At 35.6% G+C, this 57,671-nt stretch carries 59 protein-coding genes (2 of these 59 running past the window's edge); 20 read left to right on the forward strand and 39 right to left on the reverse strand.

Going from position 1 to position 57,671, the window contains the following annotated elements; all coding sequences use genetic code 11:
- From ACFS6I_RS05150 to ACFS6I_RS05200, 11 genes are all read right to left on the reverse strand, one after another.
- Window positions 1-799: the start of a TonB-dependent receptor domain-containing protein gene (locus ACFS6I_RS05150; protein ID WP_380918616.1), read on the reverse strand. 2,135 nt of this gene lie to the left of the window's left edge; the window shows 799 of its 2,934 coding nt (coding positions 1-799); it begins with the start codon at window positions 797-799; its stop codon lies beyond the left edge, outside the window.
- A 96-nt stretch (window positions 800-895) separates the two neighbouring features.
- Entirely contained in the window at window positions 896-1,339 is a 444-nt protein-coding gene (locus ACFS6I_RS05155) for a hypothetical protein (protein ID WP_380918617.1), read from the reverse strand.
- A 125-nt stretch (window positions 1,340-1,464) separates the two neighbouring features.
- The gene (trpA, locus tag ACFS6I_RS05160) at window positions 1,465-2,226 is read right to left on the reverse strand and encodes a tryptophan synthase subunit alpha (RefSeq protein ID WP_380918619.1); all 762 of its coding nucleotides are present in this window, start codon (window positions 2,224-2,226) and stop codon (window positions 1,465-1,467) included.
- 3 nt (window positions 2,227-2,229) lie between these two features.
- Window positions 2,230-3,414: a tryptophan synthase subunit beta gene (gene trpB / locus ACFS6I_RS05165; protein ID WP_021188818.1), complete on the reverse strand. Its 1,185-nt coding sequence runs from the start codon at window positions 3,412-3,414 to the stop codon at window positions 2,230-2,232.
- Entirely contained in the window at window positions 3,395-4,033 is a 639-nt protein-coding gene (locus ACFS6I_RS05170) for a phosphoribosylanthranilate isomerase (protein WP_132843743.1), read from the reverse strand. The genes trpB and ACFS6I_RS05170 overlap by 20 nt, the downstream gene beginning before the upstream one ends.
- A 1-nt stretch (window position 4,034) precedes the next feature.
- A complete protein-coding gene (gene trpD / locus ACFS6I_RS05175; RefSeq protein ID WP_168128234.1) occupies window positions 4,035-5,024 on the reverse strand; it encodes an anthranilate phosphoribosyltransferase in 990 nt (329 codons plus the stop codon).
- A gap of 208 nt (window positions 5,025-5,232) precedes the next feature.
- Window positions 5,233-5,697, reverse strand: a complete 465-nt coding sequence (locus ACFS6I_RS05180; protein WP_380918622.1) for a hypothetical protein — start codon at window positions 5,695-5,697, stop codon at window positions 5,233-5,235.
- An 80-nt stretch (window positions 5,698-5,777) separates the two neighbouring features.
- Complete coding sequence (locus ACFS6I_RS05185) at window positions 5,778-5,999, reverse strand: DUF2795 domain-containing protein (RefSeq protein ID WP_021188822.1); 222 nt, start codon at window positions 5,997-5,999, stop codon at window positions 5,778-5,780.
- Between the two features lie 144 nt (window positions 6,000-6,143).
- Window positions 6,144-6,902: an ABC transporter ATP-binding protein gene (locus ACFS6I_RS05190; RefSeq protein WP_021188823.1), complete on the reverse strand. Its 759-nt coding sequence runs from the start codon at window positions 6,900-6,902 to the stop codon at window positions 6,144-6,146.
- Between the two features lie 29 nt (window positions 6,903-6,931).
- Entirely contained in the window at window positions 6,932-7,675 is a 744-nt protein-coding gene (locus tag ACFS6I_RS05195) for a lysophospholipid acyltransferase family protein (protein ID WP_380918625.1), read from the reverse strand.
- 100 nt (window positions 7,676-7,775) lie between these two features.
- Window positions 7,776-9,146, reverse strand: a complete 1,371-nt coding sequence (locus ACFS6I_RS05200) for a dipeptidase (RefSeq protein ID WP_021188825.1) — start codon at window positions 9,144-9,146, stop codon at window positions 7,776-7,778.
- A gap of 200 nt (window positions 9,147-9,346) precedes the next feature.
- Here ACFS6I_RS05200 and ACFS6I_RS05205 point away from each other — a divergent pair, with 200 nt between their 5' ends.
- Window positions 9,347-12,073: an outer membrane beta-barrel protein gene (locus ACFS6I_RS05205; RefSeq protein ID WP_380918627.1), complete on the forward strand. Its 2,727-nt coding sequence runs from the start codon at window positions 9,347-9,349 to the stop codon at window positions 12,071-12,073.
- A gap of 10 nt (window positions 12,074-12,083) precedes the next feature.
- Complete coding sequence (locus ACFS6I_RS05210) at window positions 12,084-12,878, forward strand: GLPGLI family protein (RefSeq protein WP_132773400.1); 795 nt, start codon at window positions 12,084-12,086, stop codon at window positions 12,876-12,878.
- Window positions 12,879-13,011: 133 nt separating this feature from the next.
- Here the strand turns inward: ACFS6I_RS05210 and ACFS6I_RS05215 are convergent, their stop codons facing one another.
- Complete coding sequence (locus tag ACFS6I_RS05215; RefSeq protein WP_021188827.1) at window positions 13,012-13,191, reverse strand: hypothetical protein; 180 nt, start codon at window positions 13,189-13,191, stop codon at window positions 13,012-13,014.
- 127 nt (window positions 13,192-13,318) lie between these two features.
- Window positions 13,319-15,457 (reverse strand): S46 family peptidase, encoded by a 2,139-nt coding sequence (locus ACFS6I_RS05220; RefSeq protein ID WP_380918629.1) that lies wholly within the window; start codon window positions 15,455-15,457, stop codon window positions 13,319-13,321.
- 186 nt (window positions 15,458-15,643) lie between these two features.
- On the opposite strand from ACFS6I_RS05220, the gene ACFS6I_RS05225 reads away from it, so the two are divergent.
- The 4 genes from ACFS6I_RS05225 to ACFS6I_RS05240 all read left to right on the forward strand — a co-directional run bounded on the left by ACFS6I_RS05225 (window position 15,644) and on the right by ACFS6I_RS05240 (window position 18,158).
- Window positions 15,644-16,993, forward strand: coding sequence for a DEAD/DEAH box helicase (locus ACFS6I_RS05225; RefSeq protein ID WP_132773404.1), 1,350 nt, complete (start codon window positions 15,644-15,646; stop codon window positions 16,991-16,993).
- Window positions 16,993-17,232 carry a hypothetical protein gene (locus ACFS6I_RS05230; protein ID WP_380918632.1) on the forward strand — a complete coding sequence of 80 codons (240 nt, stop codon included), beginning with the start codon at window positions 16,993-16,995 and terminating at the stop codon, window positions 17,230-17,232. Before ACFS6I_RS05225 ends, ACFS6I_RS05230 begins: the two co-directional genes overlap by 1 nt.
- A 157-nt stretch (window positions 17,233-17,389) precedes the next feature.
- Window positions 17,390-17,740 carry a gliding motility protein GldC gene (gene gldC / locus ACFS6I_RS05235; protein WP_021188829.1) on the forward strand — a complete coding sequence of 117 codons (351 nt, stop codon included), beginning with the start codon at window positions 17,390-17,392 and terminating at the stop codon, window positions 17,738-17,740.
- Window positions 17,741-17,750: 10 nt separating this feature from the next.
- Entirely contained in the window at window positions 17,751-18,158 is a 408-nt protein-coding gene (locus ACFS6I_RS05240) for an EVE domain-containing protein (RefSeq protein WP_021188830.1), read from the forward strand.
- A 60-nt stretch (window positions 18,159-18,218) separates the two neighbouring features.
- Here ACFS6I_RS05240 and ACFS6I_RS05245 read toward each other — a convergent pair whose 3' ends face one another.
- The 7 genes from ACFS6I_RS05245 to ACFS6I_RS05275 all read right to left on the reverse strand — a co-directional run bounded on the left by ACFS6I_RS05245 (window position 18,219) and on the right by ACFS6I_RS05275 (window position 25,788).
- Window positions 18,219-18,746 (reverse strand): acyl-CoA thioesterase, encoded by a 528-nt coding sequence (locus ACFS6I_RS05245; protein ID WP_021188831.1) that lies wholly within the window; start codon window positions 18,744-18,746, stop codon window positions 18,219-18,221.
- A 14-nt stretch (window positions 18,747-18,760) separates the two neighbouring features.
- Window positions 18,761-19,678 carry an SDR family oxidoreductase gene (locus ACFS6I_RS05250; protein WP_380918635.1) on the reverse strand — a complete coding sequence of 306 codons (918 nt, stop codon included), beginning with the start codon at window positions 19,676-19,678 and terminating at the stop codon, window positions 18,761-18,763.
- Window positions 19,678-20,628 (reverse strand): M20/M25/M40 family metallo-hydrolase, encoded by a 951-nt coding sequence (locus ACFS6I_RS05255; protein ID WP_132843734.1) that lies wholly within the window; start codon window positions 20,626-20,628, stop codon window positions 19,678-19,680. The genes ACFS6I_RS05250 and ACFS6I_RS05255 overlap by 1 nt, the downstream gene beginning before the upstream one ends.
- A 55-nt stretch (window positions 20,629-20,683) precedes the next feature.
- Window positions 20,684-21,334 (reverse strand): lipoprotein signal peptidase, encoded by a 651-nt coding sequence (locus ACFS6I_RS05260; RefSeq protein ID WP_021188832.1) that lies wholly within the window; start codon window positions 21,332-21,334, stop codon window positions 20,684-20,686.
- A 60-nt stretch (window positions 21,335-21,394) separates the two neighbouring features.
- A complete protein-coding gene (locus ACFS6I_RS05265; RefSeq protein WP_021188833.1) occupies window positions 21,395-21,781 on the reverse strand; it encodes a TraR/DksA family transcriptional regulator in 387 nt (128 codons plus the stop codon).
- 3 nt (window positions 21,782-21,784) lie between these two features.
- Window positions 21,785-25,198: an isoleucine--tRNA ligase gene (gene ileS / locus ACFS6I_RS05270; RefSeq protein ID WP_380918637.1), complete on the reverse strand. Its 3,414-nt coding sequence runs from the start codon at window positions 25,196-25,198 to the stop codon at window positions 21,785-21,787.
- Window positions 25,199-25,434: 236 nt separating this feature from the next.
- Window positions 25,435-25,788, reverse strand: a complete 354-nt coding sequence (locus tag ACFS6I_RS05275; protein ID WP_021188834.1) for a HesB/IscA family protein — start codon at window positions 25,786-25,788, stop codon at window positions 25,435-25,437.
- Between the two features lie 409 nt (window positions 25,789-26,197).
- Here ACFS6I_RS05275 and glyA point away from each other — a divergent pair, with 409 nt between their 5' ends.
- The 8 genes from glyA to purE all read left to right on the forward strand — a co-directional run bounded on the left by glyA (window position 26,198) and on the right by purE (window position 33,734).
- Window positions 26,198-27,469 (forward strand): serine hydroxymethyltransferase, encoded by a 1,272-nt coding sequence (glyA, locus tag ACFS6I_RS05280; protein ID WP_132773414.1) that lies wholly within the window; start codon window positions 26,198-26,200, stop codon window positions 27,467-27,469.
- Between the two features lie 242 nt (window positions 27,470-27,711).
- On the forward strand, window positions 27,712-28,302 hold the full coding sequence (locus tag ACFS6I_RS05285) for an RNA polymerase sigma factor (RefSeq protein WP_132773416.1): 591 nt from the start codon (window positions 27,712-27,714) through the stop codon (window positions 28,300-28,302).
- A 214-nt stretch (window positions 28,303-28,516) separates the two neighbouring features.
- A complete protein-coding gene (locus tag ACFS6I_RS05290; RefSeq protein WP_132773418.1) occupies window positions 28,517-29,200 on the forward strand; it encodes a zinc metallopeptidase in 684 nt (227 codons plus the stop codon).
- Between the two features lie 155 nt (window positions 29,201-29,355).
- Window positions 29,356-30,693, forward strand: a complete 1,338-nt coding sequence (ffh, locus tag ACFS6I_RS05295; RefSeq protein ID WP_380918640.1) for a signal recognition particle protein — start codon at window positions 29,356-29,358, stop codon at window positions 30,691-30,693.
- A gap of 258 nt (window positions 30,694-30,951) precedes the next feature.
- Window positions 30,952-31,551, forward strand: a complete 600-nt coding sequence (locus tag ACFS6I_RS05300) for an NADH-quinone oxidoreductase subunit A (RefSeq protein ID WP_380918642.1) — start codon at window positions 30,952-30,954, stop codon at window positions 31,549-31,551.
- Window positions 31,548-32,051, forward strand: a complete 504-nt coding sequence (locus ACFS6I_RS05305; protein WP_021188837.1) for an NADH-quinone oxidoreductase subunit B — start codon at window positions 31,548-31,550, stop codon at window positions 32,049-32,051. The genes ACFS6I_RS05300 and ACFS6I_RS05305 overlap by 4 nt, the downstream gene beginning before the upstream one ends.
- 24 nt (window positions 32,052-32,075) lie before the next feature.
- Window positions 32,076-33,218: a 5-(carboxyamino)imidazole ribonucleotide synthase gene (locus tag ACFS6I_RS05310; RefSeq protein WP_132843726.1), complete on the forward strand. Its 1,143-nt coding sequence runs from the start codon at window positions 32,076-32,078 to the stop codon at window positions 33,216-33,218.
- 6 nt (window positions 33,219-33,224) lie between these two features.
- The gene (gene purE / locus ACFS6I_RS05315) at window positions 33,225-33,734 is read left to right on the forward strand and encodes a 5-(carboxyamino)imidazole ribonucleotide mutase (RefSeq protein ID WP_021188838.1); all 510 of its coding nucleotides are present in this window, start codon (window positions 33,225-33,227) and stop codon (window positions 33,732-33,734) included.
- Window positions 33,735-33,790: 56 nt separating this feature from the next.
- On the opposite strand, the gene ACFS6I_RS05320 is transcribed toward purE, so the two are convergent.
- The 4 genes from ACFS6I_RS05320 to bshA form a co-directional block, all read right to left on the reverse strand.
- Window positions 33,791-34,771 (reverse strand): sugar phosphate isomerase/epimerase family protein, encoded by a 981-nt coding sequence (locus ACFS6I_RS05320; RefSeq protein WP_380918645.1) that lies wholly within the window; start codon window positions 34,769-34,771, stop codon window positions 33,791-33,793.
- Between the two features lie 130 nt (window positions 34,772-34,901).
- Window positions 34,902-35,465, reverse strand: coding sequence for a ribosome recycling factor (gene frr / locus ACFS6I_RS05325; RefSeq protein ID WP_031287877.1), 564 nt, complete (start codon window positions 35,463-35,465; stop codon window positions 34,902-34,904).
- 30 nt (window positions 35,466-35,495) lie between these two features.
- On the reverse strand, window positions 35,496-36,200 hold the full coding sequence (gene pyrH, locus ACFS6I_RS05330) for a UMP kinase (RefSeq protein ID WP_021189335.1): 705 nt from the start codon (window positions 36,198-36,200) through the stop codon (window positions 35,496-35,498).
- Between the two features lie 77 nt (window positions 36,201-36,277).
- Window positions 36,278-37,414, reverse strand: a complete 1,137-nt coding sequence (bshA, locus tag ACFS6I_RS05335) for an N-acetyl-alpha-D-glucosaminyl L-malate synthase BshA (RefSeq protein ID WP_380918648.1) — start codon at window positions 37,412-37,414, stop codon at window positions 36,278-36,280.
- A 159-nt stretch (window positions 37,415-37,573) separates the two neighbouring features.
- Between bshA and ACFS6I_RS05340 the strand changes: the two genes are divergently transcribed.
- The 5 genes from ACFS6I_RS05340 to ACFS6I_RS05360 all read left to right on the forward strand — a co-directional run bounded on the left by ACFS6I_RS05340 (window position 37,574) and on the right by ACFS6I_RS05360 (window position 42,157).
- The gene (locus ACFS6I_RS05340) at window positions 37,574-38,290 is read left to right on the forward strand and encodes a DUF1003 domain-containing protein (RefSeq protein WP_031287875.1); all 717 of its coding nucleotides are present in this window, start codon (window positions 37,574-37,576) and stop codon (window positions 38,288-38,290) included.
- Window positions 38,280-38,684, forward strand: a complete 405-nt coding sequence (gene arfB, locus ACFS6I_RS05345) for an alternative ribosome rescue aminoacyl-tRNA hydrolase ArfB (RefSeq protein WP_380918650.1) — start codon at window positions 38,280-38,282, stop codon at window positions 38,682-38,684. Before ACFS6I_RS05340 ends, arfB begins: the two co-directional genes overlap by 11 nt.
- Before the next feature lie 324 nt (window positions 38,685-39,008).
- On the forward strand, window positions 39,009-39,383 hold the full coding sequence (locus ACFS6I_RS05350) for a BlaI/MecI/CopY family transcriptional regulator (protein WP_021189331.1): 375 nt from the start codon (window positions 39,009-39,011) through the stop codon (window positions 39,381-39,383).
- Window positions 39,384-39,476: 93 nt separating this feature from the next.
- Window positions 39,477-41,231, forward strand: coding sequence for an energy transducer TonB (locus tag ACFS6I_RS05355; RefSeq protein ID WP_380918652.1), 1,755 nt, complete (start codon window positions 39,477-39,479; stop codon window positions 41,229-41,231).
- Between the two features lie 44 nt (window positions 41,232-41,275).
- Window positions 41,276-42,157, forward strand: a complete 882-nt coding sequence (locus ACFS6I_RS05360) for a hypothetical protein (RefSeq protein WP_380918654.1) — start codon at window positions 41,276-41,278, stop codon at window positions 42,155-42,157.
- Between the two features lie 34 nt (window positions 42,158-42,191).
- Here ACFS6I_RS05360 and ACFS6I_RS05365 read toward each other — a convergent pair whose 3' ends face one another.
- The 13 genes from ACFS6I_RS05365 to ACFS6I_RS05425 form a co-directional block, all read right to left on the reverse strand.
- Window positions 42,192-42,482 carry a chaperone modulator CbpM gene (locus ACFS6I_RS05365; protein WP_380918656.1) on the reverse strand — a complete coding sequence of 97 codons (291 nt, stop codon included), beginning with the start codon at window positions 42,480-42,482 and terminating at the stop codon, window positions 42,192-42,194.
- Between the two features lie 4 nt (window positions 42,483-42,486).
- The gene (locus ACFS6I_RS05370) at window positions 42,487-43,383 is read right to left on the reverse strand and encodes a DnaJ C-terminal domain-containing protein (RefSeq protein WP_380918658.1); all 897 of its coding nucleotides are present in this window, start codon (window positions 43,381-43,383) and stop codon (window positions 42,487-42,489) included.
- A 45-nt stretch (window positions 43,384-43,428) separates the two neighbouring features.
- A complete protein-coding gene (locus tag ACFS6I_RS05375; protein WP_380918660.1) occupies window positions 43,429-46,116 on the reverse strand; it encodes a carboxypeptidase regulatory-like domain-containing protein in 2,688 nt (895 codons plus the stop codon).
- 255 nt (window positions 46,117-46,371) lie between these two features.
- The gene (locus tag ACFS6I_RS05380) at window positions 46,372-47,946 is read right to left on the reverse strand and encodes a M28 family peptidase (protein WP_380918662.1); all 1,575 of its coding nucleotides are present in this window, start codon (window positions 47,944-47,946) and stop codon (window positions 46,372-46,374) included.
- A gap of 87 nt (window positions 47,947-48,033) precedes the next feature.
- On the reverse strand, window positions 48,034-48,480 hold the full coding sequence (gene rpiB / locus ACFS6I_RS05385; protein WP_380918664.1) for a ribose 5-phosphate isomerase B: 447 nt from the start codon (window positions 48,478-48,480) through the stop codon (window positions 48,034-48,036).
- The gene (gene tatC, locus ACFS6I_RS05390) at window positions 48,480-49,349 is read right to left on the reverse strand and encodes a twin-arginine translocase subunit TatC (RefSeq protein ID WP_380918666.1); all 870 of its coding nucleotides are present in this window, start codon (window positions 49,347-49,349) and stop codon (window positions 48,480-48,482) included. The genes rpiB and tatC overlap by 1 nt, the downstream gene beginning before the upstream one ends.
- A 75-nt stretch (window positions 49,350-49,424) precedes the next feature.
- Window positions 49,425-50,774, reverse strand: coding sequence for an acetyl-CoA carboxylase biotin carboxylase subunit (accC, locus tag ACFS6I_RS05395; RefSeq protein WP_031289467.1), 1,350 nt, complete (start codon window positions 50,772-50,774; stop codon window positions 49,425-49,427).
- An 82-nt stretch (window positions 50,775-50,856) separates the two neighbouring features.
- Window positions 50,857-51,330: an acetyl-CoA carboxylase biotin carboxyl carrier protein gene (accB, locus tag ACFS6I_RS05400; RefSeq protein ID WP_346581430.1), complete on the reverse strand. Its 474-nt coding sequence runs from the start codon at window positions 51,328-51,330 to the stop codon at window positions 50,857-50,859.
- 80 nt (window positions 51,331-51,410) lie between these two features.
- Window positions 51,411-52,400 (reverse strand): beta-ketoacyl-ACP synthase III, encoded by a 990-nt coding sequence (locus ACFS6I_RS05405; protein ID WP_021192037.1) that lies wholly within the window; start codon window positions 52,398-52,400, stop codon window positions 51,411-51,413.
- A 5-nt stretch (window positions 52,401-52,405) separates the two neighbouring features.
- The gene (gene plsX, locus ACFS6I_RS05410) at window positions 52,406-53,344 is read right to left on the reverse strand and encodes a phosphate acyltransferase PlsX (protein WP_380918669.1); all 939 of its coding nucleotides are present in this window, start codon (window positions 53,342-53,344) and stop codon (window positions 52,406-52,408) included.
- A 106-nt stretch (window positions 53,345-53,450) separates the two neighbouring features.
- Window positions 53,451-53,642: a 50S ribosomal protein L32 gene (rpmF, locus tag ACFS6I_RS05415; protein WP_021192035.1), complete on the reverse strand. Its 192-nt coding sequence runs from the start codon at window positions 53,640-53,642 to the stop codon at window positions 53,451-53,453.
- Between the two features lie 14 nt (window positions 53,643-53,656).
- Window positions 53,657-54,193 (reverse strand): YceD family protein, encoded by a 537-nt coding sequence (locus ACFS6I_RS05420; RefSeq protein ID WP_132843715.1) that lies wholly within the window; start codon window positions 54,191-54,193, stop codon window positions 53,657-53,659.
- A gap of 108 nt (window positions 54,194-54,301) precedes the next feature.
- Entirely contained in the window at window positions 54,302-54,952 is a 651-nt protein-coding gene (locus tag ACFS6I_RS05425) for an epoxyqueuosine reductase QueH (RefSeq protein ID WP_021192033.1), read from the reverse strand.
- A gap of 155 nt (window positions 54,953-55,107) precedes the next feature.
- Between ACFS6I_RS05425 and ACFS6I_RS05430 the strand changes: the two genes are divergently transcribed.
- Window positions 55,108-56,235: a hypothetical protein gene (locus ACFS6I_RS05430; RefSeq protein ID WP_380918672.1), complete on the forward strand. Its 1,128-nt coding sequence runs from the start codon at window positions 55,108-55,110 to the stop codon at window positions 56,233-56,235.
- Between the two features lie 8 nt (window positions 56,236-56,243).
- Here the strand turns inward: ACFS6I_RS05430 and ACFS6I_RS05435 are convergent, their stop codons facing one another.
- A complete protein-coding gene (locus tag ACFS6I_RS05435) occupies window positions 56,244-57,092 on the reverse strand; it encodes a transglutaminase-like domain-containing protein (protein WP_380918674.1) in 849 nt (282 codons plus the stop codon).
- Window positions 57,093-57,170: 78 nt separating this feature from the next.
- Window positions 57,171-57,671 carry the 3' portion of an ABC transporter ATP-binding protein gene (locus ACFS6I_RS05440; RefSeq protein WP_132773453.1) on the reverse strand. The gene runs 159 nt beyond the window's last position, so 501 of the gene's 660 nt are visible here — the last part of the coding sequence; its start codon lies off the right edge, out of view — the gene reads right to left on this strand; the stop codon is at window positions 57,171-57,173.

Consider the following 57,671-nt stretch of genomic DNA (forward strand, 5'->3'; position numbering starts at 1 on the left):
TTGGATTGAGGTCTCCTTTTTCATTTTCTTCAACAACTACGCCGGTTAAAATGTGGTTGTGGTCATGATGATCATCTTTCTTTGCTTTTACAGCCGTAATTTTACCGTTTTCCATTCTCGGATACAAACAACATTCATGTAATTGTTCATATACTTGATCATCGGCACGTACGTTGTCTACATCGTGTCCAACGGCAGCAATGCCTTTTTTGATTTCTTCTAAAGGTGCTTTTTGATGATTATGTTTTACTACCAGCTCTTTTGTGTTTACATCCCAGATTGCTGATGTAACACCATTAATAGTAGCCGCAGTTTCGATTCTTTTTTTACATAAAGCGCAGTTTCCTGCTACATGCATAGTGGTTGTGCTATCAACAGAAACGGTTGTTGTAGCACTACTCTCGTTTGTTGTAGCACTAATTGTTAATGGCGAAGCTTGAACTTTTTCTAATCTAGGATATAAGCAGCATTCATGTAATTCGGCATATGCTTTGTCGTTTCCTCGTACATTCTCAACATCATGTCCGACAGCCGCAATGCTTTTTTTAATCGTTTCTAATGTTGATTTTTTAGCACTATATGTTAAGGACAGCTTCTGCGTATCTTCACTCCACACGGCGTTCGACACACCGGGAAGATTGGCTGCTTTTTCAATACGTTTTTTACACATACCGCAGTTTCCAGCGACATGTAATGTTACCGTACTGTCTTGTTTAGCAATATAAGAAGTGGCTTTCAGCGAAGTATTTGCAAGAAAAATAAATAGGGGAATAAGTGCGTATTTTAATATTTGTTTCATGATTTTTTTAAAATTTTGAAATAGTAGTATACTTCAGCTTTTATCGCTAAAGTGTGACTTTGGTTGTCTTTAAAAGACCTATAAAAAATTTAAAAATCAGATTCTGAAGTTACAGTTTATCAAATAAGGAGAAATATCAGATGCTGATATTGGTTTATTTGACGCGAAAACACATTTGGTATTGGCAATGTTTTCAAAGTAGTTTTGATTTATAATAATCCAGTTTAATACCAGAATGGCAGGACTGATAACCGGATAAACCTTTGCACTATCCGATGAAAAATGATTGTCATCGACGTTTTTTAAATCGACAGAAACATTTTTACATTTATTATCTTCAGTCGATCTATGTTCTTCCGAAACCGGAGTTTTATGGCAGGCATCATTTTTTTTGCATAATGTACATTCTGCATGTGATGCCTCGTCTTTATTCAGGGAGATGGATTGCGTTTCTCCATGACAAAAATGAAAATACACAGTTGCACTAGTCGCCGTAAGGGAATAGTGAAAAATCAATATAAGTATGATCAACTGTTTCATTTCGACAAAGCTAATAAACAACTTGCTCTCTTGAGCATTCTTGTTGTCATATTATTGCTACAATTTTTGTTCAGTTAGTAGAAGTTTAGAAAAATAGTCCTTGATTAAGCAAGGACTATTTTTGTTTAACCTTTTATTGATTTAATAAAATTAGGAATTTCATCTAAGTAATTGTCCTTCGTTAGTAGTTTCACAAATGCTGTACCTATAATAGCTCCTGTGGCAAATGATGTAGCTTGTTCAAAAGATTGCTTATTTGAAATGCCAAATCCGATTGCAATTGGATTTGCGAGCTGCATATCTTTTATTCGCTGGAAGTAGGCAGTTGTTGTGTCTCCTACATTCAGTTCTGTCCCTGTAGTTGCATTAGAGGAGAGCAAGTAGATAAAGCTATTGGAAAGGTTATCAATCTTTCTGATACGTTCTTCTGAAGTCTGTGGGGTCACTATAAAAATATTGGCAACGTCATTCTTTTCAAATGTATCTTTATACAGTTCTTCATATTCATACATCGGTAAGTCCGGTACAATAATTCCGTCTATACCCACCTTTTTGCATTCAGCACAAAAACGTTCCACACCATATTGTAATAAAGGGTTTACATAGCCCATTAAAAACACGGGAATGGTCACATGCTTACGTAACTCTTTCAATTGTTCAAAAAGAATTTCTACTGTCATGCCATTCTTTAAAGCAACCTCGGAGCTATGCTGAATAGTGGGGCCATCGGCAACAGGATCTGAATAAGGGAAACCGATTTCTAAAAAATCAGCACCTGATTCCTCCAGCTTTTTGGCAATAGTTACTGTGCTATCAAGTGTTGGGTAACCAGCAGTATAATATATCGATAAGAGACCTTGATCCCCTGTTTTTTTTATTTTTCTCATCGTTTAAAAGCCAAAATATTTCATGTAATTGTCCAGATCTTTATCTCCGCGTCCTGACAGACAGATGACCACAGTATCATCTGGTTTTAAATCCATTTTTTCTAAGTATGCTAAAGCATGAGCACTTTCAATAGCAGGAATAATTCCTTCCAGTCTTGTGAGCAACAATCCTGCTTCCATTGCCTCTTTATCCGTCACGCTCACATAATTGCCGCGTCCGGATTTAAATAACCAGGCGTGCTGTGGACCAATTCCAGGATAGTCTAATCCCGCAGATATGGAGTATGGTTCTATAACCTGTCCATCTGGAGTCTGCATCAGCAATGATCGGCTTCCATGTAATACACCTTCTTTTCCTAGTGCCGTTGTTGCGGCAGACTCGCCAGAATCAACGCCCAATCCAGCAGCTTCTACAGCAATCAGCTTTACTGATTCTTCATCTACAAAGTGATAAAACATTCCTGCAGCATTCGATCCTCCACCTACACATGCTATTGCATAGTCAGGATTGGATTTGCCTGTTTTTTCTAAGAGCTGTTTTTTTGTTTCTTCAGATATGATAGACTGAAAACGAGCAACCATATCTGGGTAGGGGTGAGGCCCTACTACAGAACCAATGATATAATGTGTGTCAACGGGATTGTTTATCCAATCTCGTAAAGCTTCGTTAGTAGCATCTTTTAAAGTTTTGCTTCCCGATTGTGCTGGTACTACTTGCGCTCCCATCATCTTCATTCTGGCAACATTTGGTGCTTGGCGCTCAATATCGATGGCGCCCATGTAGACCACACATTCTAATCCTTTTAATGCACATACAGTAGCAGTAGCAACACCGTGTTGCCCAGCTCCCGTTTCAGCTATGATCCTTTTCTTTCCTAGTCGCTGTGCAAGTAAGATTTGACCAATTGTATTGTTTATTTTATGAGCACCTGTATGATTTAGATCTTCTCTTTTTAAATATATATTACTCCCATATTTCTCGGATAGACGGCCTGCATAGTATAAAGGTGATGGTCTACCGACATAATCTCTTAGAAGTTGATTAAACTCTTCCTGAAAACTGGGTTCTTGAATAATATCTAAATATTTTTGACGCAGTTCTTCTACATTAGGGTATAGCATTTCTGGAATGTAAGCACCTCCAAATTGACCATAATATCCTTTTTCATTAACCTGGTACTTGCTCATAATTCATGTTTTTCAATGTCTGTTCTAATAATTCTACATTTTTTATTCCTGACTTAAATTCAAATTTTGAATTTAAATCGAGACCGTATAAACGAGGATCGGAAATCTGGCTTGCCTCTCTTATATTTTCAGCACTTAAACCACCACTTAAAAAATAGGGTTTCTCTAAGGGGTAGTTCCTCAATAAATCCCAGTCAAAGTGTATTCCCGAACCGCCATGGTTACTAGTCTTAGTGTCAAATAAGAAATAATCAGCAACCGATTCGTATGCGTTGAGAGATTGCCAATCAAAGTTTTCGTCAATACCAAAAGATTTGATGACTAGAATATCTTTAGATTTTAACCTAAGACAAAAATCAGGATCCTCATGACCATGTAACTGAATTCCGGCTAATCCGTAATCACTGATTTTTTGTAGAATTTCCTGCTCGCTGGCATTTACAAAAACACCTATTTTTTTTATTCCTGGGATTGCCTTTATAAAATGGGCATCCAAAGCACTGACATATCGTTTTGATTTTTCATAGAAAATCAAACCCATATAATCGATCGGTAATTTAATGAGATCTAGCATGTTATCCAGATCTTTCATGCCACAAACTTTAATTTTTAAGCTCATGTTATTTATTTATAAGTTTTTTGAAACTATTGAATGCTCTTCCGCTTTTAAGTGATTCTTCTGCTTCGGCCAAACAAGCTGCAAATGTTTTTTGCGGATCAAATGTATTGATAGCAAAAGCGGCATTTGTAAGTACTACGTTATTTTGAATGTCATTACCATCATTGCTTATAATTTTCAAAAATGTGTCTGCCGCTTCATTGATTGTTTCCCCACTAGCTAAAGAAGCTGGTGCAACAATATCAAAGCCAAGTTCAGGAATACTATAGTATTTTTCTCCAGCATTGGTTATAACTTTGAAATCACCTGTAAGTGATATCTCATCGTATCCATCCAGTGCATGTATAATCGAATATTGTTTTACTGAATCTTGATAGAGGTATCCATACAATCTTGCAAGCTCTAGACTAAAAACACCTACGGATTGAAATTTTGGATTCGCAGGATTCGTCAAAGGGCCTAGCATGTTAAAGAATGTTTTAACGGCCAACGCTTTTCGAATAGGTGCTACCGTCTTCATCGCAGGATGAAATAAAGGGGCATGTAAGAAGCAAATGTTAGCCTCATCCAGTTGTCTGTTTAGCTCGCCTTTATCGTTTGTAAATTGATAGCCCAAATATTCCATAACATTGGAAGAACCACAGCCCGATGAGACGCCGATATTACCATGTTTAGCGACATGATAACCTGCTCCAGCTACAACAAAAGATGCTAATGTAGAAATGTTGAAAGTGTTTTTTCCATCTCCACCTGTACCACATAAATCGATTAAATCATAACCGCTGAAGTCAAGCTGAAGACATAGATCGTACATCGCATCTCTAAATCCACCAAGTTCTTCCACACGGATACTTCGCATGCCGTAAGCTGTCATGAATGCAGCGATCTGATGGCTATCATATTTGCCCTCTGTGATATTGATGAGGATATCATAAGCCTCTTTTCTGCTGAATGATTTATATTCAAATAAATGCGCTAATATTTTTTTCATGGTATTGTTAAAATAAAAAAAGGCTTACCTAAAAAGGCAAGCCTACTATTTTGATGTATAGATAAATCTAAGCAATAGTTCTTTGCCACAACAGTTTAACTGTTATGCCACCACCAAGACTTATTTAATACGTTTATATTCATTTCTTTATTGTAATAGCAAATATGGTTGATTATTTTAAAAAAAGCAAGTGATTTAGCGAATAATTTTAATATGTGACAAAATGTGCTAAATTATTTCCTTTTGAGACTAAAGTAAAGGATGCAATTTTGTCTGCTTCAAGATAAAGGGATACAATGAGCCTGTCTTTTATTTTAAGAAAGTAAATGTTCGACGCATTTTTTCCTTCTAAGTCGATATCCCTAGTTTCCTTTTTAGGAAGCTGATGATAGTTGAGATACTGAATTTGACTAATATCTTTCATCTGTATATTGAGACGGACTTCGTTTAGACTTGCTTCGAGATATTCAAAATATTCATCCGTAAGCTTTTTGTTGATGATGATGTGCTGACTTAAGATCACATCGGTAGCAATATTGGGGTCATTAAGAGCAGTGACAAATTTCTTGACAATAGCCAAATTGGAATCAGGGACCCTGTTTTCCTGTGCAAAATTGATATTGGGAATCAGAAATGCCAAAAGTATACATGCACTTTTAAGATATGTTATCATATAATGATAAGACTGCTATTTAGTGAAAAGGATTAAACCGTATAAAAAATGCCTTACAATTCAATGTAAGGCATTTTTTATTAATACTCGTCTTCGTTAAAGAAGAAATCATCCTTTGTAGGATAATCTGGCCAAATTTCTTCTATATTCTCGTAAGGCTCACCGTCGTCTTCTAAATCTTGTAAATTTTCGATTACTTCAACAGGAGCACCAGAACGAATACCATAGTCGATTAATTCATCTTTTGTTGCCGGCCAAGGGGCATCTTCTAAATGTGAAGCTAACTCTAATGTCCAATACATAATAAAAACAGATTAAGTTTTCAATTTTCGCAAAAATATAATTTAATTTGTCTTTAGCAAGTTATTTGACATTTATTTTTTTATTAACAATTTAACTTATTGATATTCAGTTTGAAAAAATACACTAACGTTGTACTCATCTTTCTAAATATTTTCAAAATCATCACCTTTTTCTTCTAATGCTGATAGTCTTGGAGAAACGGATTTGATATCTGTATTTGGATAATCGGCTTCTATAAGTCCATCTCTCATGCGGACGATTCGATGTGCATGCTGTGCAATATCTTCTTCGTGAGTGACCAATATGATGGTATTTCCCTTAGAATGGATTTCTTCTAAAAGCCCCATGATTTCGATAGAAGTCTTTGTGTCAAGATTTCCTGTAGGTTCATCCGCAAGAATAATGGATGGGTTGTTTATTAATGCACGGGCAACTGCTACACGCTGGCGTTGACCACCTGATAACTCATTCGGACGATGATCAACACGATTTCCTAATCCGACACTATTTAAAGCCTGTGTTGCTTTTTCCTCCCGTACACTTTGTTTAATCCCTGCATAAATTAGTGGAAGTGCAACATTTTCCAATGCTGTGCTTTTGGGTAAAAGATTGAATGTTTGAAAAACAAATCCAATCTCCTTATTCCGAACTTCAGCCAGTTCATCATCTGTCATATCACTGACATTGATGCCATTTAATATATAATCACCATAATTAGGAGTGTCTAAGCAACCTAAAATATTCATTAATGTTGACTTTCCAGATCCAGATGGACCCATTAAAGCTACAAATTCACCTTTCTTTATATTTAAAGAAACAGATTTTAACGCATGAATAGTCTCTGTTCCTATTGTATATTGTCGAGCGATTTCTTGAATTTCAATTAATGTTGCGGAAGCCATAGCAAACTTGTTTAAATTTGGTGTTCAAATTACAATTTATTCTGCAATTTCCAATGTGAAAGCATTTTATTGTAAACGTAATTTTCTAATTCAGAAGCATTTTGTTCATCATAATTGTCTGTATTAATCGGAGCAAATACTTGCACTTTTACGATGCCTGGATGCGATCCTAATTTATGACCGTCATCCCATAAAATTTCCCAGGCATTTTCAATGACAATCGGGATTATTGGAATATTATTCTCAATTGCCAAACGAAATGCACCAGATTTAAAAGGATGTATAGTAGGTGGATACTGCTCATCAATTTTTCCTTCCGGAAAAATGGCAAGAGATTTTCCCTCCTTAAGCATTTCATTAGCCTTTTTAAAAGATCTGAAAGAAGCCATTCTGCTCTTACGATCGACCGGGATATCAATTGTTTTAAAAAATATGCGTGTTACGGGGTTTTTCAATAACTCTGCTTTTCCAATAAAACTAATAGCTTTCTGGGATATAAAAGTCATCGCCGTGATGTCTAAAACGGAAGTATGGTTGGCACATAGGATATAAGGTTTGGACCAGTCAATTTTTTCTTCAAACTTTACGCGGTAAAAAATACCGGCACCATATGAACCAATGAGACTCATCCATCTCCTGAGGTAAGCGATTTGATTATAGTTTTTGGATGCATTTCTTGCATATAGCCATATGATGGGAAAAAGACAACAGAATACAATAAAAACACTGGCAAAATAAAAATAGCGATGCAGTTTCTTCAGAATTTTAATCATTCAATAATATTTTTATACAAGATAGCTTTACGTAAGGAGAGCAATATAATAAAAAAGGGGTTCAAATTAGCGAACCCCTTTCTGTATTTTGTGCAGGTAGCTATTTACTTAATGCAGCATAATATTTATGAAACAAAGGAATAGTTGAAATACCTTTAAGATAATTTTCAATACCATATTTCTCGTTCGGAGAATGTAGGTTGTCACTATTTAATCCGAAACCAAGAAGCACAGTTTTTAAGCCTAAAACTTCCTCAAATAAGGCTACAATAGGAATTGAACCTCCGCCGCGGGTTGGGATCGGTTTTACCCCAAATGTGTCCGTTAATGCTTTCTCAGCAGCTTTGTAAGCGACACTATCAGTTGGAGTTACAACCGGTTCGCCACCATGATGCGGTTTAACTTCGACTTGTACATTTTTGGGAGCAATTGCTTCGAAATGTTTTTTAAATAAGTCTGTAATGCGCTGTGAATTTTGATTTGGAACTAATCGCATCGAAATCTTGGCATATGCTTTCGAAGGAAGTACAGTTTTTGCACCTTCACCAATATAACCTCCCCAAATACCGTTCACTTCTAAAGTCGGGCGAGTACCTGTACGTTCAATTGTTGAATATCCTTCTTCTCCCCATAGCTCTTGAACACCTAAATCTTTTTTATATGCTTCGATTTCGAATGGCGCTTTATTGAGCTCATCGCGTTCTTCCTGAGATAGTTCGACGACATCATCGTAAAATCCTGGAATGGCAATATGATTGTTCTCATCATGTAGAGATGCGATTAATTTTGCTAAGATTGTAGCTGGGTTTGCAACTGCGCCCCCGTAAACACCAGAGTGTAAATCTCTATTTGGACCAGTTACTTCAACTTCAACATAAGATAATCCTCTTAATCCAGTTTCTAAAGATGGAGTTTCCAGACTGATCATCGATGTGTCAGAAATAACAATTACGTCAGCTTTTAATTTTTCCTTATTTTCTTTTACAAAAGTTCCAAGGTTAGCAGAACCAACTTCTTCTTCTCCCTCGATCATGAATTTAATATTGCACGCAAGTGCATTATTTTTCATCATATATTCAAATGCTTTTACATGCATATAGAATTGTCCCTTATCATCAGCAGAACCACGCGCGTAAATTTTACCATCACGTACTGTTGGCTCAAATGGTGGCGTATCCCACAATTCATATGGATCAGCAGGTTGCACATCATAATGCCCATAGGTTAATACCGTAGGTAAAGCAGGATCGATAATCTTTTCTCCATATACAATCGGATTACCTGCTGTTTGACAGATTTCTACATGATCTGCGCCAGCCTCCTTTAACTTTTGTGCTACAAATTCTGCCGTTTTTTCGATATCACCTTTAAATTTTGGATCAGCACTTACTGACGGAAGACGTAATAAATCAAACAACTCATCTAAAAATCGTTGTTTGTTCGCCTCAACATATTCTTGTATAGTTTGCATAGTATGAATGTATTTAAAACAAAAATAGGTAAAACATTATAATTTCACCTTGGTAATTATGGTTTTAGAGGCATAATTAAAGGATTTAAAAAAAAGTTATAAAAAGTTGTAACATTTCTATTGAAAGCCTATCTAATAGGGGTAACTATACAATATATTTGTGCAGTTTTATTAACCAAAGTGATAATTATAGTTTTTAGATGAAAAGAAAAACGATTTTCCATTTGTTGTTGCTATTACCGATGCTTGTGAGCTTTTGCTTTGCTCAGAGTAAAATTCAAGGTAAAATTAGTGATGCCAAAGATCAGCAGAAGTTGTCAAATGCAACAGTCATGCTTTTGAGTGCCAAAGACTCTATTCTTTTAGACTTTACCAGATCTGATGAAAATGGTAATTTTTCGTTAAGTACACCCGTACAAAGTGAAGCAGTACTTATTGTAAGTTATCCCAAATATGGAGACTATTATACCGAAATTTTACCAAATCAAGATTATTCAGCATTAAAGGTTGGTTTGACAAGTACAGCGCAACTTTTACAAGAAGTTATCGTAACAGGTCGCATTCCGATTACTATTAAAGGAGATACTACGGAGTATGATGCAGGTAGCTTTAAAGTGGAAAAAAATGCTAAAGTTGAAGATTTATTGAAAGTATTGCCGGGTATTACGGTTGATGCATCTGGAAAGATTACTGCACAAGGTAAAACTGTGAAAAAGGTTTTAGTCGACGGTGAAGAATTCTTTGGCGATGATCCGACATTAGTGACACGTAACATACGTTCAGATATGGTTGATAAAGTGCAGGTCTACGAAAAGAAATCAGAACAAGCAGAGCGTACAGGGGTGGATGATGGTCAACGAGAGCAAACCATTAATGTGAAACTAAAAGACGGCGCCAAAAATGGCATGTTTGGTAAAGCGCTAGTAGGTGGTGGAACAGATCAATACTACATGGGGCAGCTGATGGTTAATAAGTTTAAAGGTTCGCAAAAAATATCAGCTTATGGTCTATTTGGTAACAATGGTACTACATCGATGAATTGGCAAGATGCAGAGAAATATGGGGGCGATTCCGGAGTAAGTTATGGTGACGATGGATCGATGTCCTGGTCAAGTTTTACTGATCCATTCTCTGGCCAGGGTGTAATTGGTGTCCCAAGAGCAATTAATTCAGGCATTAACTTTTCAGACAAATTTGATAAAAACAAGCATAACGTAAATATCAATTATAAATATGGCCGTATCAGTAGTGATGGTCAAGATGAAACCTTGATGAGTGGTCTTATCAACAGCCGTACTGTAAAAACTGTAGATACGGAAAATGATCAACATCGTGTAAATTTGAAATACGATCTTAACTTTGACTCCTTAAATACATTGACAATTCGTGGAGGAGCATCGCAAAAGAACCTTTGGTCTGATAATAAGCGCGAAGCGTACCAATTTTCTGAAAAATTGGATACAGTAACAACTGAAAATACAAGAGAAGTTGCGGACAATAAGGTTAAAGCATTTAATTTAAGTGCGTTGTTTACTCATAAATTTAAGAAAAAAGGAAGATCATTGACATTTAGTGGAGAGACAAGGAAAGATGAAACTACTGGTGGAGGGTCTCTATATTCAAAAGTTCGTAAATATGATGTTGGACAAGATTCTATTACTGATCAGCGAAAAAATAGAGAACAGAGGGTAACAAATAACCGAGCATCTTTAACCTATACAGAACCGCTATCTAAAGTTTTAAATATGTCAGTTGGTGGAGGAATCGAAAGTAATAAAAGTTCTTCTTTGGTGGAATCATTTAATGAATCCTCTTCAGGAAATTACGATCAATTGGATAAACGTTTTAGTAATAATTATGATTTTAATAGAACAAGCAGTAATTATAAACTGGCTTTCGGTTATACAACGGAAAAGTTAAGATTAAATTTTACGAATAGTTTCAATAATGATGATTTAGAGCAACGGAATAACGATACGAAAGAACAGTTTTCCAGAAACTTCTTCACTTATAATCCTTCATTAGGTGGTGGTTATTCATTTACTAAAAGTAAGCAGTTGTGGTTTAATTACAATGGACGTAATCAATTACCTGCTTTAAATCAAATCCAGCCAATACTTGATAACTCAGATCAATTGAATCGTTATCTAGGTAATGAGAATTTGAAACCATCTTTTAGTCATAATGTAAATTTAGGTTATAATACATTTAAGTTATTGACCGGAAGTTATGCATATGTAGGTGGAAATGTAAATGTAGTAAAAGATCCTATTTCTCAGAACATCACTACTGCGAATGGTATAAATACCTACGAATGGAATAATATAATAGGAAAAACTAATCTATCTGCCAATTTTTGGTCCGGTTATTACTTTAAGTTGAATAAAAAATTGGGATTGAGTAACTCGCCACAATTATCATTGTCAACATCGGAAAATTATAATTTCTTCAATGGTGAACTGAATAAAGTAAATACAACCAATTATAATTTTACTTACACGTTGACTCGTGATACAAAAACCGGGCTAAACTTTAATATTAATCTAAGTCCGCAATACCGTGTTATGGAGTCTAACTTACAGCAAAATACGAACAGTAATGGTTTTGTATTCGGTTCTTCTGGAAGTGTAGAATACTTTTTTACAAAAACACTTAAGGTATATACCAACTACGATTATACTTACGAGGCTGCAACGAAAGCGTTTGACCAGAAGTTTGATCAATTTTTACTTCATCCAGGAGTTAGTAAGAAATTCTTGAAAAATGAATCTTTGATTTTAGATTTTACAGTTAATGATGTCTTAAATCAAAATAAAGGCTTTAGCAGATCGGCCTCTAGCTCTGTATTTACGCAAAGAAGATATGATACGATCAGACGTTACTATATGTTAAAGCTATCATGGGATTTTACAAAAATGTTTTTATAAGATGAAACACATGAAAATACTAAATTACGGTATACTTTTTATACTCTTATGTTGTAGTACGCTTGCTAAAGCACAGTATACACTTTTTTCTAAGGTCGGTACCATTTCGTTTGATAAAACGATGTATATGAAGAACATCGTTAATAAACAGTTTATTGCCAAAGCTGATGGTAATTCCAGAACTCAGTTTGAACAGATGCTTCCAAATATTCCAGAGAATGTTGTCTTAAAGAAGACCCTTAAATTCAATGGAAATGAAACACTATTTCAACCGGTCGCTGGACAGGAATTGGATATGAAAGCAAAGCAACTGATTATGATGTTTGCTTTGGACTTTGATGCGCAGACTTTATCAAATTTAGCAACGAAAGATTATAAACGTTTTAATGATATGATGGGTGATAAAATTATCATTCAGGACTCCGTTAAAAAAATTCAATGGCGTATTACTGATGAGTATCGCGATATTGCAGGTTACACATGTCGACGGGCAAATGGGTTTACTTCAGATTCAACTTATGTAATAGGGTTCTATGCAAATGAAATTCCAGTTAGTGGAGGCCCTGAGTCTATAAGTGGTTTGCCGGGTATGATTTTGGGTCTCGTGGTACCAAGTCAACACGTATCTTATTTTGCTACGCAGGTAGAATTGAGCAATACTATTGTGATGGATAAGAAGGTTTTTGAAAATAAGAAAACTAAAACCATGAGCCGTAAGCAAATGATTGATCAATTTACATCCACTATATCGCAATGGTTGAACAAAGATACCGTAAAATATATTATGCAATTAGCTACTTTGTAATTGTAGAACCACGTTGTATATAATTTAAAAAGCCCTTAAACATTACATTTAAGGGCTTTTTAATATTAAAAAATAATAGCAAAATAAAAGGCGCTTTTAAAGCGCCTTTTATTTTGATTAAGATAAATAAAAACTATTTACCGTCATTTTTCTTAGCAGTAACTTCATTACGAATTTCTTGTGCTAATGTTTTAATGTCTTGTAATCCTTTGCGTACACGAGTACCTGCAGCAGAGTTACCATTGTTGAAAAATTTGTCTGCATCTCCTTCGATTGATGCTACTAACTCTTTTAATTTTACGTAGTTTTCCATTTTAATAATTATAATTTTAGTTTTATGGTCTTGTTTATTACTCTAATTAACACAATAAATATACAAAAACCAATTTAATAGAAAATATTTTTTCAGAAAAATTTCTGTTAAAAATTGTGAAATATGATTATTCTACAATTTTTAATTCACTAATGATATTGGTAGCTCCAGCAAATTTGTCAATTACAAATAAAACGTAACGAATATCTACAGATATCGTGCGTTGCAATTTGTTATCAAAAATAACATCACCTGCCATCGCTTCAATATTACCATCAAAAGCCAAGCCAATTAGTTCGCCATTTCCATTTATTACAGGAGAACCTGAATTTCCACCAGTTATATCATTGTCGCTTAAGAAGTTAACTGGAAGATATCCAGCTTTATCTGCATAGCGACCGTAATCTTTACTGTTTTGCAAATCAATCAATCTCTGAGGCAAATCAAACTCTTCGTCTCCTTTTTTGTACTTAGCAATAGTGCCTTTCAAAGTCGTATAGAAGTTTTGTGCAGCATCATTACGTTTATCTGCAGGCAATGATTTAATAGAACCGTATGTTAAACGTAACGTGCTATTAGCATCAGGATAGAATTTTCCTTTTGGATTAGATGCTAATACGCCAGCAACATATTTACGGTGTGCAGCCTCGAATTTATCCGTTGCTTCTTTATCTGAAGGCGAAGACTCACGGTATTTATTTAATAATGCTGTCGATAATTTGTACAATGGATCGTTATCCAACGCTAACGCTGTCGGATTGTCTAAAAAGTTATTAAGTCTTTCTTCGGAAGCAAAAATACTATTTTTGACAGCTTCACGAATATATGATGTTAGATCATTGTTGTTTTTACCAGCTAGTTCTGCAACATAAGGAGCGATGTTGCCACCTTTTTTTGCATATAGGTTCAATTCATCAATCAATACATCTTCCTCTAGAGGTAAGTATAATTTCTCATAACTTGAAGCAATTGCTCCTTGCAACTTCGGTAATAACTCTTTACGTTTTGCCTCATTAGACTTTACATATAAATCCAATCCATTTCCGATTGAAAACGGTAAAGCGGCTAATGTACTTGAACGGATCATACCACTTAAATAGTTATCATGACGCGCTTTTTCATTCGTAGCGGCATAATATGCGTTAATCGTAGCAATTACATCACCATATTCTGCTTTATTCTCTTTTTTATTAGCCCATTTGTTAAATTTAGCCTCATCTTGAGCTTTTGTTACCGCAGTTTTGTGCAATGTTAAAGCGTCGATCATTCCTTGGCGATTTTTCCAGTAGTTAGCTACTTGAGAATATTTAGAAGCATAATTGATTTTAACAGCTTGATCTTTGTCCATGTATTTTTTCATGGCATCCATTCCTGTTTTTGATGCTTCTACCCAAGCAGGGTAAGCAAACTTTACATTTTGATCAATTCCCCCTGCAGGCATCCAACGATTTGTACGACCAGGGTATCCTAATATCATAGCAAAATCACCTTCTTTAAAACCCTTTAAGCTGATCGGTAAGAAGTGTTTTGGTTTTAAAGGAACATTTTCCTTAGCATATTCTGCTGGGTTACCATTCTTGTCTCCATATACACGGAAGATAGAAAAGTCTCCTGTGTGGCGTGGCCATTCCCAGTTGTCCGTATCACCACCAAATTTACCAATGCTGTTAGGAGGAGTTCCTACTAAACGGACATCGTTAAAATCTTGATAAACGAAATAATAATATTCATTGCCATTGTAAAATGATTTCACATTGACGATGTATTTACCGTTTTCGCTGTTTTCTTTTTCGATCTTAGCGATCTCCTGATTAATGATTTTTTGACGTTCAGATTCAGACATTTTATCATTTACTAATGACAAAATTCTTTTTGAAACATCATCCATACGAACAAAGAAGCGAACGAATAAAGATTTTGGCTTTAATTCTTCAGATTTTGTTTTTGCCCAGAAACCATTTGTTAAGTGGTCATTTTCAGGAGTTGATAATTCTGCAATTGCACCATATCCACAGTGGTGATTTGTGAATACTAAGCCTTGGTCAGAAACAATTTCTGCAGTACAACCACCATTGAATTGTACGATTGCGTCTTTTAAACTAGAATTGTTGATGCTGTAGATTTCTTCAGCCGTCAGTTTCAATCCTTTCTTTTGCATATCAGCTTCATTAAGTCGCTTCAAGTGCATTAAGAACCACATTCCTTCATCTGCGAATGTGGTCATACTTGCTGTGATAAGCAGCAATAAGATCCATAATTTTTTCATACAAACTTGATAAAAAAGTTTAGTTATTTACTACAAAGGTGGTTTAATTCTGCTTTAAATCAAAATGCGACCAATGAAGCATGTTTTTAACAATAATAATGAAACAGTTATGTCAGTTTTACGTCAATCTGATAATCATTTAATGCATAAGATAAGCATGTGGATGCTTTTCATTATCTTTGTAAAATGCAGCAAACATTTGAAAATTTTAAATTGAATAAGCAGCTTTTGAACGCAATTGAAGAAGCAGGTTATTCGGTTCCAACAGAAATACAACAAAAAGCTATTACACCGATTCTAGCTGGTCAAGATATCATGGGAGTAGCGCAAACAGGCACTGGAAAGACGGCTGCATTTGTCTTACCTATATTAATGAAATTGAAATATGCGCAAGGTCAAGATGCACGCGCTTTAATTTTATCGCCAACCCGCGAACTTGCTATGCAGATCGAGGAAAATATCCAGACATTTTCAAAATATCTTGATTTACGTACAGTCGTTTTATATGGTGGTTTGGGTCCTAAAACCCAAATTGAAAACCTTGAAAAAGGAGTAGATATAATTGTCGCGACACCAGGGCGCTTTTTAGATTTATATTTAGAAGGTCATATCAATGTGAAATCATTGAAATTTTTGGTGATGGATGAGGCCGATAAAATGATGGATATGGGATTCATTTCTAAATTGCACCGTATTTTGGAAGTCGTGCCTAGAAAAAGACAAAATCTATTATTCTCCGCAACAATGGGAGAGCTGGTTCGGAAAATAGCTGGTGATTTCTTAGCTTTTCCAACGGTTATAGAAGTTTCTGAGCAAGCAACGCCAGCTTCGACGGTGAGTCAGAGAGTTTATTTCGTTCCTAATCAAAAAACAAAACTCAATTTATTGCAACATCTATTGAAAGATGATGAATCATTTCATCGTTTAATTGTTTTTTGCAAAACAAGAACAGTTGCAGATAATGTTTTTGCCTTTTTAGAACGTAAATATGGCAAAGATCAAGTGCGGGTTATACATGCTAATAAAGGGCAAAATACACGTATTAATTCTATTAATGCCTTTAAAGAAGGAAATATACGAATTTTAGTAGCGACTGATGTAGCAGCACGTGGTCTTGATGTTTCCAATGTTTCTCATGTGATTAACTTTGAAGTTCCTATAGTGACAGAAGATTACGTACACCGTATCGGACGTACCGGCCGTGCATTTAATTCTGGTGATGCTATTACTTTTTGCAATGATGCAGAAAAATATTATTTCAGAAAAATTGAAAAGCTAATGCGTCAGTCTGTTGATGTTGCTCCACTACCAGGTGAAGTTTTTATCGAAGAAACACCATATTTCGAACGCCAGGCTATTGCCAAAGAAATCGATATCCAAAAACGAAAAGAAGATCCAGATTTTAAAGGAGCGTTCCACGAGAAGAAATTTGCAATCAAGCAGAAAGAAGCAAAAGCATCACAGCGTGCATCGGGGTTCAAATCTAATAAACAAGGTCCTAAAACTTCTACTAAAAGAAATTATAGAACAAAATAGTGAGACTTACACCAATTAATATCGTATCAGCATGCTTAGTAGCTTGGTATTTTGTAGAGGATATGTCCGATACGAAACCATTACTGTCTATGACCGCGCTGTTGATCTTAATGGTGGTATTACTATTGGTGGATATTTTCTTCCGGATTATTGTTAAACAAAATAAAAAACTTTGGCTCTATGAGTTGGGTTTTATAGTGTTAGTCGCGATCTTAACACTTATTATAAAAATAGCGTAAGCCTTTTGAAAAAAGCATTATTAATATGAAACAGTCTTGAGCATATCATATAGAAATCAACATGTTCAGAGTAGCTTCATAGCCTTTAAAAACCGAGTGAAACCAGCTTAATAATTAGTAAAAGCTAACACTCATTATTAAAACAAATCATATTCTAATGAAAAAAGCAGAAATAAAATTACAGGTTGAATTGGATGATGCAAACGTGCCTGACAAAATTACTTGGTCTTCTAATGATGGTGAATCTTCTGATGAACTTCCTGCCAAAGCCATGTTTTTAGCATTATGGGATTCTGCATATAAAAACTCAATGCGTATCGATTTATGGACTAAAGATATGCCTTATGATGAGATGAAACGTTTTTTCTATGAGACCTTACAGACATTAGGAGATTCATTTCTACGTTCTTCAGGCGGTGATCCTATGGCAGAGAAAGTAATCGCAGATTTACGTGATTATTGCGCTCACTTTGCTGATAAAATGGAAGTATTAGAACAACAAAACTAATTTTTTCGATATGAATTACTTTTTGGTCAAATCTGAACCTTTCAAATACAGCTGGGAGCAATTTAATAAAGATGGTCAGACGTTTTGGGATGGTGTACGTAATTATCAAGCCCGTAACAATCTTAAAGCAATGAAAGAGGGTGATCTTGTTTTATTTTACCATAGCAATGAAGGAAAAGAAGTGGTGGGTATTGCAAAAGTTGTAAAAGAATACTATCAGGATCCTACAACTGAAGATCCGAAATGGGTAGTCGTAGATTTAGCTCCGGTCGAGACATTTAAAAAATCAGTTACATTAGAGCAGATCAAAGCAGATGAATTTTTACAGGATGTTGCATTAGTACGTCAAGGAAGATTATCTGTAATGCCACTAAAGGCTGAAGAGTTTGATCGTATAGTGGCTTTAGGCTCTGAATAATAGCGTTTGCACTAATTAAAATTAAAAATGCCTCAGATACACCATCTGAGGCATTTTTAATTAGCCTTTGTGATCAAATAAATTGACAAGGTTTTTTAATTCAGTAGCTTTGCTCGGATCTAGCTTACCACTTAATATTAAGCGTAACTCACGACGTCTCATTGCCTCATCGTAAAGCCTATGTTCCAATTCCGTTTCAGGAACTACTTTCGGAATAGGCTGCGGTTTGGCATGTTCGTCTACCGCTACGAATGTATAATAGGCTTCATTTGATTTTTCTTTTGTTCCCAATGGAAGATTTTGAGCAAACACTTCCATTCTTACTTCAATTGAAGTGTTAAAAGCACGCGTTACCTTTGCTTCAATGGTCACAACTTCTCCTAGTCGAATGGACCTTTTGAATGAAACGTTATCGACCGATACGGTTACTACCGGACTATTACAATGTTTCTGCGCTGCCATTGCAGAACAGATATCCATCCAATACAACAATCTACCGCCCATTAAATTACCAAAAGTATTCGTATCATTCGGTAATACTAATTCATTCATTACCGTAGTAGACTCTTTAGCACATTTCTCCTTCATCTCTTATTTTATTATTAACGGAAGAATCCGTATTGTTTATCGATTATTTCTAAACTCGCTTTGAAAGGAGTTGGTTGAAAGCCCAAAATCGACTTGGCTTTTGATAATATAAATCCTGTTTTTTGTGGTCTGTTTTCAGATTGACCTATTGATGCCGCCGTAATTTCTGAAATTAAGGATTTGTCAAAGTTCCAAAAATCTGCAATTTGATAGACTGCTTCAGCAATTGTAAACATTTCCTCCCCACTGATGTGGAAAACTCCTGTTGCACGTTTTTCAATAGATAAAAGACAGGCTTCAGCTAAATCATCAACAAACGTTGGCATGCGCCATTGATCTTTCACAACTTTTATCGCTTCATTTTTTGAAAGCTTTTCTTTTGCCCAAAGCACTAAATTAGAGCGGTTTGGATTAGCATTTATTCCATACACCAATATAGTTCTTAAGATCGCATATTCACATCCAGAGTTATGGATAACTTGTTCTGAACGTAATTTGCTTTTACCATATTCACTTAATGGATTGGTTGAATCATCCTCTTTATATGGACCATTTTGGCCATCAAAAACAAAGTCTGTGGATAACTGTACTAAAAAACCATTTGTCTGCTTACAATAGTCGGCCAATTGCTTTGCTACCCCAACGTTCATCTTTTCACAGAGCACTTTATCAGCTTCACACCCTTCAACACTTGTGATTGCAGCAGTGTGAATGATGTAATTTGGTTTAACTTCTGACAGATAGTTGTTTAAAAGATCCGAATTCATTAAATCCAATTGTTGAAAATGATAATTCTCTACATTCGGATTGTCGTTTTTATTCATGGAAATAGCAAAAACTTCATAATTGAGGTTTTTACTAAGTAGATCGATTAGTTTTTGTCCTAAAAACCCATTTGACCCAGTTATTAACACTTTGTTGGTAACCATCATTAATTTGTGAATTGGAATTCGAGTTTCTCACTTTGTTTTAACATATTGTTGATAACCATGACCTCGAAATCAATAATTCCAGTAAGTCCTGAATAATTGATTTTTTCTGGATCATCTGTTGGCATATGATAATCAGGATGACCTCCTGTGTGGAAAAATAGAACTGGAATATTCTTCTTATAGAATGAGGTCTGGTCAGAACCACCATTACCATCATGACCTGTATAAAACTTAATTTTCGGTGTGATACCCTCAAATATTTCCGGCCATTTTTTACTTGTCCCATATCCAATTACAGCAACACCCTGTTCAGGATTTAACCTGCCGATCATATCCATGTTTAGCATACCTGTTATTTTATCAAGTGGTAAAGTTGGGTGTTCGGTAAAATATTTTGATCCGATTAATCCTAATTCTTCAGCACCAAATGCGATAAAAAGAAAATTATAACTTTCCTTTAAATTATTCGTACTATAATAACGTGCTAATTCCAGTAAGCCGGCTACGCCTGAAGCATTATCATCTGCTCCGTTATGTATTTTACCAACACCCAGGGAATCTTTCGAACTGCCTTGATGACCAGTTCCTAAATGGTCATAATGTGCCCCGATTACAATAGTAAGTGGAGCGCCATTGTCTAAAAATGCAATGATGTTATCTGCTTTGCGAATGCTGTCACTCACTTTAACTTTCCATACTTTAGCATCAAACGATTGTCTGAATCCTTTTTCACCTAACGGTTGAAGTTTAAGTGTTTTAAAATATTTTTCAATATAATCTGCCGCTTTGAATACTTCTTTGCTTCCTGTACCGCGACCTTTCATCTTATCACTTGCGAGATAGTTGATATGTTTTTTTACGAGTTCAGGATTGCTGTATTGTGCAATTCCTTGTAAACTTAGAACACTGAAAAGTGTTAAAAGGGTGCATTTAATATATAATTTTATCATTTGTAGTTGTTCATAAAAAAAGCCTTGAAAATTCAAGACTTTTTAGAAGTCGTTATTAATCTTCTACGATTTCACTATGTATACTTGTTTTTTCTTCTTTCTCTTCTTTAAAATATTTCTTTTGGAAAAGTAGAATCAGCACAACCCCCACCGATATTGCAGAATCAGCAATGTTGAATACAGGTCGGAAGAATAGAAATTCTTGACCACCCCAAATCGGGAGCCAGGATGGGAATGTTCCATTAATCAGTGGAAAATAGAGCATATCAACTACCTTTCCATGGAAAATCGTTGCATATCCTCCATCTGCAGGAAATAATGAAGCTTTATCGTACCAGGTGCTTTCACTAAAGATCATACCATAAAAAGTAGAGTCGATAATATTTCCAAGTGCTCCTGCAAAGATTAAGGCAATATTGAGAATAAATCCGCGATTATATTTCTTTTTAACCATGTAATGTAGGCCATAGCCGATTGCGCCGACAGCGATAATACGAAAAAGTGTTAGCATCAGTTTCCCAAATTCGCCACCAAATTCCATTCCATAGGCCATTCCATTATTCTCTATAAAATGGATTTGGACAAATTTACCAATCACCTCATAGCTTTGACCAATGGTCATATTTAATTTGACCCATATTTTTGATATCTGGTCAATTAAAAGAACGAGAATAATCAGAATTACTGGTTTAGTATAGCCTTTCATAGTTGTAAAAATGGTCTTTACTTTTGGTAAAGACCATTATGTTTTTGTATTTAAATAATATTAATACTGTTTATTTTTAGCTTCGATACTTAACGTAGTGTGAGGAACAGCTTTCAATCTTTCCTTTTGGATCAATTTTCCCGTTTCTCTACAAATACCATAAGTTTTGTTCTCAATACGAACTAAAGCCGCATCTAAGTTATCGATGAATTTTCGTTGGCGAGCAGCCAATTGATTCGTTTGTTCTTTTTCTAAAGTGGCAGAACCATCTTCCAAAGTTTTATAAGTACCAGCAGTATCATCCGTACCGTTTGCATCACTATTATTTAGAGAGGCCGTTAAGGCAGCAAGTTCCTCTTTTGCAATTCTTAGTTTTTCTAAGATAATGCTTTTAAATTCTTGTAGCTCTGAATCGCTATAGCGTGTCTTTTCGTTATTAGTTGCCATAATTTAAATTTTTTCGATTAAAACATTCAATTCCTTTCCGTCAATATCAATGCTATCTCCGGTAGTTAGTGATTCTTCGAAACTCAATGAATCCGCTAGAATTTCGGTACAAATATAAGATAAATTTTCATTCGTTGCGCTCTCAATATCAGCATCTTTGCTAACTAAAACACGGATACGGTCAGTAACCTCAAAACCTTTGTCTTTCCTTAGGTTTTGGATACGGTTAACCAACTCTCTTGACAATCCTTCTTGTTTTAATTCCTCAGAAATATGGATATCCAGGGCTACGGTTAATTTAGCTAAATTAGCGACCTGCCAGCCAGCAACATCTTCTGCTATAATTTCTACATCGCTCAATTGGATTGTATAAGGTGTATCGGCTAATAAAATTTCACCATCGCTTTCCAATTTTGCAAGCTCTTCTGTAGAAAGTGCATTGATTTTTGCAGACACTAACTTCATGTCTTTACCAACTTTCGAGCCAAGAGCTTTAAAGTTCGGTTTAATTTTTTTCTTGATAATACCTGTCGTGTCCGTAATGAATTGAATATCTTTAATATTCGTTTCGGAAAGTATCAAATCTTTTACTTTTTCTACACGTTCTTGGAAGCTATTATCCAGTACCGGAAGTAAGATTTTGTTTAACGGTTGTCGTACATTGATGCCTACTTTTTTGCGCAGTGATAAGGTAAGGGATGAAATATCTTGAGCCAATGACATACGCTCCTCCAAATCCTTGTCGATCAATTTTTCCTGATAATTCGGGAAATTTGCTAAATGCACGGATTCAAAAGTTTCCCTACCCGTAGCGTTGTTCAAATCTAGATACAACTGGTCTGAAAAGAAAGGCGAGATAGGAGACATCAATTTCGCTATCGTATCCAAACAAGTAAATAAAGTTTGGTACGCAGAGATCTTATCTTCAGAATATTCTCCCTTCCAGAAACGACGGCGGCAAAGACGAACGTACCAGTTACTTAAGTGCTCGTCAACAAAATTTTGTATCGCACGTGCCGCTTTTGTAGGCTCGAAGTCTGCATAAAATTCATCGACTTCTTTAATTAAACTGTTCAATAGTGATATTACCCAACGGTCTATTTCAGGACGGTTTTCTAAAGCAATATCCGCTTCACTATAACTAAATTTATCAATGTTCGCGTACAGAGCAAAAAATGCATAGGTATTATATAAAGTTCCGAAAAACTTACGACGTACCTCATCCAGTCCCTCTTCATTGAACTTTAAATTATCCCATGGTGAAGCATTGCTGATCATATACCAACGTGTTGCATCAGCACTATATTTATCTAACATGGTAAATGGATCAATCCCATTACCAAGACGTTTAGACATTTTATTACCATTTTTATCTAAAACCAATCCATTCGAAATGACATTTTTGAATGCAACCGATTTTTGTAGCATCGTTGAGATTGCATGAAGTGTGAAGAACCAGCCCCGTGTCTGATCAACTCCCTCAGCAATGAAGTCTGCTGGAAATGCTTCTTTATAGCCTTCTTTAAATGGAAGTGCTTCTCCTTTTGCAAGTTTTTCATAGTCTAAACCCCACTGGGCGTAAGGCATAGCACCAGAATCAAACCAAACATCGATTAAATCAGGTTCACGGAATAATTTTTGACCCGCATCCGATACAAATACGATATCGTCTACATAAGGACGGTGCAGATCAAGTTTTTCAGTTCCGAATTTATCCAAATATGCTTTGTTGGTTTCTTTTTCCTTTTCAGATAATACATCAGAAACCAGAGATGCCTCCAATAAAGCCTTCAATTCAGGCATAGAACCAACACAGATTTCTTCATTTTCATCTTCAGAGCGCCAGATAGGTAGGGGAGTCCCCCAGTAACGTGAGCGTGATAGATTCCAATCAACTAGATTTTCCAACCAATTACCAAAACGTCCAGTACCAGTCGCTTCAGGCTTCCAGTTAATGGTTTTATTTAGTGCAACTAGGTCATTCTTAACAGCTGTCGATTTAACAAACCAGCTATCCAATGGATAGTACAGAACAGGTTTGTCTGTACGCCAGCAGTGTGGATAAGTATGCTCATATTTTTTAACATCAAAAGCTTTGTTGTCTTCTTTCAATTTTATAGCGATAAGCACATCTGTAGGACGGAAATCTTTATCAGCACGTTCAGCATCCGAATAATATTCCTCTTTAACAAAACGACCTGCAAAGTCAGTGATTTCCTTAACAAATCGTCCAGTACGATCCACAGTAGGTACTTCTTTGCCATTTTCATCTTTGACCAAGATTCCCGGTACACCTTGCTCTTTGGCTACTCTAAAGTCATCTGCGCCGTATGTTGGTGCAGCATGCACGATACCTGTACCATCTTCTGTGGTTACAAAATCTCCAGGGATTACACGGAAAGCTTTTTCCTGTAGTTCATCTGACGTGATATAAGGCATCAACTGCTCATAGCGTAAACCAACAAGCTCTTCGCCCGTAAAAGTTGCCGCGACTTCCCAAGGAATAACCTTATCACCTAAATTATAATCTTGAAACGAAGCGTCTTTTCCTTCAGTTTTAAAATGTTTAGGGATTAAATCTTTAGCCAATATAACCGAAACAGGTGTTCCTGTATATTGATTAAAAGTTTTAATTTTTACATAGTTTATTTTTTTACCAACGACCAGTGCCGTATTGGAAGGTAATGTCCAAGGCGTAGTTGTCCAAGCAATGAAAGCAACATCTTCAGAGTCATCTTCCACTAAAGTGGCAATTGCTGGATGCAATTGATTTTTGATTAATCTAAATTGTGCGACAATTGTCGTATCCTTTACATCTTTGTAAGTACCAGGTTGATTTAATTCATGTGAGCTCAATCCTGTTCCCGCCGCAGGCGAATAAGGCTGTATGGTATACCCTTTGTATAAAAGACCCTTTTTATAAAATTCTTTTAAGATGTACCAAAGTGTTTCAATATATTCATTTTCATAGGTAATATAAGGGTTTTCAAGATCTACCCAATACCCCATTTTTATAGTTAAATCATTCCATACATCAGTGTATTTCATTACCTCTGTACGGCAGGCATCATTGTACTCTTCAACAGATATTTTCTTTCCAATATCTTCTTTAGTGATACCCAGTTTTTTCTCAACGGCAAGTTCAATTGGAAGGCCGTGCGTATCCCATCCGCCCTTACGTTTTACTTGAAATCCTTTTAAAGTTTTATAACGACAGAAGATATCTTTGATTGCGCGCCCCATTACATGGTGAATACCAGGCATACCGTTGGCAGAAGGAGGACCTTCATAGAAGGTGTACGTTTTATTTCCTGGACGGTTTGTGATACTTTTTTCGAATATTTTTTCCTGTTCCCAACGGGTCAATATTTCTTTGCCTATTTCCGGCAAATTAAGCTGCTTATATTCTTTATACATCAGTGTCTCGTATTCTTTTTCTAAAGGTCGCTAATTTAATCAATTAAGCTGAAAGGTAAAAGCTAAAAAACAACCCTTTTAGGGTAAATTACAACCTTTAACATCAGGTTGTATAGCATAATCAATCTAAAAAGTGATATTTCAACTTGAAGGAGTGATCATATCAATAGGATTCATAAATAAAAAAAGCCCAATATTCACTGAATATTGGGCTTTGTCTGTATATTTTTAATTCTTTATGCAGAGAAAGAACTTCCGCAACCACAAGTGCTGGAAGCATTTGGATTGTTGAAGGTAAAACCACGTGCATCTAAACCGTTTCTAAAATCAACTTCCATCCCAGCTAAATATAAACCATGTGCTTTGTTCATAAATACCCTAATTCCCGAAATACTGTATTCGCTATCACCTTCTTTTTTCTGGTCAAATCCTAAAATATAGCTCATCCCAGAACAACCGCCACCTTCAACACCAATACGTAATCCAAAATCATCTGAAATTTCTTGTTGATCCTTCAGTTTTTTTAGTTCCTTTATCGCTCCTTCAGTTAATGTCAAGGGAGCTTTTTCTGTTATAGTCTCTGTACTCATCGTGATAATATTTTAACCAACTTAAACAAAATTACATAATTTTAATAGAAAATAGGACTGCTTCTAATTTATGACATTGATTAAACACATTGATTGCCAATATCGGACATAGGTCGGTTTGTAACATGTTACAAAGTAATATGTATTAACATCAATTTGATTGTCATTGTATTCCTGATATTGATATTTATTTGTGGATGAGCAACTTTCTTTTATTGATTTTATGTGCATCATATAGAGGAAAGAATCTGGAGATATTTGAATTTTTCATTTTAATGAATTTTAATAAATAAGGGGTTTTTGTGAAATTTCGTAATAATAAAGCCTGTTTTTTGAGGCCTTTTTTAAGTATTATACTATATTTGTAGACTAAAATCATAATATTCATATTTTACACTAGATTAAAACAATGGAAAGAGATCAAGCCATTTTCAATTTGATAGCTGATGAGCTGAAACGCCAAGAGGAGGGTATCGAATTAATCGCATCAGAAAACTTCGTTTCAAAACAAGTTATGGAAGCTGCAGGTTCAGTTTTGACAAATAAATATGCTGAAGGCTTACCGGGAAAACGTTACTATGGAGGTTGTGAGGTAGTCGATGAAATTGAGACTATTGCCATCAACCGTGCAAAGCAATTATTCGGTGCAGAATGGGTAAACGTACAACCACATTCAGGAGCACAGGCTAACGCAGCAGTTTTTTTAGCAACAATTAAACCAGGTGATAAAATTCTAGGTCTTGATTTATCGCATGGTGGTCACTTAACACACGGTTCTCCAGCTAATCTTTCAGGTAAAATTTACCAACCTTTGTTTTATGGTGTAAAAGAAGATACAGGACTAATTGACTATGAGCAATTAGAAGAAACAGCACTTCGTGAAAAACCAAAAATGATTATTTGTGGTGCTTCTGCTTATTCTCGTGATTGGGATTATGCGCGTATCCGTAAAGTTGCTGATGAAATTGGAGCTTTGGTTTTAGCGGATATTTCTCACCCAGCAGGACTTATCGCAAGAGGATTATTGAATGATCCACTTCCACATTGTCATATCGTAACAACTACTACCCATAAAACACTTCGTGGACCACGTGGCGGTATGATCATGGTAGGTAAAGATTTCGAAAACACTTGGGGTGCAAAAACACCAAAAGGAGAAACAAGAACTATTACACAGTTGTTAGATTTAGCAGTATTCCCAGGTACACAAGGTGGACCTTTGGAGCATACTATTGCTGCTAAAGCTATTGCTTACGGTGAAGCTCTTTCTGACGAATATATGGAGTATATTGTTCAAGTAAAGAAAAACGCAGCGGCTTTAGCACAGTTCTTCGTAGAAAGAGATTACAAAATTATTTCTGGCGGTACAGACAATCATTTAATGTTGGTTGACTTACGTAATAAAGATATTTCTGGTAAAGAAGCAGAGGCAGTTTTAGGAAAAGCGGGTATCACAACTAACAAAAATATGGTTCCTTTTGATTCTCGTTCTCCTTTTGTTACTTCAGGTGTTCGTTTTGGTACAGCAGCTATTACAACTCGCGGTATCAAGGAAACAGAGATTGTACAAATCGGTGAATTAATTGATGCAGCTATCGTAAATGCATCAAACGAATCAGAACTTGCTAAAATCCACGCTAAGGTAAAAGAGATGATGGCAGGTTTCCCTCTTTATAAGTAAGAAGTACGTTAAAATATCACAGTATAAAAAGTGCCCTTGATTTAAAATCAGGGCACTTTTTTTGTTCAAATGTTAAAAAGTCTTAAATTCCATTGTAATAATTTGATTACTCGATAATTTTCTCTTGTTTTGAGTATACGAAAATTGATCACTATATAAACGAAATACTATACGACAGACATCTACTTTTTAAACAGGTTGTAATTAAAATTAATTTGGTAACTGCTAAAAATAGGTGAAGTATGAGTATTTTAAATAAAAAGACGGATCAAGAATTAATCCATATATATTTAGATGGTAAAGAAACAGCGTTAGCAGCTTTGTTAGAACGTTATAAATCAAAAATATACACATCCATTTATATGAAAGTAAAAGATGAATATCTTGCAGAAGATATTTTTCAGGAAACTTTTATAAAAGTAATCAATACATTAAAAGGAGGGAAATATAATGACGAGGGTAAATTCTTGCCCTGGGTTATGCGCATTGCCCATAATATGATTATCGATCATTTTAGAAAAGAGAAAAGAGCTCCGAGTATTGTCAATACAGAAGGTTTTGATATTTTCGATGTATTGGATTTCAGTGATGAAAATGTGGAATCAAAAATGTTAAGAGAACAGCGTGATATCGATTTGAAGAAAATGATTCAAAAACTTCCTGATGATCAAAAAGAGGTGTTGATAATGAGACATTTCTGCGATATGAGCTTTAAAGATATAGCTGATATCACTGAAGTGAGCATCAATACTGCACTGGGACGTATGCGTTATGCTTTAGCCAACCTTCGTAAGATGATCGAAGGCCAAAGTCTAATGCTGCAGATCGGTTAGTATACCACAATATAATACTATTTAAAAGGGATGAACCGATGAGGGCATCCCTTTTATTTTTTGACTTTCTATGTAATAATGTCATATTTTTGTTTCACTTATTGTTCTTTTATGTATTAAAGAATGATTTTAGTACATTAGTATGTGAAATTTTGTCTGTTATGGCAAGGTGGAATGTATTTTGATAAGTAACTACTAAAACAAAGAAAATATTATGTATTGGATTTTATTTATAGGGATCATGGTTATAAGCCTGATCGTTCAAACCCGATTTAAAAATAAATTTAAAAAATATTCTGAAATTCCATTAACGAGTGGATTGACAGGGGCAGAGATTGCACAAAAAATGCTTCATGATAATGGTATTTATGATGTGAAGGTCGTTTCGATCCCCGATCGTTTAGGTGACCACTATAATCCAGCAGATAAAACGGTAAATCTAAGCCCTGAAGTCTACAGTGGAAGAAGTATTGCTGCCGCGGCAGTTTCTGCTCACGAATGTGGACATGCTGTGCAGCATGCTACGGCATATAAATGGTTGGGATTTAGATCTGCCATGGTACCAATGGTGAGCTTCGCCTCAAAATTAACATCTTGGGTTTTGATGTTGGGGGTTATATTAATGGCCTTTTCACAAAACTATATTGTTCTAGCAATAGGGGTTGCAGCATTAGCAATTACAACAATTTTTAGTTTCGTGACGCTTCCGGTAGAATTTGATGCCTCAAATCGTGCGAAAGCTTGGTTAAGTAATAATGGTGTAACGTACAGCTCGACAGAAGATGAAGGTGTAAAAGATGCACTAAAATGGGCTGCAATGACATATGTGGTAGCAGCATTAAGTGCTTTGGTTACCCTATTATATTATGCTTCCCTATTATTCGGAAGAAGAGATTAATGGCTTTAAGGAAACTTAAAAGCACAAAAAAGCGAATGTTTTTATAGATGTTCGCTTTTTTTATGTATTAATCCTTGGAATTGAATTCTATATGCTTCAGCTTCCGACTATTTTTTTAACTTTGCTTTTTATAATAGCATAGACTTACAATTATCATGTTTCAGAACTTACAGGATAAATTAGATAGAGCCTTTAAGGTTTTAAAAGGCCAAGGTAGTATTACCGAGATCAACGTTGCAGAAACGATGAAAGAGATTCGTAAGGCATTATTAGATGCCGATGTGAATTATAAAACTGCAAAAACATTTACAGATGACGTTAAACAAAAAGCTTTAGGTGAAAATGTATTAACAAGTATTTCGCCAGGTCAATTGTTGACCAAAATCATGAATGATGAGTTGACAGCGTTAATGGGTGGCTCTGTTACTGAATTAGAAGCTTCTAAAAATCCGACTGTTATATTAATCGCCGGATTAAATGGTGCTGGTAAAACAACATTCTCAGGAAAATTAGCTTTATACTTAAAAGATAAAAAAGGTAAAAAGCCTTTATTGGTAGCTGGTGACGTGTACCGTCCTGCGGCAATTGACCAGTTGGAAGTATTGGCAGGACAGGTAGGGGTTCCGGTTTATGTAGACCGTAATTCTACAGATCCAATCGCTATTGCAAAAGCAGGGGTAGAGGAGGCAAAAAGAAGTGGTCATAATGTAGTGATCATTGATACAGCAGGTCGTTTAGCTATTGATGAGCCTTTAATGGTGGAGATTACTGCCGTAAAAGAAGCTACTCAACCGCATGAAATTCTTTTTGTTGTAGATTCGATGACCGGTCAAGATGCTGTGAACACAGCTAAAACATTCAATGACCGTTTGGATTTTACAGGTGTAGTTTTAACAAAACTAGACGGGGATACTCGTGGTGGTGCCGCATTATCAATTAAATCTGTTGTAAACAAACCAATCAAATTTATCGGTACAGGCGAGAAGATGGATGCATTAGATGTATTTTATCCCGATCGTATGGCTTCCCGTATTTTGGGTATGGGTGACGTTGTCTCTTTAGTAGAAAGGGCTCAACAACAATTTGATGAAAAAGAAGCAGCCGAACTTCAAAAGAAAATTCGAAAAAATAAGTTTGACTTCAACGATTTTAAATCGCAGATTCAGCAAATCAAAAAAATGGGTAACATGAAAGATTTGATGGGTATGATTCCTGGAGTTGGTAAAGCAATGAAAGATATTGAAGTGGATGATAATGCATTCAAGCCAATTGAAGCAATTATTGATTCAATGACTCCATTTGAAAGAGAAAATCCAGATGCGATAGATCAAAAAAGACGTACTCGCATTGCGAAAGGTTCAGGTACGGATATCAATGAAGTGAATAAGTTAATGAAACAGTTTGGCGATATGCGAAAAGTGATGAAGCAGATGTCAAACCCGGCAATGGCAGCGAAATTAATGAAAAATATGCCAAAGATGCCAGGTAAATAAGATAGAAATTATTTTTTATATCCTTTAATACCCTAAAAATGCATAATTTTTAGGGTATTTTTTTAGAAATATTAAAATGCCAGTTCGATTGTAAATGAGGCGTTGCAGCTGGCCTATTGTCATAGAGTTATCAAAGAGGAAATAAATGAGTTAAAAACGCATAGATTCTCTTATATCGTTTGACAATTCATATTTATTTTTTTGTATTTTAGACTTAGTTCTGATTGTAATAGAATTATTTTTTAACTTTGTAAAACAATGGATGACCCCGGGCAATTATCGGAATACGGAAAGATACTTATCATAATTTTGGTAGGCATATTTTTAGTTGCGATGACCATTATGGCAGGACGAATGCTTTCTGTAAATAAACCTACTCCTCAAAAATTAAGTACATATGAATGTGGCGAAGACGCTGTAGGTTCTTCTTGGGTTCAATTTAATCCGAGATTTTATGTTATTGCACTTATATTTTTACTTTTTGATGTAGAGCTCATTTTCATCTTTCCTTGGGCTACTGTATTTGGACAGACCGAATACATTGCCGCCGATGGAAGATGGGGTTGGTTTACTCTGATTGAAATGGCATTATTTGTAGGTGTACTTATTATAGGGTTGATTTTTGTGTGGGTAAAGGGCGATCTCGAATGGGTAAAGCCAATGCATCAACGACCAAAGGTCAATGTCAGTATTCCAAGTACTGCTTACGATGGTCTTAATCAAGCAACTTATCCGTTAAGGGCATATACAGCGCAGTTAGATGATAAAGCAACTGCAGAAAAAGCTAATGAAGAAGCGCCTGTAGCCCCAAAAATAGCTTTTAAACCCAGATTCAAAAAACCAGGAGCAACATCATGAGTTTAGAAAGTCAAATACAGAATAATGGTGTTATTGTAGCCAAATTGGACGATCTCCTGAATTGGGCAAGACTATCCTCGATGTGGCCGATTAGTTTTGGTATAGCCTGCTGTGCCATCGAGATGATGGGAGCCATGGCTGCTAATTATGATCTGGATCGATTAGGGGTTTTTCCTCGTCCTTCACCTAGACAGTCGGATGTGATGATTATAGCAGGGACAGTAACCTTTAAAATGGCCGATCGTATTCGGAAGCTATATGAACAGATGCCAGAACCAAAATATGTGATTTCGATGGGATCATGTTCAAATTGTGGAGGGCCATATTGGCAACATGGATATCATGTTGTAAAGGGAGTTGATCGCGTTATACCGGTGGATGTATATGTGCAAGGCTGTCCTCCAAGGCCAGAAGCATTGATTGGCGCATTTTTAGAACTACAAAAGAAAATTGAAAAAGAAAGTTTATTGGGAGAACAGTTGTTTAACCAAAAAGCTTAATAGAATAGAAATAGAAAAATAGACATGGGAAAAGATTTTTATGGTGATTTGCAATTAGGTGTTCTTGGCGGTGGTCAATTGGGCCGTATGTTGATTCAAGAGGCCATTAATTATAACGTTAATGTTCACATTCTTGATCCAGATAAGAATGCTCCTTGCCGTAAATTATGCAATCGTTTTGAATGTGGCTCTCTGAGCGATTTTGAGACTGTATACAATTTTGGAAAAGATCTTGATATGATTACCATTGAGATCGAAAAGGTAAATGTGGATGCCTTAGAAAAATTGGAAGAAGAAGGTGTACTTGTCTATCCACAATCGCGTATCATTCGTCTTATACAAGATAAAGGATTGCAAAAGCAGTTTTTTAAACAAAATGATATTCCAACTTCGGCATTTCAGCTGATCTCTACCAAAGAGAATCTTAAAAATACAAATTTGACTATTCCTTATATTCAAAAACTGCGTAAAGATGGTTATGATGGTAAGGGAGTGAAGAAGATAAATACAGTTGATGATTTAGAAACTGCTTTTGATGAACCCTCTTTAATCGAAGAATGGGTTGATTTCGAAAAAGAAATAGCTGTTATTGTCGCACGAAATGATGATGGCGATGTTGCAACTTTTCCAATGGTAGAAATGGAGTTTAATCCTGAAGCTAACCTGGTGGAGTTTTTAATAGCACCTTCAACATATGGTTTCGATATTCAGCAACGAGCAGAAGAATTAGCCAAGAAGATTGCCAATGATCTACAGATTGTCGGACTTTTAGCTGTTGAGATGTTCTTAACAAAAGACGGTGAGATATTAGTCAATGAACTTGCGCCACGTACACATAACAGTGGTCATCAAACAATAGAAGGGAACTATGTTTCTCAATTTGCACAACATTTGAGAGCGATCTTTAATTTGCCATTAGGCGATACACGTTGTCGAACTAATGCAGTGATGATAAATCTTCTTGGTGAAGAAGGTTATGAAGGATTAGCTAAATACGAAGGTGTAGAAGAGATTCTAGCTATGGAAGGTGTATATGTGCACTTGTATGGCAAAAAATTCACTAAACCTTTCCGTAAGATGGGACACGTGTGTATTATCAATGACGACCGTGAATTAGCCATCAGTAATGCTAGAAAAGTACAAGAAATTTTAAAAGTAAAAGCTTAAAAATATATGTCAACATTGAACCAGGTTTTAGTTGGAATTATTATGGGAAGTAAATCAGACTTACCTGTAATGCAAGATGCAGTAGATGTATTGAAAACATTGGGAGTTCCTTTCGAAGTAACGATTGTTTCCGCACATCGTACGCCGCAACGAATGTTTGATTATGCGCAAGATGCGGCGAAAAGAGGTTTGAAAGTTATTATTGCTGGTGCAGGTGGAGCAGCACATTTACCAGGTATGGTAGCATCAATTACGCATTTACCTGTTATCGGAGTTCCGGTAAAGTCATCTAATTCAATTGATGGATGGGATTCTGTATTATCGATCTTACAGATGCCAAATGGTATTCCTGTAGCGACAGTGGCATTGAATGCCGCGAAAAATGCAGGTATCCTTGCCGCGCAGATAATAGGAACACAAGATAAAGAAATCGAAAAAAATATCATCGCTTTTAAAGCTGAATTAGCTGCAAAAGTGATTGAAACAGCTGAAGAAGTCGAAAAAATGACTTTCTAAGTATTCTCATCTAATTATAAAAATAAAGGGGGCTTCAGCCCCCTTTATTTTTATAATTAGATTTTAGCTAAATGTTGTTCTACATAATCGTAGCTTTTCTTTAAACTTTCGAATTTATTGGGTATATAGATATCATCTTGTTCAACAAAAGCATATTTTAAACCCGCTTTTGCTTTTGCCTGTGCGATAGCAATAAAATCAATATGGCCAGTTCCAACTTCTGTATATTTTACCTCTTTTGAAATTGCACCAAAGTCTAATTTGTCAAATTCAGGTCCAACAATAGTTTTTGTAAATGCCTTATCCATATCCTTGATATGCCATAGTTTGAATCGGTCCGGGAATTTTTCAAATAAACTGACCGGATTAATTCCTGCTTTTTCTGCCCAGTATAAATCAAGTTCAAAATCAACAAGGTCGGGCTCTGTAAAAGCCAACAATACTTCTTCCCCTTTGGTACCATTTCCTAAATCTCTAAATTCCCAGAAATGATTATGGAAAGCAACCTTTAAACCATGTTTCTTAGCCGCTTCACCCGCTTTATTTAGCTGTTCCGCGATGTATAGAAAATCATCCTTCTTTAACGCAGAAATATCAAACATTGGAGAGACAGGAGCGATAACATATTCTTGTCCTAACTCTTTTGCCGCATCAAAATAGATATTTAGATCCTCTTTATCTTGATGGTTTCGGCTAAAGTATTTTGACATATCGTAATGACCGCTATGCGATTTTAGGCCATTATCGTCTAATACTTTTTTTAAACTTTTATAATCTAAACCCCAAAAACTTTTTGCTACAGTATCTATTCCATATGTTTCAACATGCTTATAACCTATTTTAGAAACCTGCTGTAAAGAATCGGTCGGGTTTGCAGTCATCAGATCTCGAATCGAATATAGTTGTACACCTATATTAGCAAAAGGTGAATCAATACCTGGTTTTTTACTTTCACAAGAAAGGAGCTGTGGAAGGAAATATGCTGCAGAAAGTCCAAGACCAGCTTTTTTGATAAATTGACGGCGTGAATTATTCATACTGTTTAATTTGTTTGTAGTTTAGTTTAAGGATTAAGTTACAACTAATTTTAAAGAAAACCATTATTATAAAATAAAAAATGGGGATGTATAGCATACATCCCCATTTTAATATTCTCAGAAAAGAAAATTATACCGTCATGATATCTTTTTCTTTTAATTCAGCTAATTTATCAACTTTTGCAATATATAAATCAGTCAATTTCTGAACTTCAGCTTCACCAACTTTTATTTCGTCTTCAGAAGCACCGTCATTTTTCAATTTTTTCAAAGACTCATTTGTTTCTTTGCGGATATTACGAACAACAACACGACCTTTTTCAGTTTCTTCTTTTGCTTTTCTTACTAAATCACGTCTTCTTTCTTCTGTTAAAGCAGGAATTACCAAACGGATCACAATACCATCATTTTGTGGGTTAACACCTAAGTTAGCATCTGTGATAGCTTTTTCAATAGCATTGATCAATTGTTTTTCCCATGGTTGGATAACAATAGTACGTGCGTCAGTTGTATTAATATTACTAACTTGAGACAACGGAGTTGGAGATCCATAATAATCAACCGAAATGCCATCTAACATAGATGGTGAAGCTTTTCCGGCACGAATTTTTGTTAATTCTGATTCTGTAAAAGAAACAGCTTTGGACATATTCTCCTTACAATCGTCCAATTCAAGTGAAATCAATTCATTCATATCTTAATATCGTTTTTTTCTTTTTTATGATTAGCGTACGATAGTACCTACCGGCTCTCCGTTGGCTAATTTAGACAAGTTACCAGGCTTGTTCATATCGAACACAATAATTGGTAAGTTGTTTTCTTGACACAGTGTAAATGCTGTCATATCCATTACATTCAAACCTCTTTGATACACTTCTGTAAATGAAATTTCATCAAAACGTGTAGCTGAAGGATCTTTTTCAGGATCTGCAGTATAAATACCATCAACACGAGTACCTTTTAAAACTGCATCTGCATTAATTTCAATCGCACGAAGTGAAGCTGCGGTGTCTGTCGTAAAATATGGGTTACCCGTTCCGGCTCCAAAGATAACAATACGACCTTTTTCAAGGTGACGCACAGCTCTTCTGCGAATAAAAGGCTCACAGATCTGCTCCATCTTAATAGCTGTCAACAAACGTGTTTTCAAACCTACTTTTTCAAGACCATCTTGCAACGCCATACTATTGATAACCGTTGCTAACATGCCCATATAATCCGCTTGTACACGGTCCATACCAGACTGTTCTGCACTTAAACCTCTATAGATATTACCTCCACCAATAACAATAGCAATTTCTAAGCCTTGAGTATGTAACTCTTTGATGTCTTTTGCATATTGTGCAACTCTCTTGATGTCAATGCCATAGCTTTGATCTCCCATTAAGGATTCGCCGCTAAGTTTTAATAGGATACGTTTGTATTTCATAATTGTTTTTTTGGAAATTCTCCAAAGGCCAAAGATAAAATTTTTTTTTCATCCGATAAGGACGAATGTCATATTTATTAGGAATTTTTAACTTTTTCTATCACCTGTCTATAATATTCCTCGTATTGTGGCATAATATTACTAAGTTGGAATGTTTTAGCGCGCTCTAATGCGGCATCTTTAAACTTTTCTAAGCGATCATTATCCTCTAAAATATAGATCGCATTTTTCGCCATTTCTTCAACATCACCAATATCACTTAAGAATCCCGTTTCTCCATTAACATTCAGTTCCGGTAAACCTCCCGTATTGGTTGAAATAACAGGAACTTTACAGGCCATTGCTTCCAAAGCGGCTAGACCAAAACTTTCAGAACTCGATGGCATCAAGAAAAGATCGGATACGGATAGAATTTCTTCAACAGCATCTTGTTTACCCAGAAAGCGAACATCTTGACATACACCAAGATCACGACACAATTCTTCAGCATTCGTCCGTTCTGGTCCATCACCAACCATTAATAGTTTACTGGGGATATGTTCATTTACTTTTTGAAATATGCGAATCACATCTCCCGTATTTTTAACTTTTCGAAAGTTGGAGGTATGAATCAAAATGCGTTCATTTCCAGGAGCAATAGCTCGTTTAAAATGAGAACGGTCTTTTATACTAAAGCGTTCCAGATCAATGAAATTAGGAATAACTTGGATGTCTCGCTTAATATCGAAATAAGTAAGCGTTTGATCCTTTAAACTCTGTGATACGGTAGTCACACCATCAGACTGATTAATTGAAAAAGTAACGACAGGGCTAAAGCTTTTATCTTTACCAACTAAAGTAATATCGGTCCCATGTAATGTCGTTACAACAGGAATATTGATGCCGTAAGTTAATAAGATTTGTTTAGCCATAAAAGCAGCTGAAGCATGTGGAATGGCATAGTGAACGTGGATGACGTCTAGTTTTTCAAAACGAACAACATCAACAAGTTTACTTGCTAAGGCAGATTCGTATGGCAAGAAATCAAAAAGAGGATATTGTGAAACAGCAACTTCGTGATAAAACAGATTTTCCGAAAAAAAATCCAAGCGGGCAGGTTGCCGGTAAGTGATGAAATGAACCTGATGTCCATGCGTAGCTAAAGCCTTTCCAAGTTCTGTTGCTACGACGCCACTACCGCCGAATGTTGGATAACATACAATCCCTATTTTCATAATGCTTATTTATTTACTGCAAATTAAAGATTAATTTGTAAAACAGCCAATCACACGAATGCAATAATTTGTGAAGGATTATTTTCAGGTATTATGAATCGGTATTGCTGGTTTATTGGTGGAAATAAATTATCTTGTTATATATTAACTAAACTTATTATGAAGACTTTTGTAAGCAGTATATCTGGAAAGACATTTCCCATTACCAGTAAAGTGTTGGGATCTACATTAAGAACTTCTATTTTTGATCTTGTTAAGGAGGATTTTCCAGAATTTTCAAAAGAATCTCTCATTGCCTCTAGCGAACTGGATGGATATAAAGAAAAGTATATCTCAACAATCTTGAAAAATGAGTTGGGAGAGCTTACACGTTTAGATCAGCTGGTGATTGAGAGTATGAATAATAATCAGATGATTAGCGCATCTATTGACCAAGAGGAAGTTGCAGATTCTTTTGGGGAACGTATTGCAGATAGAGTTGCTGGCTTTGGAGGGAGCTGGACATTCATTTTATCCTTTTTAGGATTTTTAGTTTGTTGGATTGTGTTAAATATGTATTGGTTGAGTAACAAAGGATTTGACCCATATCCATTTATATTGCTCAATTTATTGTTATCCTGTATTGCGGCTTTACAGGCTCCCGTTATTATGATGAGTCAAAACAGACAAGAGGATAAAGACCGTAAAAGAGCGCAGAATGATTATATGGTCAATCTTAAAGCAGAATTGGAAATACGTACTTTACATGAAAAGATAGATCATTTATTGATTCATAAAGAACAGGAGCTTATCGAGATGCAGCAGTTCCAGTTAGATATCATAAAAGATCTAATCAATAAAATAGATAAGTTGGAAAGAAGTAACAATGGTAAATAAAGAATTATTATTAAGAGAATTAACCTTTAAATTTGCACGTTCGGGTGGAGCAGGGGGACAAAATGTCAATAAAGTTTCAACTAAGGTTCTGTTACAATGGCCAGTTTTGGCCAGTACATGCGTTGATGAGGATATGAAGAGTCTCATTATGGAAACATTAAGTAACCGTATCAATAAAGATGGTATCTTTCAATTAGAATGTGATACAGATCGTTCTCAATTGAAAAACAAAGAAATTGCAATCGAACGATTTTTACATATTATCAAAATGACATTGACACCCGTAAAAGCACGGAAAAAAACAAAAATACCTTATCGGAAAGTTTTAGATAGGCTAGACAGAAAGGCGAAACAATCAGAAAAGAAAAGTAACCGACGTTGGAGTGCTGAATAGTGGCTATTAAAAAATCATTCAAGCTTAAAACTCAAATTTAAAATATAGCCACTTAGGCCTATGCTATTTTATTCCTGTAAATATTGAAGGTAATTCTCCAGTATTTATAGGAATTTAATGAACCTAAATTGGAGTTATCTCAAATGACTCTATTTAGCAATAGTCTCTTAGAATATGACAATGTAACTTTGTTGTTAATTTTAATCCTTTTTATATCAGTGTTTTATGATGTAAACTAAAAAATTAGTTTGATAACTAGGTTTTTAGTTTTATACTTGTTATATAATCGATTATCGGCAGACGTGCCATTTAAGAAATAGAGTTATGAACGAAATTAAAGAACTTACAAAAGCTGAAGAGCAAATCATGCATGAGCTTTGGGAAATGGATGGAGCATTTGTTAAAGAAGTGATAGATCGTTTACCAGAACCCAAACCAGCTTACAATACAGTCTCGACCATAGTGCGGATTTTAGAAACCAAGGGTTTCTTAGTGCACGAATCTTATGGGAAAAGTCATCGTTATATCCCTAAGATTACGAAAGAAGAATATAAGAAACTGATTACAGGGAAACTTTTAAATAATTATTTTGATAATTCAGCGAGCAGCATGTTATCTTATTTTCTTGAAGAAAATAAACTTGATCTCGGCGAAGTCAACGAATTATTAGAGATGATTGCCAAACAAAAGAAAATTTAACGACTTCAATCACTTAACACCTGAATTATGATAGCTTATCTGATTTTAGCAAACACAAGCCTTGTCATATGCTATTTACTTTATCATTTAGTCTTGAGAAAACTCACATTTTTCCAGGGGAATCGGATCTATTTATTGGTTGCTGTACTATTGTCTTTTACATTACCAGCAATACAATTTGTAGATCTATCAGAAATGGATTATAAGACTAAGTTAATTCCTGCTATTTCGCTGGAATTAACAGAATTTAGTATACCTGAAATTGAAATTGTGGGTAGACAGCAATTTTGGCAACTGCATTCGAATGTTGAACTCGTTTATTGGATCTCAATCATCGTTGCTACTTCGTTTTTACTAATTCGATTGTATAAGCTATACCGTAGGTTTCATAAAGCTGATGGTAGCGACTCATTTTCTTTTTTGAATTTTGTTTATATCGGTGAGGAAGTGAAAGAAAATGAAATCATCCACCGTCATGAATTAGTTCATGTACAGCAAGGGCATTCTTATGATATTCTTTTTTTAGAGATTGTTCGAGTTTTTAATTGGTTTAACCCTGTATTCTTTTTTTATATCAGAGAATTGAAATTTCAGCATGAATGTATTGCTGATCAACTTTGTGCTGCAAAAGATAAAGCATCTTATGCAGAATTATTAATTGCAAATGCGCTCCGGGTATCGACTGATGTGTTATCACATGGCTTTGCCAGAGAGTCCATTTTAAAAAAGAGGATTATGATGTTATTTCAAAATAAATCAAAGAAATCAAATCAGTGGAAATATATGTTGATTATTCCAATTTCTGGTTTAGTAGGTTTGGTAGGACTCGTATTAAACAATACCGTTGACGCAAAAACAGAACTGATTGATAAAGTGATCGATGTGAAACTACCGGTGGTATCTGAGGCTGTTACAAAACTGATGGAGATTGAGGAACAAGGACCACAGCAGGAAAAGATTTTTAGTAATCCGGAAGTGCTGGCAGTTCCTTCGGGTGGTATGAGAGCTTACATGAGCTATATTCGTCAAAATTTCAAATATTCAGATGAGATGTTGGATAAAGGCATCAATGGTACTGTTGAAATTGATTTTGTAGTCGAGAAGGATGGTCGTATTACAAATGTTAAAACGAAGAATGATATTGGATTTGGTGCTGGGACGATGATTCAGAATCTCGTGAAAAATGGAAAAAAATGGAAACCTGCGATTCAAAATGGTAAAGCAGTTCGGTCTTCCTACACACTTCCTGTGAAATTGGCCGCAGGTAGATTTGGCTCGGAAAATTCGAAAAGTAATAATGTAAATAATTCAGATAGATCTAAAGACGCTACCGTCCATTTTCCAGAGCCTAAAAAATCAAATAAGCAAGCTGCTAGTAAAAGACAGTCTACAAAATCTTCGGAGGACGTCGTTCGTTTCCCACCACCGAAAGTAACAAAAGATGAAGTGCCAAAGAAGAAACCTGTTAAATCGTCTCCTGATGAAGTTCGTTTTCCGGAACCCAAGAAATCAGAGGAAAATTCGGTAATATTTTCAGCTGTTGAAGTTAAACCAGCGCCACCAAGGGGGATGCGTGATTTTATGAATTATGTTGGAGAAAATTACAATTTTCCAAAGGAGGCCTTAGAAAATAATATTAACGGTGTTGTAGAAGTATCATTCATCGTTGAAAAAGATGGTAGCCTATCTAACTTTGATATAAAACGAGATTTAAAGTACGGAACTGGACAAGAAGCTGTGAAAGTTTTGAAGAATTATCCTGAAAAATGGAAACCTGCGATACAAAATGGACAGCATGTAAGGGTTGCTTACACCATGCCTTTCCGATTAAATACAGCTGCCCAATAATTAAAATAACGTTTTATGCAATGGCGCCTTTTTTAAATAATGTTATGAAAGCTTTTTATATTTTATTTGGACTATTCTTATTAACGTCTTGTCGATCAGCTTATCAATTCACTCCAAAAGGTTTTATTGTTGATGGGGATGAGTATTTTGTTAATGTCGAACGAAATCTGTCTGTATATGTAGGTGAAAATTTCTCAAATTATGATGAAAAGACGAAAACAGGACTGCAAACTGTTCATCTTTCACATGACGATCAGAAGATTATAAAGAAATTAGGTTATGATGCAACGAAGTATACGGTGTTGTTCAATGGGAAAAGTCTTGGAGATACGACATTTAGATTGATCAGCTTAATCAATAACAAATCGGATGAGCGGTTTAAAAATACAAAAGAATTGTTGTCAAGAGATGGATTCGAAATTAAAAAGACAGCAGAAGGGAAATACTATTATCGAACTACGACCTTAAACAAACAAGTTATTTATCATGCTATGGTTCCCTTTAAGCAGCAATTGGGAAGAGAAGAGTATGTCAGTTTGATTTACATTATCCCCGAAAAGTACTTTAAGAATTTTGATCATATTGAAGATCTGGCGATATCAAATGCGTCTATGTATAGGCAGCATTATATTTTTACGCCAAGCCGTACCGAAATTTTATGTCCTGATGATAGCAGTAGGGGTCATTTTGATTACCGTATCCCTGATCAATATGTACAAAAAGAAAATTACACATTAATGAAGGGCTTTTCTGCGGATAGAATTGAAGGAAAAAAACAGTTGATTATTTACCGGCTTGTTCAACCAGGACAATCATATGGTTCGTTTGTTGTTTGCAAAGGTAATTATCAAATTGAATTAACAGATTTACGGCACAATGTGATTTGGAAAGATACAATAACAGTTGATAAAGACTTAGATAATTAATACCATATTGTAAAAATCAGCTTAAAGCTTTGAATTATGATTCCAAAGCTTTAAGCTGATTTTTTATGCGCTGCAATTCACTTTGTAATGCTTCCACTTTCTGAATGAGATGATGTGCCACCTCAATACCCGCAGGATTTACATCTAGCTCATAGTACCAGTCCGAAAATCTTTCCAGATCCCGAAGCTGTTCCTCTTCAATATATTTTTCTTCCTGTTGGATGATAATATGGAGAAGACCATACTCATTTAAAGTTTCTATAAAAGTAATCTCCGCTTTCCTTGAATAGCAGTAATCAGATAGTTTAATTAGGGACCTTTCCATAGGATTATTTCTTTAAATCAGCCAGCTGTTTGAATAGTTCTTTTTCTTTGTCGGTTAAATTGGTTGGTATCATCACGTTCATACTGACATACAGATCTCCAAACTCACCATCTTTTTTATAGACAGGAAAACCTTTCCCTTTTAACCTGACTTTGGCATTGTTTTGTGTTTCAGGTTGAATTTTAAGCTTTATTTTACCGCCATAGGTATCAATAATGGCTTCACCACCTAAAATAGCGGTATACAGATCAATATCTAACGTTGTATAGAGGTCATTACCCTGACGTTTAAACTTTGGATCAGGGATGATATGGAAGGTGATATAAAGATCTCCTTTTGGACCTCCGTTTACACCTTCACTACCAAGACCTTTAAGTTTAATTTTCTGACCATCTTCTACACCCGCTTGTATGTTGATTCGGATGTTCTTACCATTAATTGTAAAAGTTTGTGCGTGAGTCGTGTAAGCCTGTTGTTGAGTTAACTCCAATTCAGCATTGAAATCTTGTCCACGAAAGTTATTTCTTCTACCGCCACCGGAGCGGTTACCAAACATCTGTTCGAAAAAATCTGAAAATTGTCCATCATCAAAATTTCCTGTATAGCCCTGCGAACCTCCAAAAGGATTTTCATTCGACTGTCGGTATTGCTGTTGAGACCGCTCATATTCCTCTCCTCGTTGCCAGTTTTCACCATATTGATCATATTTCTTACGTTTTTCCGGATCGGATAATACCTCATTGGCTTCGTTGATCTCTTGAAACTTCTGTTTTGCGGCCTCATCATTAGGATTGAGATCGGGATGATATTTGCGGGCTAATTTTCGATAAGCTTTTTTTACATCATCAACAGATGCCGTTTTGCTTATGCCAAGTACTTTATAGTAATCTTCAAATGCCATATTATTTTAGTTGCTATAGGTTCAACAATTGTGAAGCCTGTTTGTTTAATTTTTCAGTTTTGTTACTTTAAATTTATAAATATATCCTAACAAAAAGTACTGTCTCAAAGTAACCGTGTTTTGAAAATAGGTTGTATTCCCACTGGTACCCCAGTAGTTCTGTCTGTTTTGATTTAAGATGTCAAAACCCGTTAATTTGATCTGGGAATTATTTTTCAACGTGTAATATATAGAAGAGTTCAGTATATGATAATTGTCTCTTCCACTTAGGCCACTTGCCCTATTCTCTAGTGAATAGGAGGTCTCTAAAGAAAAACCTTTTATAGGATTTACATTTAATCCTACGCCAACATTGTGTGTTCTATTAGCGGTAGCAATAAAATCAGGATTGTTTTTAACCGAATTCTGAGCCTTGTTCCAGCTGTAGGTATATTTAGGCGTTAGGCCGATTAAATTCTTCCAAGTAATAGAAAATTCCTGTGTTAGATTGATGCCGAGGTTTGTTAATTTGTTGTCCACATCATTGATCGAAGAATAATATTGGTAGGTATATAAGCTACTGTTTTGAGATATATAAAATACCCAATCGTTACCAGCTTTAAAATTATACCTACCATATAAATAGCCATTATAATTAGTCGTTGATCCTGCTTGAAATGCCTGTATGGTATAATGTCCATTTGTCACATCACGCCAACTTCTATGACCCTCACTTTTATCTTTATAGTTTACACCGGCACTAAATCCCAGTTGATATTTTTGTGTGTATCTATTGAATGAAAAGCGCGTACTTTGTTGCAGTTTATTCTCATAGAAAAAAGCTGACAGTCGCGTCATCAGAGGATTTAGTGTATCCCTAATACTTTGGATCTGATATGTTGCAGGTGATTCTAAATCTTTAGACCAAGAAAGATCAAAATCTTTATAACGAATATTGATATTAGGTAGCCAGTAACCATTCGAAGTTGTTTTTCGTTCATTGATTTTGAATAAATCAAATTGATTATCCTTAACTGCATATGCTGTACCAAAGTTTACCGCTAATTTTTTGAAAGGTTTCCAGTAAAATTTCATGGCAGTCACATATTCCTGTGATTTAAAACTATAGCTGTTTTCAAACTGCTCACCATGGATGGTCCCTGTATTATCCCTGTTGTAGAATAAACTTTGCGTTGGACTGCTACTAGAAGTATTATAAGAAATATAGAAGTCAAAATTTAGTTTTTCTATACTTGTATTATTATACCCAGCAAAAGTTTTGATACTGCTAGATCTCTCTCGATTCGTTCTGTTTTCCCATAGACTGGTTTTTGGGATCGGATTCTGGAATATCTCTGTTAATTGATTGCCAATCTCTTCTGATTTATCATTTCTAATATTGATGGTATTTTTTAGAGATACAAGATGTTTCTTACTTAATTGTTTTTCAATGTGGAAATTATGATCGTAATTAATATTATACCCATCTGATGTGTTATTGCTTTTGCTGTTATTTATTTTTTTGTCTTCGGTATAGGTATTCATCCAGCTATCAGTTTTACCATCATTATTGGTGATGGAAAGCTTAGGTGTAAACTCGACGTATGCTGTTGTATCCATTCGGTGTCTGAAAAGCGTATTGATATTGTGCGCAAGCGACTTCCGGTAGCTATTATATTCATTTTCGCCGAATTGCTTAACATTATCATACAGCGAGGTTTGACTTCCTTGGTTTTGGCCTTCTTCATTTTTGTACTTTAACATGTACATGAGGTTTAGTTTTGTTTTCTTTCCCCAATCATTATTGAGGTTAAAGCCACCGGCAATATCATTTGCTTTGCCATTATAATTTCGGCCACCAAAGTCATTAAAACCATAATTTTCAGCTCTTCCTAATCCACCGTGTTGATTAAGTTCATTGTAATCAAAACTTTCTCGATTGATATTATTTCCAAATCCGATGAAACTCAATTGCAAAGTATCCTGAAAAGTATTGAACAGACCACCAGCTTCATAGCGGTCCCGAGTTCCGACACTGCCATATAATTTACCAAAACTAGCTTTCAGAAAATCTTTTTTGAATTTCAGATTGATGGTAATAGGTAATTTTTCTTCATCCTCCACTGTTTTTTTTGATTCTCCTTTATCTCGGTATACCTGTACCGTTTTAATTAAGGAAGCATCCAGATTGCGGGTAGCAATTCGTAGATCGCTGGCAAAAAAATCTTTACCATTTACTTTTACCTGAGAAACTTCTTTACCTTCATAGTAAATAGTACCATCCATATTAATTTGTAGACCAGGTAACTGTTTTAAAAGTTCTTCAGCATTGGCGTTCGGTCTAGTCTTAAAAAAATCAGTGTTATATTCTAATGTATCTTTATTCATGCGCACAGGTGGTGCAACGGAAATGACGACCTCATCCAATAGTTTTCCCCCCAGTTTAATCGAATCTAATTGCTTTTTTTCATCAGGATTTAAAAGAATGTCCTGATGATAGTTGCTGCTATTGACGTGCGAGATATATAAGATTAGATTTTTATTTGCTGGCAGTTTAACGAGGTTGAATTCTCCTTTATCATTTGTCAGAGAATAGGAGAGTACCGAAGAATCCTGTTGCAAAAGAATGGAAACTGTTGCTTTTTCAAGCGGTTTATTTGTATGATCAATAACAGTCCCTTTCAAACTGGAGGAGTTTTGGGAATAGGCAAAATTAACGCATAAAAATAGCAAGCTTAATACATATAGCTTCATAATTAACTTTTTAGGAATGGTTGGTTTATTGCTCGCAAAGATAATTACTTTTTTAGATATCGATTTTTAATTAACTTATTTTTAACACATTCACTTTGTTTTATGCTGAATGAAATTGTTTATCCGATTTTAATCAGTTGGATCGGTTATCAAAATAGGAAGCAGTTTTACTCGTTTAATAGGTGCAATAAGCACATAAAAAAAGTGGTTTCCTTATTCAGGAGAACCACTTTAAAAATCTTACGTAACTAATTTTTAATCCTTCTTGCTATCTACAGCAGGTTTTGTAGTACTATTGGCAACATCCCAAGCCGTTTGAAAAATAAATTTTTCTCTTTTGACCATAATCGGGAAATCTATTTTATCAACAGTATCTTCAGGCGTGTGATAATGCGGATGTAAACCTGAGAAGTAAAAAATTGAAGGAATACCTTTACTGGCAAAATTATAATGATCAGATCGGTAATAAAGACGCATCGGATCTTTTGGATTATCGTACATAAAGTCTAATTCCAGTTTGCTGGATTTATCATTTGCATCCTTATTGATTCTTGCTAATTCAGAGCTTAATTTATCTGCTCCAATGGAATGAATATAGTTGTGATTTCCATTTAAATGCTTATCGTCAATGCGGCCTATCATATCAATATTGATACAAGTAACGGTATTTTCAAGGGGGAAGACCGGGTTTTCGGTATAATACTTAGAGCCCAATAAACCCTTTTCTTCTGCAGCATATGTGATAAACAAGATACTTCTCCGAGGACCTTTGCCTTCAGCTTTAGCCTGACTAAATGCTTTCGCTAACTCAAGAACAGCAGTAGTTCCTGAAGCATTATCATCAGCTCCAGGAAAGATAGTGCCATTTGAACTTTTGCCGTCGTGATCATAATGGCCACCTATAACAATTATTTCATCTTTCAGATCAGACCCTTCAAGCAAGCCCAGTACATTAGGATCCGTAAATTGTTCAGTCACCATACCCAATTGTGCATTAAAACTTGTATTGATAACAAAAGATTGAGGCTTTTGACTCTGATTGATTTTAGATGTAATATTCGCTAGACTTGTTTTTCCCTGATTCAGGATATAGTTAGCAACATGATCGGTGATATTGACAACAATAGGCATTGGATTAGTTTCAGGAGCTGTTTGATCCTGAGCTAAATTAAAGCGTCCTTCGGTTGCACGATCTCCTGCACTTTCCAGCCATGTAGCGAGATCCTCAGTGTATGCGAGAATAAGTTTAGGCTTATGTTTTAGCACCTCTCTAATCTTTTTATTGCGCACGGTGGACCATTCCGATAATTTTGTCGTTCCAGTGATCACAGATTTCCCTTTTGCATCAACAGGTTCTTTGTTATTGATCAGCATCACAATTTTATCTTGCAAATCGATCCCTTTGATATCAGAATATTTGGGGTCGTCAATACCGTAACCGATAAAAATAATCTCTTTATCGTCGATTGATTTCAACTCATTATTACCTAATGCCAGTAGATCTTGTCCATTGACAAAAGGACGGCCTCCGATTTTAAAGCTCTTAACCTGATAACTGTTTTTTAGTAAACTTACCGGTTGAAAATATTTACCTGCCACAGGTGGTGTTAATCCTAATTTTTTAAATTCATTTGCAATGTATTCAGTAGCCAAACGACCACCTTTTTGACCTGTGCCACGTCCCTCAAGATCTGAAGATGCTAGGATAGTAAGATGCTTTCTGGAAGACTCTTCAGTAATCAGATCAGCATATTTTGCAGCTGGATTTTGTGCAACTGCACAGCTGTAAATGGACGAAATAAGACAAATTAAACTGAATATTTTTTTCATTGTTTTTTCATTTAGAACAAATAGAACAAAAAAAACGGAGAAAAAGTATATATATACCTTTTCTCCGTCTATTAAATTATGTTAAAATTAACAACCACAGGCAATTTTACCAACACGTGTAGCATGTCTACCACCTTCAAAATCTGTCGTTACAAATGTTTTAACGATTGATTTTGCAAGTTCAAGATCAATAAATCTTGCTGGAATACACACAATGTTAGCATCGTTATGTTGACGTGCCAATGCAGCAATTTCTTCTAACCATGCTATTGAAGCGCGGATCCCTTGATGTTTGTTTGCTGTAATTGCAACACCATTTGCGCTACCGCATATCAATACACCTAATGCTGCTTTTTCTTCTTCCACTTCACTTGCAACCGGATGAGCATAATCTGGATAATCAACAGAATCCGTATTATATGGTCCGAAATCTTTTACTTCGTAACCTAATTCTTTTAATAAAGCTACGATAGCTGTTTTGTATTCAAAACCTGCATGGTCACTTCCTATTGCAATTGTCTTTACAGTACTCATTATATATTGTTTTTTTCTTGTGCTAATTTTTGTTTTTTAACTTTCGCCGATACTAAGATACTAATTTCGTATAAAAGGAACATTGGGGTAGCTACGGTCAACATCGTGATGACATCCGCTGTAGGAGTAATAATTGCTGCCACAACAAGAATAATAACCGTTGCATATCTTCTGCTTGCACGCATAAACTCTGGAGTCATAATACCTAATTTTGATAAGATAAAGATCAGAATTGGTAATAAGAACACAATACCACAGCCTAACGATAATGTAGCGATCGTTGAAAGGTAAGAGTCAATGGTAATCTGATTCGTAATTTCGATACTTAATGAAATATTGGCTAAGAAGTTAACAGATAACGGTACGACTACATAATAACCAAATAATACTCCTAATACAAACAATAGGGTAGCATAAAAAACAAATCCTCGAGCAGATCTTCGTTCAATATCTGTTAAAGCTGGTTTGATAAAAAGCCAGATTTCAAATAAGATGTAAGGGAAACCCAATAGTAAAGACATGAGCAAACAAGAGTTGATTTGCAACATAAACTGTCCCGCTAGTTCAGTATTGATAATATTGAAAGGAATATGTTCGACACAGAATCCATCGATATTAAACTTGTTACCAACAACACACATCATTCTATATGTCCAGAAATTAAGACTTTTTGGCCCCATAATGATTTCGTTAAATACGAAATCATAGAAAGTGAATGATAAACCTGCGAAAATACAAATTGCAATCACCGAACGAACCAAATGCCATCTCAGTACTTCGAGATGATCAAAGAATGACATTTCTGCTTCTAAATTTTTTCCTTTATCTTTTATAGATTCGACTAGGCTTTTCCGTTCTGTAGTACTCATAAAAATTGTTTGTAAACAAAAATACCATTCTTATTGAAAAGAATGGTATTTTTTATCTATGTAAAGATAATTTTATTATACATTATCTTCTGAAAGGTCAAAAGTTTCCATAAACTTCGTAGTAAAGTTACCAGCTCTGAAGTTAGGATCGCGCATTAAACGTAAATGAAGAGGTATTGTTGTTTTAATACCTTCGATAACAAATTCACTTAAAGCTCTTTCCATTGTTGAGATAGCTTCTTCACGTGTTTGCGCAACACAGATTACTTTAGCAATCATCGAATCGTAATATGGAGGAATCGTGTAACCCGCATATACATGCGTATCGATACGTACACCGTGACCACCTGGTGAATGGAAATTAGTAATCTTTCCTGGTGATGGGCGGAAGTTATTAAATGGATCCTCAGCATTGATACGGCATTCGATCGCGTGCATGGTCGGCTCGTAGTTTTTACCTGAAATTGGGATACCAGCCGCAACTTTGATTTGTTCTTTGATTAAATCAAAATTAATGACTTCCTCTGTTACTGGATGCTCAACCTGAATACGTGTATTCATTTCCATGAAGTAGAAGTTACGGTTTTTATCAACTAAAAACTCTACTGTACCAGCACCTTCATAGTTAACAGCCTTAGCACCTTTGATAGCCGCTTCGCCCATTTTCTGACGTAATTCTGGTGTAATAAAAGGTGAAGGAGCTTCTTCCAATAACTTTTGGTGACGACGTTGAATAGAACAATCTCTTTCAGATAAGTGACATACGGTACCGTATTGATCACCAACTACCTGAATTTCGATATGTCTTGGTTCTTCTACATATTTCTCCAGATACATACCGTCGTTACCGAAGGCTGCAGCAGATTCCTGACGTGCAGAATCCCAAGCATGTTCAAATTCCTCTTCTTTCCAAATAATGCGCATACCTTTACCGCCACCACCAGCCGTAGCCTTAATGATAACCGGGTATCCGATTTCTTTAGCAAGTTTAACACCTTCTTGCAATGAGCTCAAAAGACCATCAGAACCAGGTACCGTAGGTACGCCAGCTTGTTTCATTGTATCTTTTGCTTGTGATTTATCGCCCATTTTTTCAATCTGCTCTGCAGTGGGACCAATAAATTTGATACCGTACTGTGCACATATTGAAGAAAATCTCGCATTTTCTGCTAAGAAACCATATCCAGGATGAATCGCATCTGCATTTGTTAATTCTGCAGCTGAGATAATATTTGGGATGTTTAAGTAAGAATCTTTACTGGCAGGAGGACCGATACAAACAGCTTCATCCGCAAAACGAACGTGTAAACTATCTTTATCAGCTGTTGAATAAACAGCTACACTTTTGATACCCATTTCGCGACATGTGCGGATGATACGTAAAGCGATTTCTCCTCTATTAGCTATTAATATTTTTTTAAACATTGTATTTTCTGTAAGTTTTGAGGTATGAGTGCACAGTACCTGTGCGCTCATGTTGATCGACAATAAAAATATTGACGATTGTTTATCTAGGATCTACCAAGAATAATGGTTGATCGAACTCAACTGGTTGAGCATCTTCTACCAAGATTTTAACAATTTTACCTGAAACTTCAGATTCAATTTCATTGAATAATTTCATAGCTTCAATGATACACAATACATTACCTGTACTGATTTCGTCACCAGCATTTACAAATGATGGTTTACCTGGTCCCGCAGAACGGTAAAAAGTTCCGATCATTGGAGATTTAATCGTGATAAAATTAGCTTCTTCAGAAACTACTGCAGGAGCTGCCGCTGCTGGAGCAACTGCAGTCGGTTGAGGAGCTGCTGCCACTGGTGCTGCTGCAACTGGAACCGAAGCGGTTACATATGTAGGCTCCTGATTTGTTTTTATCGTAATTTTGAAATCTTTTTCTTCGATTGCTACTTCATTCACACCTGATTTTGAAACGAATTTAATCAAGTCTTGAATTTGTTTAATGTCCATACCCATAGTTATGCAGGTTAAATATTTTAGTGTTAATTTTTAAAATTCTTAAAACAGCCTTCAAAGCTACAAAATAATATTTGTACTTAGTAAGCCCATTTTAAGTATACAGATCCCCAAGTAAATCCACCGCCAAAAGCTGCTAAAATCAAGTTATCACCTTTTTTCAGTTTACTTTCCCATTCCCATAAACATAAAGGAATCGTGGCACTTGTGGTGTTACCATATTTCTGAATATTAATCATTACTTTTTCTTCCGGTAGTCCAGCACGTTCTGCTGTTGCATCGATAATACGTTTATTTGCTTGATGCGGTACTAAATAAGCGATATCCGAAGCTTGAAGATTATTTTTCTCCATAATCTCGGCAGCTACATTAGCCATATTGGTAACAGCAAATTTAAATACCGTTTTTCCTTCTTGATAAGCATAGTGTAAACCAGCGTCCACAGTAGCATGAGATGCCGGATTTAGAGAACCGCCACCTTTGATATTTAAATATTGACCACCTGAACCATCCGTTTTCAAGATTGCATCTTGAATACCATTGCCATCAGTGTTAGGTTCGAGTAGCACTACACCACAACCATCTCCAAATAAAATACACGTATTACGATCTTGATAGTTGACTACTGAAGACATTTTATCGGCACCGACAACCAATACTTTTGTATGTTTACCCGATTCAATAAATTGGACACCAGTTGTCAAGCCAAAAAGAAAACCTGAACATGCCGCTTGTAAATCATATCCCCAAGCATTTGTAGCCCCAATTTTATCGGCTAAGATATTAGCTGTGGCAGGAAAAAGCATATCTGGAGTACTTGTACAGAAGATGATCAAATCAATATCTTTTGCAGTAATTCCTCTTTTTTCTAATAATTGTTGCACCGCAGGTACAGCAAGGTCTGAAGTAGCTTTACCTTCTCCTTTTAAGATTCTACGTTCTTTGATACCTGTACGAGATACAATCCACTCGTCATTGGTTTCAACCATAGTTTCCAGCTCTTTATTTGTGAGGATATAATCAGGTACATATCCACCAACTGCTGTAATCGCAGCATGAATTTTTGACATAAAATTTAATTAAAAGCAGATCTGATTTTGTCAATAAAATCTGACTGGATCATATCTCTAGATTGTAAAACCATATTTTTAATAGCCTGAGGAGTTGATATTCCATGGCCTATTATAACAGGAGCATTAACTCCTAAAACAGGACTACCTCCATATTGCTCGTAGTTGAATCGGTCGAAGAACTCATCTTTAAATCCTTTTTTCAATGTTACTACGTAAAATGATTCTGCTAGCTTTAAAACAACATTCCCTGTAAAACCATCACAAACATACACGTCGGCAATATCTGAAAACAGATCACGGCCTTCGGCATTTCCGATGAAATTAATGCGTTCGTTATTTTTTAAAAGGGGATAGGTGGTTGTGGTTAGGATATTTCCTTTTTCTTCTTCTTCACCGATATTTAATAAACCAACCTTCGGAGAAGAAATACCAAACATATGTTGCGAATACAAACTTCCCAAAATCGCAAATTGATTGAGCATTTCGGGTTTACAGTCTGCATTAGCTCCGACATCAAGGAGTAGTCCAAAACCGGATTTCAGTTTGGGTACAATTGTCGTTATAGCAGGTCTTAGTACGCCAGGTACCGTTTTTACACTAAAAATAGATCCGACAAGCATTGCTCCGGTGTTACCAGCAGAAGCAAAAGAATCAATTTCACCGTTTTTTAGTAATTCAAAGCCTTTGGCTATACTAGAGTTGGGTTTTTGTGTAATCGCTTTAGTAGGGTGTTCACCCATACTAATGTTTTCAGGTGCATGTATATATTCAAAGTCCGAAGAATTACCCCCAGCTTTTTCAATAAGCGATTTAGTCTCCTCCTCATCACCAAAAAGAACAAGTTTTTGATCTCCCGTCAAGAGTTGTTGAGCTTCTATCGCACCTAATATTGTTGCATTAGGGGCATAATCGCCACCTAAAATATCTAAACCAATCTTCATTCGTGATTATTTTTCAAGTCAATAATACGCAAAAAACATCCCAAATTAAAGTATAATCTGAAAATTATACTCGTTTTGGGATGTTTTATGTTTTGAAAGATCTAAGTTAGACAACAGCCGTATTTTCAATGATCAATTTACCGTTGTAGTACAAATTACCATCTACAGTGTATGCACGGTGTGGTAAATGAACTGCACCAGTTTCTTTACAAATGCTTAAGCTAGGTCTGTCTGCTTTATAATGTGTTCTTCTCTTGTCTCTTCTTGATTTAGAAGTCTTACGCTTTGGATGTGCCATCTCGTATTTCTGTTTTAGTTATTTTTAATATTTCTTAATGCGGCCCAACGTGGGTCAATGTTCTCTTCTTTTACTTGCTCTTCTTTCTGTTGCTCAGTTGATATATGCGCTAACATAATCGGATCACAGGTAATATCTTTTCCTTGATCACTACATTTAGCAAACAAAGGAACTGCCAAATTGATATATTCATATAGCAATTCAGTCAGGTCTAGCTCGTGATCGCTTTTGGATAAAACCAATACTTCTTCCGTATTATCAGTCCAGTCCTCAGCGGTGAATTTGACCAATATCCGCTCTTTTACTGTAATAGGCGATGGAAATTCGCTTAAACAAACATCGCAAGTCAATCCGATATCTCCAACAATAGTGAAATTTAAAATAAGCAAATTTTCTTGCTTCTGTAATTCAACATTTGCTGTTAGATGACCATCTTTAACAATGGAATGCTCAAAACAATCAAAGAACTTTTTATCGATCTCAAACTCAAAATTGTGCTTCCCTGCATTTAGCCCCGAAAACGGTATTTTGTATTGTATTAGATGTTTCACAATCTTGCATTTGAGCCTGCAAAGGTATGTATAAATAAGTTAGCATTGAAATTTTTTTTTAAAATATATTTCAATTTCGACTTCATTTATATGCCTTATAGCAAGCGGTTATTCATAATAATTTTTACCTAATTCTATTTTTTCCCGACCGTTTTCCATTCGCCAACGGTTGGTATCCCGTAAAGAGTAAGCGCATCCACAATATTCTTGCATGTAGAACTTTTCTTTTTTAGATATTTCTAACATGCGGATAGCACCACCTTTTTTTCTCCAGTTGAATGTCCAATAGTCCATTCCCTCAAAGCGGGAGGCAGCACGTACACCACAATCATTGATTTGATCCATGTTTTTCCACCTTGAGATTCCTAAAGAACTTGATATAACATCAAATCCATTCGCAGCAGCATATTCCGCTGTTTTCTCAAAGCGCATGTCAAAGCACATCGTACAACGAATACCCTTCTCAGGTTCGTTTTCCATTCCCTTTGCCAAGTCGAACCAATGATCTACATCATAGTCGGCATCAATAAAAGGAATATTATGTTTTTCTGCAAAACGTATATTCTCCTCTTTTCGTAAATCGTATTCTTTACGAGGATGAATGTTTGGATTGTAGAAATAGATTGTGAATTTGATATCCGAGCTGATCAAAGCCTCCATTACTTCACCGGCACAGGGTGCACAACACGAATGTAAAAGCAGATTTTTGCCTTCGTTAGGTAATGTTAACTTTTCTCTGATGAACTCCTTCTCTTCCATTGCTATTTTACTGATAAAAGTTTGGCAATTTTACTCAAAAAGTACTGAACTAGCAAATATTTGATAAACAGAATTTATTATACCCTCGCCAATCTCTCTTTTTTTATCTTTATATTGGATCATATTTGTAGATTTGTACCTATATCAGATTAAAAATGAAATCACTAACAACGTATATAACTTTACTTTTATTGGCTATTGTAACATGCTTGACTTCATGTGTACGAGAGGATGATGAGCCAGCATTGGCTAAGGTCGCAATCTCGAGGCTGTATGTTTCTTTTTCCGACTATCAATTGGATGAGGGGCAGACACCTTATAACAATATTGATATTATTGATCCTGCTGACTCATTGACTCATTTTGAACCTTCTTTATCTTATAATTCAAGTACAAAAGGTGGTGCAGCAATATTGTTTAACCCAATTGCAAAATATATTTTTCAAAGTAGTGCTAATGAGGGTGGTATTGTAAAAGATACAAGCATTCAGGTAATGACAGTAAATCCTGTAACAGGAGCTCCCGCATCTAATGGTTTAATTTCAAATGGATTGTTAACCCGTGTCAGAGGATTAGCCTACCATTATAATAAGGGTACAGAAAATTTATATGTAGCAGATCTTGGTGAAGGTACTAGACCTCCGAGTATCTATCTGTTTCAACGACCAGGAAGTTACAGAGGAAAAGCAAAAAGAAATCAACAGATATCCCTAGGGAAATTAGTCCCATGGACAATGGCTTTTAAAAACGCCGAAGATAATTCAGATTTATATGTCGCTGTCAATGGAGAAAAGAAAGGTCTTGCGATATTTAAGGATATCTTAAGAAAAAATCAGCCTGCAGATTCAGTTTTGAGTGAGACAGCATTTCCACCAAAAGCTGTTCTAACTATAGCAGACCAGGGAGAAATCAGAGGATTTAGTTATTCCGCCCGTCAGGACTTACTTGCTGTTGCTAGTTATACCTCTACAGGCGGTACTAATGTCGGAAGAATTTTATTATTTGAAGGAGCAGGAGCATTATTAGCCAGTTCAGGAGACCGTGCTATTCAAGCAACACGTATCATTACAGGTGCTTTAACAGGATTAAAAAGACCGCTGGATGTTGCGATTGACAATCGTGATGGAGCAAAATATTTGTATGTCGCCGATGCTGATACTAAGATCGTTTCTCGTTTTTTGATTACCGATAAAGATAATGTGGAACCCAACAAGAAAAAACAATATAGCTTAACACCTGTTGCACTATCTTTAGATGCAAGGGGGCCAAGTGAGATCGATTAAGATTAATATTATTCCTCTAAGAGTTTAAAGAGTATTTCGATTTCTTGTTTCTTACCAACACTTTCATTTTGTTCGTAAGCTGTAACAAGATTACGCAATACTCTTTTTAGTATCGTTACATTGTCACAGGGCAGCATAAATTCTTTTGAGAGCGGGAGATTCAGTTGTTTTAAGAACGAAATAACATCTGCTTTTTGCATCACTTGACCTTTATTAAACGCATTTAGATAGAACAATAAATGATCTGCATTCTGATCCTCATCTAGATAAGATAAAATAAAATGCTTTGGAAGATTAATGCCGAAGATCGGGATATCCAGTTTTTGAGCAACGATACTATAGATACATGAAAGGGTCAGGGGATTTCCCTTTTTTGTTTCTAGAACCCTACCGATAAAAGAATTCTGCGGATTATGATAATCATTTGTATTTCCGGAAAGACCAAATTTATCAAATAGAACATAATTCATCAGTGATACTTTTTCATAGGGTGTCATTTCATACCGAAGCTCCATCCATATATCGCGCTTTAGCTCTTCTAAGCTCATCCGTATGAGGTTATGATCATAAGAAGGGTATTGATAGCTATTGATGATGATAAGACCCTCTAAGAGGTTAAAAGAGTTGCTCATCTTCCAGATCAGAAGTTCACTTTTAATTTGATCAAACTGTATTGCATGGATAATTTTCTCCAAGCGTTCTTGTATGAAGGGATCAAAAGCAGACTCCCAATACTCCTCTAAAGAAGGTATGATCTCTGGTCCTAAACTCAATAATTTATTTTCGATTTCTTCAGAAATCAATTGATCCGGATCATCGAGTAAAGTAACCAAAGCATGTAATTCTTTTTCATCCATATACAAATTTAACAAAAATCCCCGCGATATGCCAAATGAAGCATATGCAGGGATATATCTAGGTATATGGTTATAGAGTTACTTTAATTGACCATCCAGCATGTGGACCGTTCTTTTTCCGTAAGTGGCGTTTTTGTCCGAGTGGGTCACCTGTATAATCGTGACACCTTCCGTATTGAGCTGTTGAAACAATTCCATGATTTCTTCTCCTTGTTTAGAATTCAGGTTTCCCGTTGGCTCATCAGCCAATAGCAGCGACGGAGAACCGGCTAAAGCTCTTGCAATCCCTACAATCTGCTGCTGACCACCAGATAGCTGTGAAGGAAACAGATCTTTTTTTCCTACAATGTTAAAACGGTCCAATAAATCACTGACAATGGACTTACGCTCCGACGAAGATTTATTCTTATAGATCAATGGTGTTTCAATATTTTCATACACAGTCATTTCATCAAGCAGATGATAAGATTGAAAGACATAACCCATGTGGGACTGAAAAAGCTGCGTTCTTTTTTTAGGTTTAAGTTCCAACACATTTTCACCCTGAAATAGGTATTCACCCTCATCGGGTTCATCAAG

Source organism: Sphingobacterium anhuiense, from assembly GCF_042686355.1.
Lineage (GTDB): Bacteria > Bacteroidota > Bacteroidia > Sphingobacteriales > Sphingobacteriaceae > Sphingobacterium > Sphingobacterium anhuiense.

What these genes read in the sequence shown, in the direction of transcription:
- purE (WP_021188838.1), top strand. Translation starts at nt 33,225, where the DNA reads ATGTCAACATTGAACCAGGTTTTAGTTGGAATTATTATGGGAAGTAAA.
- trpA (WP_380918619.1), bottom strand. Translation starts at nt 2,226, where the DNA reads ATGAGAAAAATAAAAAAAACAGGGGATCAAGGTCTCTTATCGATATAT.
- ileS (WP_380918637.1), bottom strand. Translation starts at nt 25,198, where the DNA reads ATGTATAAAGAATATAAGCAGCTTAATTTGCCGGAAATAGGCAAAGAA.
- ACFS6I_RS05225 (WP_132773404.1), top strand. Translation starts at nt 15,644, where the DNA reads ATGCAGCAAACATTTGAAAATTTTAAATTGAATAAGCAGCTTTTGAAC.
- accC (WP_031289467.1), bottom strand. Translation starts at nt 50,774, where the DNA reads ATGTTTAAAAAAATATTAATAGCTAATAGAGGAGAAATCGCTTTACGT.
- ACFS6I_RS05215 (WP_021188827.1), bottom strand. Translation starts at nt 13,191, where the DNA reads ATGGAAAACTACGTAAAATTAAAAGAGTTAGTAGCATCAATCGAAGGA.
- ACFS6I_RS05320 (WP_380918645.1), bottom strand. Translation starts at nt 34,771, where the DNA reads ATGAATAATTCACGCCGTCAATTTATCAAAAAAGCTGGTCTTGGACTT.
- rpiB (WP_380918664.1), bottom strand. Translation starts at nt 48,480, where the DNA reads ATGAGTACTGTAAAGACAATTGCAATAGGAAGTGACCATGCAGGTTTT.
- ACFS6I_RS05155 (WP_380918617.1), bottom strand. Translation starts at nt 1,339, where the DNA reads ATGAAACAGTTGATCATACTTATATTGATTTTTCACTATTCCCTTACG.
- accB (WP_346581430.1), bottom strand. Translation starts at nt 51,330, where the DNA reads ATGGGTATGGACATTAAACAAATTCAAGACTTGATTAAATTCGTTTCA.
- ACFS6I_RS05290 (WP_132773418.1), top strand. Translation starts at nt 28,517, where the DNA reads ATGTATTGGATTTTATTTATAGGGATCATGGTTATAAGCCTGATCGTT.
- ACFS6I_RS05205 (WP_380918627.1), top strand. Translation starts at nt 9,347, where the DNA reads ATGAAAAGAAAAACGATTTTCCATTTGTTGTTGCTATTACCGATGCTT.
- plsX (WP_380918669.1), bottom strand. Translation starts at nt 53,344, where the DNA reads ATGAAGATTGGTTTAGATATTTTAGGTGGCGATTATGCCCCTAATGCA.
- ACFS6I_RS05180 (WP_380918622.1), bottom strand. Translation starts at nt 5,697, where the DNA reads ATGATAACATATCTTAAAAGTGCATGTATACTTTTGGCATTTCTGATT.
- ACFS6I_RS05310 (WP_132843726.1), top strand. Translation starts at nt 32,076, where the DNA reads ATGGGAAAAGATTTTTATGGTGATTTGCAATTAGGTGTTCTTGGCGGT.
- tatC (WP_380918666.1), bottom strand. Translation starts at nt 49,349, where the DNA reads ATGAGTACTACAGAACGGAAAAGCCTAGTCGAATCTATAAAAGATAAA.
- bshA (WP_380918648.1), bottom strand. Translation starts at nt 37,414, where the DNA reads ATGAAAATAGGGATTGTATGTTATCCAACATTCGGCGGTAGTGGCGTC.
- rpmF (WP_021192035.1), bottom strand. Translation starts at nt 53,642, where the DNA reads ATGGCACATCCAAAGCGTAAGACTTCTAAATCAAGAAGAGACAAGAGA.
- ACFS6I_RS05350 (WP_021189331.1), top strand. Translation starts at nt 39,009, where the DNA reads ATGAACGAAATTAAAGAACTTACAAAAGCTGAAGAGCAAATCATGCAT.
- arfB (WP_380918650.1), top strand. Translation starts at nt 38,280, where the DNA reads ATGGTAAATAAAGAATTATTATTAAGAGAATTAACCTTTAAATTTGCA.
- ACFS6I_RS05370 (WP_380918658.1), bottom strand. Translation starts at nt 43,383, where the DNA reads ATGGCATTTGAAGATTACTATAAAGTACTTGGCATAAGCAAAACGGCA.
- ACFS6I_RS05430 (WP_380918672.1), top strand. Translation starts at nt 55,108, where the DNA reads ATGAAATCACTAACAACGTATATAACTTTACTTTTATTGGCTATTGTA.
- ACFS6I_RS05435 (WP_380918674.1), bottom strand. Translation starts at nt 57,092, where the DNA reads ATGGATGAAAAAGAATTACATGCTTTGGTTACTTTACTCGATGATCCG.
- ACFS6I_RS05405 (WP_021192037.1), bottom strand. Translation starts at nt 52,400, where the DNA reads ATGTCAAAAATTCATGCTGCGATTACAGCAGTTGGTGGATATGTACCT.
- ACFS6I_RS05245 (WP_021188831.1), bottom strand. Translation starts at nt 18,746, where the DNA reads ATGAAGGAGAAATGTGCTAAAGAGTCTACTACGGTAATGAATGAATTA.
- ACFS6I_RS05275 (WP_021188834.1), bottom strand. Translation starts at nt 25,788, where the DNA reads ATGAGTACAGAGACTATAACAGAAAAAGCTCCCTTGACATTAACTGAA.
- ACFS6I_RS05170 (WP_132843743.1), bottom strand. Translation starts at nt 4,033, where the DNA reads ATGAGCTTAAAAATTAAAGTTTGTGGCATGAAAGATCTGGATAACATG.
- glyA (WP_132773414.1), top strand. Translation starts at nt 26,198, where the DNA reads ATGGAAAGAGATCAAGCCATTTTCAATTTGATAGCTGATGAGCTGAAA.
- trpB (WP_021188818.1), bottom strand. Translation starts at nt 3,414, where the DNA reads ATGAGCAAGTACCAGGTTAATGAAAAAGGATATTATGGTCAATTTGGA.
- ACFS6I_RS05380 (WP_380918662.1), bottom strand. Translation starts at nt 47,946, where the DNA reads ATGAAAAAAATATTCAGTTTAATTTGTCTTATTTCGTCCATTTACAGC.
- ffh (WP_380918640.1), top strand. Translation starts at nt 29,356, where the DNA reads ATGTTTCAGAACTTACAGGATAAATTAGATAGAGCCTTTAAGGTTTTA.
- ACFS6I_RS05340 (WP_031287875.1), top strand. Translation starts at nt 37,574, where the DNA reads ATGAAGACTTTTGTAAGCAGTATATCTGGAAAGACATTTCCCATTACC.
- ACFS6I_RS05300 (WP_380918642.1), top strand. Translation starts at nt 30,952, where the DNA reads ATGGATGACCCCGGGCAATTATCGGAATACGGAAAGATACTTATCATA.
- ACFS6I_RS05260 (WP_021188832.1), bottom strand. Translation starts at nt 21,334, where the DNA reads ATGAAAGGCTATACTAAACCAGTAATTCTGATTATTCTCGTTCTTTTA.
- ACFS6I_RS05425 (WP_021192033.1), bottom strand. Translation starts at nt 54,952, where the DNA reads ATGGAAGAGAAGGAGTTCATCAGAGAAAAGTTAACATTACCTAACGAA.
- frr (WP_031287877.1), bottom strand. Translation starts at nt 35,465, where the DNA reads ATGAATGAATTGATTTCACTTGAATTGGACGATTGTAAGGAGAATATG.
- ACFS6I_RS05200 (WP_021188825.1), bottom strand. Translation starts at nt 9,146, where the DNA reads ATGCAAACTATACAAGAATATGTTGAGGCGAACAAACAACGATTTTTA.
- ACFS6I_RS05365 (WP_380918656.1), bottom strand. Translation starts at nt 42,482, where the DNA reads ATGGAAAGGTCCCTAATTAAACTATCTGATTACTGCTATTCAAGGAAA.
- ACFS6I_RS05185 (WP_021188822.1), bottom strand. Translation starts at nt 5,999, where the DNA reads ATGTATTGGACATTAGAGTTAGCTTCACATTTAGAAGATGCCCCTTGG.
- ACFS6I_RS05305 (WP_021188837.1), top strand. Translation starts at nt 31,548, where the DNA reads ATGAGTTTAGAAAGTCAAATACAGAATAATGGTGTTATTGTAGCCAAA.
- ACFS6I_RS05360 (WP_380918654.1), top strand. Translation starts at nt 41,276, where the DNA reads ATGAAAGCTTTTTATATTTTATTTGGACTATTCTTATTAACGTCTTGT.
- trpD (WP_168128234.1), bottom strand. Translation starts at nt 5,024, where the DNA reads ATGAAAAAAATATTAGCGCATTTATTTGAATATAAATCATTCAGCAGA.
- ACFS6I_RS05190 (WP_021188823.1), bottom strand. Translation starts at nt 6,902, where the DNA reads ATGGCTTCCGCAACATTAATTGAAATTCAAGAAATCGCTCGACAATAT.
- ACFS6I_RS05250 (WP_380918635.1), bottom strand. Translation starts at nt 19,678, where the DNA reads ATGATGGTTACCAACAAAGTGTTAATAACTGGGTCAAATGGGTTTTTA.
- ACFS6I_RS05285 (WP_132773416.1), top strand. Translation starts at nt 27,712, where the DNA reads ATGAGTATTTTAAATAAAAAGACGGATCAAGAATTAATCCATATATAT.
- ACFS6I_RS05255 (WP_132843734.1), bottom strand. Translation starts at nt 20,628, where the DNA reads ATGATAAAATTATATATTAAATGCACCCTTTTAACACTTTTCAGTGTT.
- pyrH (WP_021189335.1), bottom strand. Translation starts at nt 36,200, where the DNA reads ATGAAATACAAACGTATCCTATTAAAACTTAGCGGCGAATCCTTAATG.
- ACFS6I_RS05210 (WP_132773400.1), top strand. Translation starts at nt 12,084, where the DNA reads ATGAAAATACTAAATTACGGTATACTTTTTATACTCTTATGTTGTAGT.
- ACFS6I_RS05375 (WP_380918660.1), bottom strand. Translation starts at nt 46,116, where the DNA reads ATGAAGCTATATGTATTAAGCTTGCTATTTTTATGCGTTAATTTTGCC.
- ACFS6I_RS05240 (WP_021188830.1), top strand. Translation starts at nt 17,751, where the DNA reads ATGAATTACTTTTTGGTCAAATCTGAACCTTTCAAATACAGCTGGGAG.
- ACFS6I_RS05220 (WP_380918629.1), bottom strand. Translation starts at nt 15,457, where the DNA reads ATGAAAAAATTATGGATCTTATTGCTGCTTATCACAGCAAGTATGACC.
- ACFS6I_RS05265 (WP_021188833.1), bottom strand. Translation starts at nt 21,781, where the DNA reads ATGGCAACTAATAACGAAAAGACACGCTATAGCGATTCAGAGCTACAA.
- gldC (WP_021188829.1), top strand. Translation starts at nt 17,390, where the DNA reads ATGAAAAAAGCAGAAATAAAATTACAGGTTGAATTGGATGATGCAAAC.
- ACFS6I_RS05195 (WP_380918625.1), bottom strand. Translation starts at nt 7,675, where the DNA reads ATGATTAAAATTCTGAAGAAACTGCATCGCTATTTTTATTTTGCCAGT.